The sequence below is a fragment of the Sphingobium sp. BYY-5 genome (genome assembly GCF_022758885.1).
In the GTDB taxonomy this organism is placed as follows: domain Bacteria; phylum Pseudomonadota; class Alphaproteobacteria; order Sphingomonadales; family Sphingomonadaceae; genus Sphingobium.
Map to the genome: position 1 here is coordinate 2557503 of NZ_JALEBH010000001.1, position 54314 is coordinate 2611816.

A 54314-nucleotide genomic window follows, 5' to 3' on the forward strand; every position below is an offset into this window, starting at 1 on the left:
CTGCGACACCGGCGCCATGGTGCGCTGCGCCGGCGCAGGCTTGGGTGCCTGGATGGTGATGGGCGGCTTCGGTTCGTTCGACACCTGCTTGCGCGGGGTGATGACCCGCTCGCCAGGTTCGTCATCCTCGCCATCTTCATCCGCCGCGGCCCCGCTGCCAAAGGGCAGGCTGGGGATCGGCAGGCTGAATTTCGGCAATGTCGGGCGGCGCAGCGCGATGATCGGCTTTTCCAAAGCCAGGCTGCGATAACAGGTGAAGAGACCGGCGATCATCGCGATGCCGATCAGCACGCCCTTGATCCATGGCGAGGCGACAGGCGCCTGCGCGGTCAGGCTCGCAATGCCCTTGGCCGTGACCAGGCCGATCACCCCGCCCCAACCGGCGGGCAGGCCGACCAGCGGATCGCTCTGGAACAGGGCCAGCGCGATGCCGATCAGGATGATACCGAACAGACATTTACCGAATTGCGCCTTCCACCCCGCCATGTCCTGATCGCCCCAGAGACGACGTGCAGTGATGGCCATCAGCGGCAGGATCAGTGCAACGGGCACGCCCAGCAGCCAGAGCAGGAAGTCGGCGGTCCAGGCGCCAGGCGCCTGCATGATATTGGCGACATGATCGCCCGCCACCGTGTTCATCGACGGATCGCTGGGGGCATAGCTCAGCAGCGCCAGCGCCAGGAACAGCGTCAGAAGCAAAAGCGCGATCGCGCCGATCAGCGCACCACTGCGGATCAGGCTGCGCTTCAGCATTTCGCGCCATTCCGGCGATCGTTTCACGGTGCGGCCGACGGCCATATAACTTGTTGTCCCCCAAATGTTCCAGATCGGCACAATGCCTCCGGCGGTGACTCCCCGTCAAGCCTGCCGCCCTTCGGCTCGTCCCGAAGGATCAGGAGGCGGCCAGCGCCGCCAGGGCATCACCATCCACCCGCTGCACCGTCCATTCGTCCATCGGCCGTGCGCCAAGCGTATGATAAAAGGCAATGGAAGGCGCGTTCCAGTCGAGCACCGACCATTCGAGCCGGGCGCAATCACGTTCGACCGCCAGTTGCGCGAGACGCGCGAGCAGCGCCTTGCCCGCGCCCAGTCCCCGCGTCTGCGGCAGGACGAACAGATCTTCGAGATAGATGCCGGGTCGCCCTTCGAAGGTCGAGAAATTGTGGAAGAACAGCGCGAAACCGATCGCCGCACCGTCATGTTCCGCGATCAGCACCTCCGCCATCGGGCGCGGGCCAAACAGATAATGGGCCAGCCTTTCGCGGTCCGCCTTCACTGCATGGGCCAGTCGCTCATAGTCGGCCAGCGCGACGATGAAGTCATGAATGACGCCGATATCCCCGGCTACCGCTTCCCGAACGATGATCCCGCTCATGCCGTTCCCGGTTCCACATGGGTTCCCTTATAATCGGCGCTCTCCGCCCGCTTTGAGCGCGCTGCGATAAGGCAACCCGTAACGATCAGCAATGCGCCCGCGACCGTCGTCACTGTCAACGTCTCGCCAAACACCAGCCAGCCGATGATCGCTGCCCAGACGAAGGCGCTATATTCAACCGGGATCAGCCGCTGCGCTTCTGTCCGGGCATAGGCCCAGGCCAGCGCCGCGAGCGAAGTGAAGGCCAGCGTTGCGGCCAGCAGAATGAGCGGGACGGCTTTGACCGGAGGAAGGATCGCCAGCATCGGCGCGCCCAGTGCGAAAACGCCCAACATGATGAGATGCTGGAAGAAAGCGACCTCGATCGGGGAAGCGACCTGCGCCTGCTGCCGCTGGATGATGAGGTTCCAGGCGAAGAGCATGGCCGACGCCAGCACCGCCAGAGCGCCCAGCAGCGCATTCCCGTCATAATCGCCGCGCACCCGTCCGGAGAGGATCACGGCAACGCCCACCAGTCCCAACAGCGACGCGCCGATCGCCTGCCGCCCGACCTTTTCCTTGAGCAGCAGCGCGGCGAGGTAGAGGGCGATGAGCGGTGCGATAAAGGACAGCGCGATGGCTTCGGCCAGCGGCAGCCGCATGAGCGCCCAGAAGAAGAGCGCCGCCATCACCGCCACCACCACCCCGCGCAGCAGATGGATGCGCAGCACCGCCCGCGTCGGCCAGCGCTGGCGGGTCAGCAGCATCAATAGGAAGCCCAGCACACTGCCCGTCACCGCGCGCCAGAACAAGGCGTTGTAAAGGCCCACGGAAAGGCTCAGCCCCTTCATCGCCGCATCCATCACGGAAAACAGCGCGACGCCCAGGCAGCAAATAGCAAAGGGAATTGCAATAGCGCGAGCAGGCGCGTTCATGGCCCGGCCGTCCCGTCTATTCCGCCGCCTCGACCTTGCCCGCGTCCGTCGTTTCGGCCTCAAGATTGGCGGCCTCGATCTCTGCGGCCTTCGCCTCGACCAGCTTCACGATATGGTCGACCATATCGGCGTCCTGGATCGTGTGGTCGGTGACACCCGACAGATAGACCATATGCTTGCCATTGCCACCGCCGGTCAGGCCGATGTCGGTTTCGCGCGCCTCACCCGGACCATTGACGACGCAGCCCAGCACCGAAAGTGACAAGGGCGTGTTGATGTGCTGGAGCCGTTCCTCCAGCGCCTGGACGGTACGGATCACATTGAATCCCTGGCGCGCGCAGGACGGGCAGGAAATGATCTTGACCCCGCGCGTACGGATGCCGAGCGACTTCAATATCTCGTAACCGACCCGCACTTCCTCTTCGGGTTCGGCCGAAAGGGAGACGCGGATGGTGTCGCCGATACCGGCCCAGAGCAGGTTGCCGATGCCGATCGCGCTCTTCACCGTGCCGCCGATCAGCCCGCCCGCCTCGGTGATGCCCAAGTGCAGCGGGCAGTCCACCGCGTCGGCAAGCTGCATATAGGCAGCGACTGCAAGGAAGACGTCGCTGGCCTTCACCGCGACCTTATATTCGTGGAAATCCTGGTCCTGCAGCAGCTTGATATGGTCGAGCGCGCTTTCGACCAGCGCCTCCGGGCAAGGCTCGCCATATTTTTCCAGCAGGTCCTTTTCCAGGCTCCCGGCGTTGACGCCGATGCGGATCGAACAGCCATTGGCCTTGGCCGCGTCGACCACTTCCTTCACCCGCGCTTCGCTGCCGATATTGCCCGGATTGATCCGCAGACAGGCGGCGCCCGCATCGGCGGCTTCCAGCGCGCGCTTATAGTGGAAATGGATGTCCGCGACGATCGGCACGCGCACGGCGCGGACGATCTGCTTCAGCGCAACGGTCGATTCTTCATCGGGGCAGGAGACGCGGATGATGTCGACACCCGCCTCCTCGCAGCGGCGGATCTGGTCGATCGTCGCCTTGACGTCATGGGTCAGCGTGTTGGTCATGGTCTGGACCGTGACCGGGGCGCCGCCACCGACGGGGACGTTGCCGACCATGATCTGCCGCGACTGCCGCCGCGCGATGTCGCGCCAGGGGCGCAGGCCGGGATTATGATCGGACATGAAAAAGGGGCTCCGTAAGCTACGAAGCCCCTATAGGGATTTTTGGCTTCGGTTAGAAGCGTCCCGGTTAGAAACGAAGAGTCATCGATGCGGCGACCTGGTCGGCATTACCGCTGGTCTGCGCCAAGGTCGTCGCGGTGACGGTCGCGGGCGAGGGATAATAGCTGTCCGGACGGATGATGTTCGCCTTCTCGACGAAGGTGTGGGCGTAGCTGACATTGAGCGCCATGGAATCCGACATGTTCCAGGTTGCGCCGCCGGTCAGCCACACACGGTCGCCATCCGGCACGCGGGTCGTCAGATGCTGCGGGTTGGTGGGCGTGCGGTCGAACATGGTGCCGGCGCGAAGGGTCAGCGCGGGGCTGACATCATATTCGCCGCCCAGGCTGACCGAATAGCTGTCCTTATAATCCAGTTCCTTGGTGGTGGTGCCGGTGGCGGAGGTAACGGCGATCCCCTTGAACTTCGACCAGTTATACCATTTGCCGGTAATCATCGCGCGCAGATTGGGCGTCAGCTTGTGCATCATGCTGACGGTGACGATATCGGGCAGGTCCAGCGGCGCGGTCGCCGCGAAATCCCCGTTGGCGGCGGCGAGCGGGCCAAGCAGGCCGGAGATGCTCTGGGTGCCGGCCAGTTTATGGCTGATGCCGGAGCGGTAATGGACGCCGAAATTGGTGTCGCCCGTGGTATAGAAAAGCCCCGCGTTCCAGCCGACCGACCAGTCGTCGCCCTTCAGGCTGGTGAACCCGTCGGCGAGCAGCGGCGAAAGCTGCGGCAACGCATTGGTCAGCGTCACCTTCACATATTGTACATCCACACCGCCGCCGATCGACAGATTGTCGGTCAGCTTATAGGCGGCCGAAGGCTGGATATTATAGGTTTTGAGGTTGGTGTAGAGCGAGTCATACCGACCGAAGAAATCATCGTCATAATCGAGCTTGAGGCCGAAGGGCGCATTGACGCCCAGTCCAAGCCACAGCCGATCCGTGACCTGCGCACTGGCATAGAAGCTCGGCACCGGAATGACGCTTTCAAACGGATTGCCGCCATCACCGCCATTTACCGGCGCCCGCACGGGACTGCCCGGAATGGTGCGGCTCGATCCGCGATTGGTCTGGTGCGCGAAGGGCATCAACGCCGACGCGCCGATCGAGGTCTGGATACCCGATAGCTGCGTCATCGCGGCCGGATTGAAATAGATGGTCGACGGGTCGTCACCCGCCGCTGCGCCACCGGACAGGGCGCGGCCGGTTTCGATCGGCGATTGTTCCTGCAGGTAGAAGCCACCGGCAAAGGCAGGGATCGGCGCGGCCAACGCCCCGGTGACAAGGAAAAAACGGCTAAGGCGGCGGCTAAGGAACATGGCAAATCCTCTGCTAATAGCGACTCTTCTCATGCCGGATGGCGCTGCTCCAACGCGCCAACCCGGTTTAGGAGCCATGCGACTTATCAAAGATGCCGCTAATTTCCAGTGTCACACCGGGGAAATTGGCCGCTTTTACCGGGCGATTCGACGATCGGCATCGGGCGGACGCTACGGCGTCGAGCAAAAATTCATTTACAAAAAAGCAAAAAAAAGCCGCCCTGAAGGCGGCTAAAGTTTTTAGGAGAGGATGCCTGAAAGGCCCATTCTTTTTGCAGTGCAGCGCCGATTGTCGCAAATGCGAAACAGGAAACCATGATTGCGTTTCCTGCAATCGTTCGCAAAAGCCCTGCTTTCCCTAGAGGAAAAGTTGCATCCAGAAACGATAGCGATACCAGAAATTTCTGTTTTCAAGGCATGACCAGCCTTATCAGGCCCGAATCAGCAAGCTGCGAATCAATCTGGGCCAATAGTCGGGCCAAGGCCGCCTGATCGGCCGCCTCGGCTCGCGCAACCAGGGCCGCCTGGGTATTCGATGCGCGGAGCAGCCACCAGCCGTCCGCCGTCTGCACACGCGCCCCGTCAATATCACACAGATCCGCTCCGGCCGCGCGCAACCGGGCGAGCACTTCCTCCACCACCGCGAACTTGCGCGGCTCAGGCACCGGAAAACGCAGTTCGGGCGTGATGACGCTGACCGGCAAGGCGTCACAGAGCGCGGTGACGCTTTGCCCTAGCGCCGACACGAGGCGGATCAAGCGAATGGCGGCATAGAGACCATCGTCATAGCCGGGATAATCGTCGGCGAAGAAGAGATGGCCGGTGGTCTCCCCACCCAGGGGACTGCCAATCTGCTTCATTCTGGATTTGATATGGCTGTGGCCGGTCTTCCACATATCCGGTCTGCCACCCAATGCGGCGATGCGATCGAACAGCGTCTGGCTGGCCTTCACATCCGCGACAATCGGCGCGCCGGGGCGTTTTTTGAGCACATCCTGCGCGAATAGTCCGAGCAGTTGATCGCCGGCGATCGTCCGCCCCTTCCCGTCCACCACGCCGATCCGGTCGCCGTCGCCGTCGAAAGCCACACCGAAATCGAGTTGCTTCTCAAGGACAAGCCTATGCAGGTCGGCCAGATTTCGTTCCTCGGAAGGATCGGGATGATGATTGGGGAAATGACCGTCTACTTGGGTGAAGAGCAGATGATGCTCACCGGGCAGGCGTTGCGTCAGTTTCTCCACCACCGGGCCGGCGGCGCCATTGCCCGCGTCCCAGCCGATGCGGCAGGCCGGACCATCAAATCCCTGCATCAGCCGCGCGGCATAGGCCTCCATGACCTCGACCGTCTCGACCCGACCCGCACCCGCTTCCCAATCGCCGGCCGCCGCCATGACGCCCAGGCGCTGGATGTCCGCGCCGAAAAAGGGTGCATGGCCCTGCACCAGCTTGAAGCCGTTCTGATCGCCGGGATTATGGCTGCCGGTTATCTGAATGGCGCCCTGCACGTCGCCGGTCGCTTCGGCATGATATAGCATAGGCGTCGGGCCAAGGCCGATCCGGCGCACATCGATGCCGCTCCGGGTCAGCCCCTCGACCAGCGCATCCTCCAGCATCGGCGAACTCAGCCGGCCGTCATAGCCCACCGCGACGCGCTTTCCCCCGGCGCGCGCGATCACCGTGCCAAAACTGCGGCCAAGCGCCCAGGCATCGGCGGCATGAAGCGTTTCGCCCACCGTGCCGCGCAGATCATAGTCGCGCAGCAGCGTCGGGTCGAAGCGATGGGTCATCGCTGTTTCTGGTCTGCGAGCAACAGGTCGCGCGCCGCATTGATCTGCGCGGCCAATGCCTCGGTCCCGCCCTTGTCGGGGTGGACCGACGCGATCAGGCGGCGATGCGCGGCGCGGATCGCCTTGGCGTCGGCATCGGGCGCAACGCCCAGCAACGCCCGCGCCCTGGCCACCTCATCCGCGCGCGGCGGCACAGCCGGGCGTTTGCCCGGCCTGCTTTTGGCATTCCCCTGTTTGACGAAAAAAAACGCTGCGCCGATCAGCAGGGGCGCGCCGATCACCGGCTTGCCCTTGGCCGCCAGTACCGCGCCCACCAACGCCGCGCCCAACGCCATGCCATCCTTGGCCGTCATGCGTTGCAGCCTTCCCGTCCAGATCAGCCAGATCGCAAGTCCGGCCAGCAGCAGCGCGAGCGCGCCCATCAGGCAGCGCCGAGCAGGTCCATCGAGGCCACGCCCTCGCGGGTCGGCAGGGCCAAGCCCGCCACCATCTCGCGCAGTTCCTGCCGCGCGGCGATATGGCTGACGCCCAGTTCGCCCAGATGCCCCTTGTCGAGCAGAGTCAGTCCCGACGGGAAAAGCTCACGGAAGATAACCCGTTCCGACAGGCCGGGAATCACGCGGAATCCAACGCGGCGGGACAATTCCATCAGCGCGTCACCCACGCGCTTCTTGTTGCGCGCATCATGATGCTGGACGCGGTTGCGCAGCACCACCCAGTCGATCGACACGCCATCGGCCTTGGCGCGGGTCTTGCGCGCTTCGAAGATCAATTCGGAATAGAAGGACAGGCGGCGGACCTTGAAGGTTTCAGCGTCCACCTGGCCGATCAGGTCGAAATCGACAAAGCTGTCGTTCATCGGCGTCACCAACGTATTGGCGCGCGCGGCCATGTGGCGCGCCATGGCATCGTCACGGCCGGGCGTGTCGACGATCAGGAAGTCCTTGCCCGCCGACACCATTGCCGCTTCTTCCTCCAGCGCGTCGATACTGTCCCCCTTGAGCACCGCAAAAGCGGGCGCGGACAGATCGATGCTGCGACGGCGCGCGGTTTCGGCGCGATTTTCCATATAGCGGGTGACGGTGCGCTGGCGCGGGTCAAGGTCGATCATGCCGACCTCATGGCCCAGCGCCGTCAGGGCAATGGCAGTGTGAACCGCCGTCGTCGACTTGCCCGTGCCGCCCTTTTCATTGGCGAAGACGATGAGATGCGGCTGCGGATTCGCCATCGGACCTTGATAACCCCGTTGTTTGTCGCAATGTTTGTTGACGGTCGCGCCGACACAAGCCTAGCAGGACGCCCCATATTTCCCTGCCCTTATCGGAGCCATTCCTCCCGTGCAAACGCTGCGTGACCTGCCCGCCCTTCGCGCCGCCGTCCAATTGCTGAAAAGCGATGGAAAACCAGTGGTTCTGGTGCCCACCATGGGCGCGCTGCATGACGGACATATGGCATTGGTGGAGGAAGCGCGGCGACACGGGCGGCATGTCGTCGTGTCGATCTTCGTCAACCCCCGGCAGTTCGGCGCCCATGAGGACCTGGACGCCTATCCGCGGCGCGAAGCCAAGGATGCACAGATGCTCCAGGCGGCCGGCGTCGACATTCTCTGGGCGCCGACGGTCGATGTCATGTACCCGGCCGGATTCGCCACCAACATCGGCGTATCGGGGGTGAGCGAAGGACTGGACGGGGCGGCGCGACCGGGTCATTTCGACGGGGTGGCAACCGTCGTCACCAAGCTGTTCAACCAGGTGCGGCCCGACGTCGCCATCTTCGGCGAGAAGGATTATCAGCAGCTCGTGGTGATCCGACGCATGGTTGCGGACCTCGACCTGCCGATCGAGATTGTCGGACTGCCGACGCAGCGGGCCGAGGATGGCCTCGCCCTCTCCTCCCGCAACGCCTATCTGAGCGAAGAGGAACGCAAGGCCGCGCTGGCCCTGCCCCGCGCGCTGGGCGAAGCGAAACGGCAGATCGAGAAGGGCGAACCGGTCGAGGCGGCGCTGGCGGAAGCGGTCGCTTCCTTGTCGGCGCAGGGCTTTGGCCCGATCGACTATGTGACCTTGTGCGACGCAGCGACGCTGGAGCCGATCTCCATCCTCGACCGCCCCGCACGGCTGCTGGGTGCGGCGAAGCTGGGACGGACGCGGTTAATCGACAATATCGCGGTCGATCCGGCCTGAATCAAGCCAGCCGCGTCAGAAAGATGCCGGCCGCCACGACCAGACCGATTACCGCCCATCCTTCCCAGGTGCGCGGACCATAGCCCCAGCCGATGCGCTTGGGACCGAACCAGAGACGGGGATCATGCATCGACGTTTCTCCGCTCGCTTTGCCTTAACTTCGCACATTTCCCGTAGATATTGATATAAAATTGCGCGGTTTTGATCCTATCGCACATTTGCGGGGCAGGGTTTCTCCATAGCATGAAGACCGCCCGTAGGACAGTGATGCGGTCGCCCCGCCCCTTAAAAGGGCTTCACGATCACCGCGATCACGATCACCGCAGCCGCGATGCCGGGAATCTCGTTCAACATCCGCAACTGCCTGTCGCCAAGGGGACGTTCCCCTTTGGCGAGCTTCTTCGCATAGCCGGTAATCCAGCCATGATAGCCCGACAGACCGAGCACGAAGAGCAGTTTCAGATGGAACCAGCCGAAATGCCAGGCGCCGATCTCCACCATCAGCATCAGACCGAAGACCCAGACAAGAGCCAGCGACGGATTGAGGATGATCTTTATCAGCCGCGTCTCACGCTCGATCCACCTTTTATCCTCTGGTGAACCCGGCACGGTTTCCTGATGATAGACGAAGAAACGCGGCATCATGAACAGCCCCGCCATCAGGAAGATGACGAAGATCACATGGGCGGCCTTCACCCAGAGATAGGCGGCGCCAAGATAGGCCATGGGTCAGGACTCCTTATTGCCGCACATAGCTAATCAGTGCTTCGACATGCGCAATGGGCGTATCAGGCAAAATGCCATGGCCCAGATTGAAGATATGCGGGCGGTCGGCAAAGGCGGCGCGGATGGAGTCGACCGCTTCCTCGACCGCGCAGCCCCCGGCGATCAGCGCCAGCGGATCGAGATTCCCCTGCACCGGCATTCCCTGTGGCAGCGCCCGGTTCGCCCAATGCGGATCGACCGTCTCATCGACGCCCACCGCATCTACGCCAGTGCGCGCGGCATAGTCCGCCAGCTTGGCGCCAGCCCCCTTGGGGAAACCGATGATGGGAATGTCCGGGTGAAGCGCCTTCAATCGCTCCACGATCCGCTTGTTGGGATCTATCACCCAGCGGTCGAACTGGAGCGGGGCGAGGCTGCCGGCCCAACTGTCGAACAGTTGCACCGCCTCCACACCGGCCTGAATCTGGCCTGACAGATAGATGACGGTCGCATCGATGATGGCATCGATCAACGCGGTGAAGCTGTCCGGTTTGTTGTACGCCATGCGACGGGCGGCGCCATGATCCTTGCTGCCCTGCCCGGCCACCATATAGGTCGCAACGGTCCAGGGGCTGCCTGCAAAGCCCAGGAAGGTGACGCTGGGGTCCAGGGCGGCCTTCACCTGCCGCACCGTCTCATAGACGGCCTCGTAGCGGCTGAAATCGGGCGTGAGCGCCGACAGGTCGGTATCGGCGAGGATGGGCGCCAGACGCGGGCCTTCCCCAGTCTCGAACCAGAGATTCTGCCCCATGGCATAGGGCACGATCAATATGTCGGAAAACAGGATGGCGCCGTCGAAGCCGAAGCGACGGAGCGGCTGGAGTGTGACTTCGGCGGCGGCTTCGCTGTCATAGACGAGTTCGAGGAATCCGCCTTTCTGCGCCCGCAATGCGCGATATTCGGGCAGATAGCGACCAGCCTGGCGCATCAGCCACATCGGCGGGATGGCGGGACGCTCTCCCTTGAGGACGCCCAGCAGGGGCTTTTCGGCGAGGCTCACCGGAGCGTCGAAGCGCATCAGACTCTCTCTTTAAGTATGATTCAAAAGGTTGATGGAGATGATAGTGTCGTTGGCAGCGGGGTTTATGCGCTGTGCCCGCTTTTGCCAACAACTTGACTCGCAAGAGTCACGGAAGACCGTGCGAGTCAGTATCGCTATCCCCGTTATCCACAGCTTGTGGATGAAAATCCGGGCATGTTGAGCGACTGTGGATAAGAATCCGGGCAGCGGGGATGGAAGGAAGGTCGCATATTATCCACAGATTCATCCCTTGCTTTATCCACATGCCTTCAACAGAGATGTGCCCATGGCGCGTATCCATCTGCATCTCCTGTCAGACTCCACCGGCGAGACGCTGGAGAATATCGCCAAGGCGGCGATCGGCCTGTTCGAAAATGTCGATGCGATCCGCCATTTCTGGCCGATGGTGCGATCGGATGTCCATCTCGACCGGATCATGGAGGAAATCGCCGCCAATCCGGGTCTGGTGCTCTTCACCCTGACCAACCACATGCTGCGCCGGCGACTGGAAACCCGCTGCCGCGCGCTGGGTCTGCCCCATGTTGCCGCGCTCGACAGCGTGGCCGACGCCCTGTCCAACATATTGGGGCAGGAAACGCGCACCCGCCCCGGACGCAAGCATATATTGGACGAAGCCTATTTCGCCCGGATCGAGGCGATCCAGTTCACCATCGCCCATGACGATGGTGTCGGGCACGAAAATTGGGAAGAGGCGGACATCCTCCTGGCGGGGGTGTCGCGCGCGTCGAAGACGCCGACCTCCATCTACCTCGCCAATCGCGGGTATAAGACCGCCAATATCCCGCTGGTGCCGGAATCGCCGCCCCCACGCAGCCTGTTCGACCTTCGGCATCCCATGGTGGTGGGCCTGACCGTCAGCCCCGAACGGCTGGTGCAGATCCGCCGCAATCGCTTGTTGTCGCTCAACCAGGCACCCGAAACCAGCTATGTCGATCTGGAGAAGGTGCAGGATGAACTCGCCTTTGCCCGTCGCCTGTTCGCCGACAATGGCTGGCCGGTGATCGACATGACGCGCCGGTCTATCGAGGAAGCCGCCGCGGCGATCATCAACCTGTTCAACGACCGGGAACTGGCCGAAGGAGTCGAGGCATGATCGTGCTGGCGTCGCAGAGTGCAAGCCGCAGGGCGTTGCTCGCCGCCGCCCAGGTGCCGTTCGAGGCGCTGTCTCCTCAAGTGGATGAGGACGCCGTCAAGGAGGCGTTGCGCGCCGATGGACTGGATGCGCGCGGGCTGGCGGACGCGCTGGCGGAACTGAAGGCGCTGCGTGTGTCGCGGCGAGTGCCGGGGGGGCTGGTGCTGGGCTGCGACCAGACGCTGAGCCTCGACGATGGGAACATGATCGACAAGGCAGTCGACCGGGTGGATGCGGAGCGCATCCTGCGCCTGCTGTCGGGCCGGGTGCATCATCTCCACAGCGCGGCGGTGATCGCGCTGAATGGCGAGCCGATCTGGCGCCATGTCGAGCGGGTGCGGATGACGGTTCGGCCCTTGTCCGACGCCTTCATCCAATCCTATCTCGACGCGGATTGGGATGAATTGCGCTGGTGCGTGGGCTGTTACCGGATCGAGGGGCCGGGGGTGCAGATTTTCAGCAAGGTGGAAGGCAGCCAGTTCGCGATTCAGGGCCTGCCCTTGCTGCCTCTGCTTGACTTTCTGCGCGTGCGCGGCGTTTTGGCGGCATGACCGACAGCCTCCCCTATGCTGAAGTGATCGGCGATCCGATCGCACATAGCAAATCGCCGCTAATCCATAATTTCTGGCTCAACGCGCTGGATATCGAGGCGGAATATCGCAAGACCCATGTGACGCCCGACGGACTGGCGGCCTATTTTCTCGCACGCCGGGCCGATCCCGACTGGCTGGGTTGCAACGTGACCCTGCCTCACAAGATCGCGGTGATGGATTATACCGATGATCCGGGCGGCGTGCGTGAACGCATCGGGGCGATGAACACCATCGCCAGCGAGACGGGCGGGCCGCTGATCGGCACCAATACCGATGCGGGCGGATTCCTGCAGCCGCTGCTGCGCGACAAGTGGAAGGGGCGGCGCGCGGTGCTGATCGGCACGGGCGGCGCGGCGCGGGCGATCCTGTTCGCGCTCGCCAGCCTGGATGTGCCCGACATCACGATCATGGCGCGCGATCAGTCCAAGGGACAGGCGCTGCTCGACCATGGCGGGATCAAGGGCCGGGTGATCGGCATGGGCGATGCGCTGCCCGCCGCCGACCTGCTGGTCAATTCGACATCGCTTGGCATGGCTGGCCAGCCGCCGCTGGAACTGGATCTTGCCCCCCTGCCCGATGGCGCAACCGTCTATGATATCGTCTATGCGCCGCTGGAGACCGCCTTGCTCGGCGCGGCGCGGGCGCGGGGCCTCAAGACGCTCGATGGCCTGGAAATGCTGATCGGGCAGGCGGCGCTCGCCTTCGACATCTTCTTCGATGCGCAGGCGCCGCGCGAACTGGACGAGGAACTGCGCGCGCTGCTGCTCGCGGCCGACTGATGAAGATCTACGGCCTCACCGGCTCGATCGGCATGGGCAAGTCGGCGGTCGCGGCCATGTTTCGTCGTGAGGGCGTGCCTGTGTTCGACGCGGACGCGCAGGTGCATCGGTTGCAGGGGCCGGCGGGTAAGCTGCTCCCGGCGATCGAGGCACGCTTTCCCGGCACGACCGGGCCGGAAGGCGTCGACCGGGCGAAGCTGGGCGCGGCGGTGTTCGGCCAGCCGCAGGCGCGCAAGGCGCTGGAGGCGATCGTTCATCCCGCCGTGCGGGAGGAACGCCGCGCCTTCCTGCGCCGACACCGATCGCGCGATTTCGTGATCCTCGACATTCCGCTGTTGTTCGAGACGGGCGGGCAGAAGAGGCTGGCGGGCGTGATCGTCGTTACGGCCCCGGCCTGGAAGCAGCGCAAGCGCGTTCTGGCGCGGCCGGGTATGACGGCGACAAAATTCCGCCAAATCGTCAATCTGCAAACGCCGGATGCTGAAAAGCGTCGTCGGGCGGACTATATCATCCATACGGGTACGACATTTGCCGCAACCCGCGCACAGGTCAGGCGTCTGGTCGCTTGCCTTGGCGCGAAGACAGGCAGATAAGAGTTGGCCCACAGAGTCGAATGAAGAGGGCGATGCGCGAGGTCATTTTCGATACCGAAACGACGGGCTTCGATCCCGCATCCGGCGACCGCCTGGTCGAAATCGGTTGTATCGAACTCATCAACCGCGTGCCGAGCGGCCGCACATTCCACGCTTATTACAATCCCGAACGCGACATGCCGGCTGCTGCCTTTGCAGTGCATGGGCTGTCGAGCGATTTCCTGCGTGACAAGCCGCTCTTTTCGAGCGGCGCGTTGGAACTGCTCGCCTTTATCGAGGACAGCCCGCTGGTGGCGCATAATGCGCGTTTCGACTTCGGATTCCTGAATCATGAACTGAAGCGGTGCGGCCAGCCCGAAGTGGGGATGGACCGGATGATCGACACCGTCGCCATTGCCCGCCAGCTCCATCCCGGCGCGAAGCATAGTCTGGATGCGCTCTGCACCCGTTACGGCATCGATCGCAGCCATCGCGTCAAGCATGGCGCGCTGCTCGACGCCGAACTGCTGGCGCAGCTCTATATCGAACTGACCGGCGGCCGTCAGATCGGCCTTGGTCTTGCACAGGAGGAAGCGAAAGCGATTGCCAGGGCGGAACGGACGGAAACCGTCATGGTTCGCCCTGTTCGTCCCGCGCGCGTCTTTACCGCGAGCGCGGAGGAGCTGGAACGGCATGCAGCGTTTGTCGCGACGCTGGACAAGCCGCTCTGGCTGGAGGAGGCATAGGTCGACGGGTGCATTGCCCGCCTCATGCCTCCAACCTAACCGGGCCGTCGTTCCGATGACCCGGCAAGAATAAGGAGAAGGCATATGGATATTCGTGTTTCCGGGCATCAGGTCGAGACGGGTGACGCGCTCAAGCAGCATGTCATCGACCGGTTGGAAGCGATGGCCGAGAAATATTTCTCCCGCACGATTTCCGCCCAGGTGACTTTTCGCAAAGCGCCGCATGGAGCCTTTCACTGCGACATTGTCAGCCATGTCATGACTGGCCTGATCCTCAAGGGTGCGGGTGAGGCACAGGAAGCCCATCCCGCCTTCGACCAGGCCGCCGAACGTATCGAAAAGCAACTCAGACGGTATCTGCGACGTCTGAAAGATCGCAGCAGCCAGGCCGCCGCGGCGGAGGCGCAGAGGGCCAATGGCTATAGCGTCGATCAGATCGACGGCGCCGGCTACACCATCTTCGCAGCCCTTGATGAGGAGGAGGAAGCCGCCGACGCACCGCTCATCGTTGCGGAGACCAAGGTCGACATCCCCCAGGCCAGCGTGTCCGACGCGGTAATGATGCTGGACCTGCGCAACACCAATGCGCTGCTGTTCGTCAATGCCGGAACATCGGCCTATAACATGGTCTATCGCCGTCATGATGGCACGATCGGTTGGGTGGAACCAAATGCCTGACGGCATGGATGGCTGCCGGGTCGAACCGGCCTGTACTGGCCGGTTTGTCCGCATTTCCTCAGCCGCCGGGTAGCCCGCCCGGCCTGGAGATGCTCCGGGTGCCCGGCCCCGTCGCCTTGACCTCAGGGTGCAGGCGGCTTATGGGGCCGGGCTTTCATTGTCCGAGCACAAGCGCAAAGAGACGGACAGCGCGGCTCGGCCGTTTCGGATTGATCATGGTTAACTTCAACGACATCGTTTCGCCCGAAGCGCTCGCGACGGGGCTGGCAGCGAACGGCAAAAAGGCGCTGTTCCAGAAGATCGCCGCGTTGGCCGCCTGCGCCTATGATCTGGACGCCGACGAAGCGGGTGATGCGCTGTTCGAACGTGAGCGGCTGGGGTCGACCGGTTTCGGCGGCGGCGTCGCCATTCCCCATGCGAAGATCCCCGGCCTCGACAAAATGTGCGGCGTGGTCGTGCTGCTGGATCCGGCGGTGTCGTTCGACGCCGTGGATGAGGCGCCGGTCGATATCGTCTTTGCCCTGCTGTCACCGGTTGATAGCGGCGCGGAGCATCTCAAGACCCTGGCGCGCGTGTCGCGCTATCTGCGCGACGAAAATAATGTCGCACGACTGCGCGGCGCCAAATCGACCGAGGCGCTGCACGCGCTGCTGGCGGGCGGCGGGGCGCGTGACGCTGCCTGAAGCGCCGAGCGGCGAAGCGGCGCATTTTCGCGCTTTGGAGCAGCTTTACGGTTCCGCGCCGATCAACCGGCTGTTCCGGTCGGAACTGACCATCCCCGAAGCCGGCCGGTCGGTCATCGATTTCGATGTCGACGAAAGCCAGTTCCATGCTGCCGGCGCGGTCCATGGCACCGTCTATTTCAAGATGCTAGACGATGCGGCCTTCTACGCCGCCAATAGCCTGGTCAGCGACCGTTTCCTGCTGACCACCGCCTTTAACCTGCTCTTCACCCGGCCGATCGGGCCAGGGCGGATTCGCGCCGAGGGACGCTGGATCAGCGGCAAGCGCCGCGTCTATGTGGCCGAAGCGAGCCTGATCGATTCGAGCGGCGAGGAAGTGGGTCGGGGCACCGGCACCTTCATGCGGTCGCAATTCCCGCTATCATCGCTGCCGGGATATGGTGGCTGAAGGGCCGGACGCCCGCCTGACCAGCGCCATGTTGATCGGCGCGCTGCGACGCCGTGTCGCGGCGGCGGGCGGCTTTGCCACGGTGCTGGCCAAGGGCGATGAGATCAGCGGTGTCATCCTGGTACAAACACTTGAAAAAGGTCAGGAAACGGGCCTGTTTGAACGTGTGCCGAACCTTGCGGGCGGCTATGCGTTGATGCGTTGCGGCCCCTCCCCCGCAGAGGGAGCGGAGGCGTTTGCGCAATATATGGTACGCCGGCGCAGGGCGGACCCCGATCTGTGGTTGATCGAACTTGATGTCCCGGAAGCGGAACGCTTCGCCGCTGAAACAATCTGCTGATCGTTGACACATCGTCATGAGCCGTGCAGAGGCGCGCGACGCCAACGCGCAGGTTGCCGAATTCGCCCATTGGGGGGCGGGCGCGGTAAACACGCAGACGGGGGGCGGCCGGTCGTCGCGAAGAATATGCGTTAAATGACGACGCCCAGGCCAAGAACCGCATGTTTTTGAGCTAAGATGAGTTTTCGTTTGAAAGCTGCGATCCTCGCAGCCTTTGTTTTGTCCACCGCCGCTGCGGTGACTGCTTCCGATATGTCGATCGCCGGTGAATCCATCACCTCGATTGCTTCCCTGCCCCAGACGGCCCAGGTCGGCGCACAGCCCGCCGTCGTCTTTGCCGCGCCGCGCGAAGTCGCGCAGCCGCTGGCTTCGGCTCCGAAGGCCGATAACAGCTTTTCCACCGATTCCGATTATCAGGCGAACAGCCTCGCTGCTCTGGTCGACGCCCAAGGCGAACCCGAAAAGCTGGATGGCGACATGAAGTGCCTGGCCGGAGCGGTCTATTTCGAATCCAAGGGCGAAAGCCTGGAAGGCCAGTTGGCCGTCGCGCGTGTCGTCATCAACCGCGTCAAGTCGGGCCGCTTCGCCAACAGCCTGTGCGGCGTCGTCTACCAGCCGAGCCAGTTCAGTTTCGTGCGCCGCCATTCGATGCCGCCGATCCCTGAGAACAGCGATAGCTGGCGGGAGGCGGTCGCTATCGCCCAGATCGCCATGGACGATAGCTGGGACAGCCGGGCCGAAGGCGCGCTCTTCTTCCACGCCCGTCGCGTGTCGCCGGCCTGGGGCAAGACCAAGTTAGCGTCGATCGACAATCATATCTTCTATCGCTGAGATAGAAGCCGCGCCGAAACGGCGTGGGAACGAAAAATATGGGGCCGGTTCGGAAATCCGAATCGGCCTTTTCATTTGTTCCTATAATGTTCTAGGATCACGGGCATGAGTACCGCCCCCGACGACGTCTGTTCCCCCCTGACTGATGGCACCGCGCTCGCGGTGGCGCGGGGAACGCTGCGCCTCTTTTTCCGCCATGACATGAGCGGCATGTTGGAAGTGCCGCTGCCCAATGGCCGGCGCGCCGATATCATGGCGATCGACAGTGCCGGACGGCTTACCATCGTCGAGATCAAGTGTAGCCGCGCGGATTTGTTGGGCGACATGAAATGGCCCGACTATTTCGACTATTGCGACCGCTTCTTCTGGGCGGTGCCGTCGGGGTTCGATCTCAGCCCGTTCGAGAGCGAGGCATTGTGGCCGACGCGCACGGGGTTGATCGTTGCCGACCAATATGACGCCGAACTGGTCCGCCCCGCGCCGGTCGAGCCGCTGGCGGCCGCACGTCGCAAGGCGGAGACGCTGCGCTTTGCCCGCCGCGCCGCCCGGCGGCTGACCGCGCTGGCGGACCCAGATCATGCGGCGGAATTGGGGTGGTAGGAACGAAGCCTGTGCGGATCGATCCTGTCACATGGCCCAAAGCCTGTTTCTTCAGGAACGAAACAGTGCGACAATGGAGAGCGGCAGTCGACGGGTAGGGGGAACGGCGATGGATTTCATGCAAATGCGGACGGATTTCATCGTGCGCCGCAAGGGATCTCTGGCCCTGCCGATGACGGGCATCATCGTCTATTCGATCGCCGCGCTGCTCAGCCTGGTCATTCCCCGCGAAGGCCATAACCTCACATTGGCACTGTGTTTCTGGGCGATCTTGCCAGTTGGCCTTGCGATCGGTCGGATAAGGGGGGAGGAGATGGGGTCCCCGCCGGAAAACCCGCTTTTCAAGCTATCGGCCATGGCAAGGATCATGGCGCTGTCGACCTGGGCTATTCACATCCCCGTGTGGATCTATGCACCTGCGCTGTTTCCGATCAGCGTCGGCATCGGATTTGCCCTGCACTGGGTCATCTTTTCCTGGACGTTGGGCCATCCCGTTGGCCTGATCCATTTGGCCATGCGGATTATATTCGTGCTTGGGGCCTGGCATATTTTCGCCAACAAGATGGGCGGAGTCAGCGCCGGAATCGCCCTGGCCTATGGCATTTCGCTCGTGCAACTCTATTGTATCGATTGGCGTAGCCGACTGGGTCTGGAGGTCGACCCGCGTCAGCGGTAATATTCGAAAGCCTAGAACACCGGTCCCTGTACCGGCCCTGCCGGCTTGGCCGCGGTCTTGGCGGCATCCAGCGCTTCGGTGAGGCCGGGCGTGCGGTTGTCACGTTGCGCATAGTCGCGCGCGGACATGCCGGCGATGGTGTCGCGCTTGTCGGGATTGGCGCCCTGCGCCACGAGCAGGCGGACGATGCTGACATCTCGCAACTGCACCGCGCGGATCAACGGGGTTTCGCCGCTGCCATTGGCCTTGTCGACCTGGGCATTATAGCTGAGCAGGCTGCGCACCCCTTCCTCGAACCGGCCCTGCACCGCATCCATCAACGGCGTGTTGCCGTCATTGTCGGCGAGGTTGGGATTGGCACCCTTGGCGAGCAGGAAGGTGAGCCAGGTCGCGTCGCGCCGGGCGACGATGATGTGCAGCGCATTTTCGCCGGTGGAGACATCACGGCTGTTGACGACCGTTGAGCCGGGCTTCTGGAGAAGGTCGGTGACTTTCTCCCCGTCCTTGTCCTTCACCGCTTTCAGAAAGTTGTAATTGTCCGAAAATTGCGCCTGGGCCGGTCCGGGAACCAGCAGCGCCAGCGCCATCGAACCCAGGAAAGCGGAAAGGAACTTGGTCTTCATCTTGGCGCCCCGTTGGATTTGCAAAACGTTTCCTAGCAGGGCATGGCTGGCGATGCCATGAACAAAGCCGTTTCCACCTTCGCCCTACCCGTGCTCGCTCTGCTTGCTGCCTGCAATATGGGTGCTGGCGGCAATGCATCAAGCGGGGAAAGCGAACAGGGCGAACTGGCCGGCGCACGGATCGGCGCGCCCTTCACCCTGACCAACCAGGATGGCAAGCCGACGCATTGGGACGATTTCAGGGGGCAGTATCGCCTCGTCTATTTCGGCTACACCTATTGCCCCGACGTTTGCCCGGTCGACCTGCAACGGATCATGCAGGCCTTTGCCCGTTTCGAGAAGGAAAAGCCCGCTTTGGCCGCCAAGGTGCAGCCGATGCTCATCAGCGTCGATCCCGAGCGCGACACGCCGGCGGTGCTTAAAAATTATGTTGCAGCCTTCCACCCGCGGCTCATCGGCCTGACCGGCACGAAGGAGCAGATCGCCAGGGTCGCCAAGGATTTCGTGGTGATCTACAATCCGGAAAAAGGGCCGGAAAAGACTGGTGGCGCGAGCGACTATCTGGTCAGCCACAGCCGCACGCCCTATCTATTCGATCCGGACGGCAAGCCGATGGCGCTGGTGCCGGTGGACGATCCGGGTACGCCGGATGTGGACGAAGGCGCGCCCGACAAGGTGCTCGCCTTCCTTGAAAAATGGATCCAGTGACGAACTTCTGGGAAAAGCCCCTCGACAAGCTCGACCGCGCCGAATGGGAAGCGCTGTGCGACGGCTGCGGCAAATGCTGCCTGCACAAGGCCGAGGATGAGGATACGGGGCGCATCTATCCGACCAATGTCGCTTGCCGCCTGCTCGACCGGCAGAGTGGGCAATGCAGCAACTATAAGGATCGGCGCAGGTTCGTGCCCGATTGCGTGCGTCTGACCCCGACCAAGGTGAAGCAGATAAGCTGGCTGCCCCGCACCTGCGCCTATCGCCTGCGGGGCGAAGGGCTGCCGCTGCCGCAATGGCATTATCTGGTCTGCGGCGACCGGGAAGCGGTGCATCGCGCCGGGGAGTCGGTGCGCGGCTGGACGGTGGCGGAGGCGGACGCCGGCGACTGGGAGAATCATCTTGTCGACCGAGAACTCTGACGCCGCGATCCTGATAGACGGCGTGGCGATGCCGGTCCGGGTGCGTCGTTCGGCGCGGGCGCGGGCCTATCGGCTGACGATCGACAGCGCGCGGGGGGAACTGCGGCTATCGCTGCCGGCGCGGGCGAACCTCAAAAAGGCGCTCGGCTGGGCGCAGGATCATGAGGGGTGGGTCCGCACGCAGATGGCGAAGCAGCCCGGTCTTACCCGGCTGGAGCATGGCGCAGTCTTTCCACTGGAAGGGCGCGAGGTCGAAATCCACTGGATGGAGGGCGCGACCCGCACCATCCGGCTCGACGGCGACCGGCTGCTGCTGGGCGGTGCTGCGGAATCGATAGGCGCACGGGTGCAGCGCTGGCTCATTGCCCGCGCCAGGGCGGTGCTGGAAACCGAAAGCCAGGAACTGGCGCGCGACCATGGGCTGATCGTTGCCTCGGTCGGCGTGGGTGATCCGCGCAGCCGTTGGGGTAGTTGCGCTTCATCGGGCGCGATCCGTTATAGCTGGCGGCTGATCCTCTGCCCGCCCGAAGTGCGCCGCGCGACCGTGGCGCATGAACTGGCGCATCTGCTGCATATGGACCATAGCCCGGCCTTTCATGCCGCCCATGCGCGGATTTACGGCGCCGATCCCCGGCCGGCGCGGGCGTGGCTGCGCGCGCATGGAGCAGGGCTGCATCGCTTCACGAGTTAGGACGCATGGCCCGCAAGAAGCGCTATCTGACGGCCACCATGGCGGATGGCTATGTCAAGACGATCGGGCCGACGGCGGACCCTTTCACCCATTATTGGCGGATTGTCGCCGAACTGGATAATGGCAGGACAGAGGTCTTCTGGGGACATACGCGCTCGCTCGTCGAAGCGAAGAAGTTACGCGGTGCTGCGGAAGACGGCGCGCGGATGCGTGGCTGGAAAAGCTATGCGTTCGAGATCGCGGAACTGGTCGAGACGCCTGTCTAGTTTCGGTGCGGCCAGGCGCCCGACGCATCGCCCGGACAATCATGATCCGCACTGCCGGGGTGCGGCAGGCCGCAGGCGCGGCACGTGATGTAGTCGCCGGGCTTGAGGCCATGGCCCACCGTCACCCGTTCGTCGAAGACATAGCAATCACCCTGCCAGCGGCTGTCCGCTTCCGGCATTTCCTCCAGATAGCGCAGGATGCCGCCCTTGAGGTGATAGACTTCGTCAAAGCCGCGCGTCTTCACCAGCGCGGTCGATTTTTCGCAGCGTATGCCGCCGGTGCAGAACATGGCGATCTTGGGCGAACGGCCCTGGTTGCGCAGCCCCTGGGCGAAATCGTCGAACCAGGCGGGAAATTCGCGGAAGGAGCGGGTCGCTGGATCAATCGCGCCTTCGAAGGTGCCGCAGGCGACTTCATAGGCATTGCGCGTGTCGATCAGGATCGTGTCGGGATCGGCGATCAGCGCGTTCCATTCGGCCGGGTCGAGATGCGTCCCCGCCTGGTTCGCGGGATCGAGGTCACCCGCGCCCAGCGTGACGATCTCCGTCTTCACCTTGACCTTCATCCGGGCGAAGGGCGCCTCATCCGCTTCCGAATATTTGACGTCGAGATCGGCGCAGCCCGGCAGGGCGCGGATATGCGCGACCAGCGTGGCGATGGCGTCGGCCATTCCGGCGACGGTGCCGTTGATCCCCTCGCCCGCCAGGATGAGCGTGCCGTGCGTGCCCAGTTCCGCGCAGAGCGTGCGCAGCGGTTCGGCAAGCGCGGCGGGATCGGCAAAGCGGGTGAAGCGATAGAGGGCGGCGACGATATGCGACATGCGCGTCCTATAGGCGCTTGGGCTTTTTCTTGAAAGCCGGGCCGGACAGGCGCATAGGCTGGGGCATGGTTCCCCTTTCGTTCGCTGGTCATAAGTTTCTGGCGCTGCCCGAAGCGGCGCTCTTCTGGCCGGATCAGGGCGTCTTGCTGGTGGCCGATCTGCATTTCGAGAAGGCGAGCTGGTATGCCCGCTTCGGTCAGTTTCTGCCCCCCCATGACAGTCAGGCCACGCTGGACATGGTCGAGGCATTGGTTGAACGCACCGGTGCGCGGGCGGTCTGGTCGCTGGGCGACAGCTTCCATGACAGCGACGGTGCTGCCCGGCTCGATTCCCGTGCGCATGATCGGCTAATTTCCCTTACGGAAAGGCTGGACTGGATCTGGATTACAGGCAATCATGACGGTGGTGTCACGACCATGCCGGGGGGACGGCGCGCGGCGGAGATGGAGGTCGAGGGGATATGGTTGCGGCATGAGGCGGACCCTGACGATCCCCGGCCCGAAATTTCCGGCCATTTCCACCCGAAGCTGCGCCTGTCCTTGCGCGGATGGCATGTGTCGCGACGCTGCTTCGTGGGATCGGCGACCAAGCTGATTCTGCCTGCGCTGGGTGCGCTGACGGGGGGACTGGATGCGGGTCATGGGGAAATTCTTCGCGCGGTGGGGCCGGATGCCGCCGCTCTGGTGCCAATCGCGGATCGGCTGCTGCGCTTTCCCTTATCGTAAAGCGACGCTACGGAAATCAGACGTTAATGCGTTGCCGATAGGCAACACCGCATGATTTTATGGTTGCTCTATGTTGCTAAATGCACGGAAAAGCTGGGGACTCTTGCCTTGCCCCCGCTGTGGCATCATAATCATTCTAATCCCGACGCGGCGAAAAGCCGGGCGGGCCAGGAGAGGATCGACATCATGACAGACAAGAGTCTCTGGCTGACCACAACCGGTGCGTTGGCCCTGTGCATATTCGCCCCTGCCGCCCTGGCGCAGGACGAGCCTGCTCCCCAGGCGGCGGCCGACCAGAATAATGCCGAAATCATCGTCACGGCCACCCGCCGCGCCAGCCCCTTGTCCGACGTGCCGATCGCGGTGTCGGCGGTGAGTTCGCAAGCGATGCAGAATAGCGGCGCCAGCGACATTCGGACCCTGAACCAGTTGGCGCCCTCGCTGCTGGTCTCGTCGACCGGCTCGGAAGCAAACGCCTCGGCGCGTATCCGTGGCATCGGCACGGTAGGCGACAATCCGGGACTGGAAAGCTCTGTCGCCGTGTTCATCGACGGCGTCTATCGTTCGCGCACCGGCGCGGGCCTCAACGAATTGGGCGAGATCGAACGAGTCGAGGTGCTGCGGGGGCCGCAGGGCACGCTGTTCGGCCGCAACGCATCGGCCGGCCTCATCAACATCATCAGTAAGGCGCCGGAAAATACCTTCCACGCCAAGGGTGAGATCACCTACGGCAATTATGATTATTGGCGGCTGTCGGGCCGTGTGACCGGGCCGATCGCGGATGGCATCGCGCTCAGCCTGGACGGCGTCTGGTCGAAGCGCGACGGCTTCTACAAGCTGGTCGACGGCACTGGCGCCAAGGTGGGCGACACCAATGACCGCAACCGCTATTTCCTGCGCGGCCAGGCGTTGATCGAGCCGAATGACGCCCTGTCCATCCGGCTGATCGGCGATTACACCAACCGCGACGAAAGCTGCTGCGGCGCCACCTATATCGAGGCGCGCGAGCGGCGTCCGGTGCCGGGCGGCGGCTATAGCACTGCGCCGTTCAACCGCATCGCGGCGATCCTGGCGGGCCAGGGCAGCGTCATCCCCGCCGATCCCTATGATCGCGAAATTGCCATCACGCCGGGCCGCGACTATGTCAGCAAGCTCAGGGACTGGGGCCTGTCGGGCGAGGTCAATTATGACTTCGGTGGCGCGAAGCTGACCAGCATCACCGCCTATCGCGACTATAAATCCCGCGACTATGGCGATTATGACTATAATCGCGCCGACCTGCTCTACCGCGATCCCAACACCTATCGCCAGTTCAAGACCTTCACCCAGGAATTGCGGCTGCAGGGATCGGCCTTTGCGGACAAGCTCGACTGGCTGGTCGGCGGCTATTACGCCAATGAAAAGCTGACCTTGCAGGATAATATCCGCTTCGGTGCCGATTATGGCCGTTTCGCCGCCTGCCGCCTGATGGCGGGGGCCAGCGTGAACAGCAATCTCACCGCACCGCAACTGGCGGCCTGCGGCAGTGGTGCCGCCACATCGGCGCTGATTACCGGCACGCAGGCGCAACTCAACGCCGGCCTCGCGCCCGCCATCCGCGCCAGCTTGATCGCGCAGGGTGTCCCGGCGGCGCAGGCGACGGCCATCGCCAATGGTCAGGCCTCCGCCATCTCGACGGGCCTTGGCAACGGGCTGCGCGCTTTGTCGGCGATCCCCTCCGGCGCCGGCGACGTCGCCTCGCTTTATCGGCAAAAGAGTGAGAATTGGGCGCTTTTCACCCATAATATCATCCACATTACCAAGCGGCTCGATCTGACGCTGGGCCTGCGCTACACCCATGAGCGCAAGCGCTTCTCGGCCGATTTCGACAATAACAACGCGACCTGCGCGGCGCTCCAGTCATCAGCGCTGCCCTCGATCGCGACCAATGCGGCGCTGGGCAATGCGGCGACGCTGGCCGGCGGCATTCTGTCGCTGGGTTGCCTGGGCAATGGATCGACCAGCCTCAATGCGCTGGACCTCAATGACAGCATCAGCGACGGCGAATTTTCCGGTACGGCAGTGATGTCGTGGAAGCCGATCGACGAACTGCTGCTCTATGGCAGCTATTCCAAAGGGTATAAGGCGGGCGGCTATAATCTCGACCGGTTCCAGTTGGGGTCGACGGGCGTCAACCTCATTCCCGCCGTGTTCGCGCCGCGCACCAATGCCGATGTCACCAGCCTGCGCTTCGCGGCGGAGAAGGTTGATTCGTTCGAAGTGGGCCTCAAATACAGCCAGCCCAAATGGAGCGCGAACATCGCCGCCTTCCGGCAGGAGTTCAAGAATTTCCAGCTCAACACCTTCAATGGCACCAGCTTTGTCGTGCAGAATATCAATGGCTGCGACAGCGCGTTGAGCGCGGCGCGGACCTGCGATAGCGGCGATGTCGGGCCGGGCCTTATCAGCCAGGGCGTGGAACTGGAACTGTCGGCGACGCCGGCGCGCAATGTCCGCGTGTCGGGCGGCTTTACCTGGGCGCGGGCGAAATTCGCCAACCGGCTGGTCGGCAGCAGCGACGGCAGCGTGCCGCTCGACCCGGCGCTGTTCCTGCTTCCCGGATCGATCAACAGCAACGCGCCGCAATCGGTTACGACGGGCAGTATCGCCTGGACGCCGGACATCGGCTCCAGTGGCCTGTCGGCGCTCTTCTATGTCGATGGCCGACTGACCAGCGACTTCAATACCGGGTCTGACCTGTTCCCGGAGAAAAATCAGGATGGCTTTGCCGTCGTGAACGCCCGTGTCGGCATCCGCGGACCCAATCAGCGCTGGGCGGTGGAATTCTGGGGCCAGAATATCTTCAACCAGAATTACAGCCAGGTCGCCTTCTCCAGCCCGCTTCAGTCAAGCAGCCCGGCGACGTCGACCACCGGCCAGTTCGCGCTGGGCGCGCCGATGGCCAACCAGCTCATCTCGGCCTATCTGGCCGAACCGCGCACCTACGGCATTACTTTGCGCGGGAGTTTCTGAGCATCCCTCTCCCGCTCGCCGGCACAGGACGGGCGGGAGAGGGCCTTTCGCCGAAGAGGGCCGTACCGACGCGGATGTCGGTTGCGCCCAGCATGATCGCCGTTTCATAATCGCCCGACATGCCCATGGAGAGGCGGGCAAGGCCCTCTTCCCGCGCTATCTTCGCCAGCAGGGCGAAGAAGGGCGCCGGCTCGATGTCGGCGGGCGGCACGCACATCAGGCCCAACAAGGGGATGTCCGCATCGCGCGCTGCGGCGATCAGCGTCGGCACATCGGCGATAGGGCAGCCGCCCTTCTGCGGCTCGGCGCCAATATTGACCTGGAGGAAACAGGGAATGCGCTTGCCCGCCGCGTCCATCGCCCTGGCGAGCGCGGTCAGCAGCGACGGGCGGTCCAGGCCATGGATCATATCGAACAGAGCGACCGCCTCGGCCGCCTTGTTGGACTGAAGCTGGCCGACCAGATGCAGCGCGAGGTCAGGAAATTCCTCGCGCAGCGCGGGCCATTTTTCCTGACTTTCCTGCACGCGATTTTCACCGAAGATGCGCTGTCCGGCCTGGATCAGCGGCCGGATGGCATCGGCATCATGCGTCTTGGATATGGCGATCAGGCGGATATCCTCGGCCGTGCGATCGGTCAGGCGTGCGGCGCGATCCATGGTGTCGCGCACGGCGGCCAGGCGCTGGGCGGCTTCGATGCGGTCAAGATCATCGGCGGTGAAACTGGCGGTCGTCATGCGCGCTGCTATAGGGATGGCCATGCATCGCCGCCACCGCAAAAAGCTGCCCGGCCTCTGGCTCATCACCGATGAGCGGGTGGCTGATGATGCCTTGCTGGCGGCGGCCGCGCGGCTGCCCAAGGGGAGGGCGGGCATCCTCTTCCGCCACTATCGCACTGATGCCGTCGCGCGACGGAGATTGTTCGAGGCGTTGGGGGGCATCGCTCGGCGGCGGCGGCTGGTGCTGATCCTGGCGGGGGACATGCGGGACGCGCTGGCATGGAAGGCCGACGGCTGGCACGGGCGCGAGGTTAAGCGCTTGCGGCGCGGCATGATCCGCAGCGCACCGGCGCATGACGTGCGGGAGGTGATGGCATCACGATGCGCAGGAGTAGACATGGTGCTGCTGTCACCGCTCTTTCCCACCCGGTCGCATCCCGGCGCGCCAGCGCTGGGGAGAGTGCGTTTTGCGGGGCTGGCGCGGCGGGTGGATGGAGCCGTCATGGCGCTGGGCGGTGTGAAGGCGGAGCACAGGTGGATGCTGCGCGGCATCGGTGCGGATGGCTGGGCGGCAATCGACGGCTTGGTATGAAGCGTAGCATGATGGCGGATGTGGATGGGAGAGAAGATATCCCCCTCCCGCCTACGGGAGGGGGAATATGGTCCGCCAATCGACCGATTCCTTACCTTACCCCTTGTACAGCGCGTCCAGCCGGTCCGCATAGCGCTTGCGGATGACATGGCGGCGGATCTTCATTGAGGGGGTCATTTCCTCATTCTCGATCGTGAACGGCTCGTCGGCCAGGATGAAGCGGCGGATCCGTTCGATCACCGACAGGTCGTCATTCACTCGGTCGACCGCCGCCCGCAGCGCTGCCTGATAGGCCGGGTTGGACGCGGCGACTTCCACCGCGACGCCCTGTTCCGCGGCCCATTCGCGGGTCCATTCCGCGTCGGGCACGATCAAGCCGACCAGATAGGGTCGCCGGTCGCCATGGACCATGGCCTGGCCGATTTCCGGCTGGAGCGTCAATATGCCCTCGACCTTCTGCGGCGAGACATTGTCGCCCTTGTCGTTGACGATCAGATCCTTCTTGCGATCGGTGATGCGGATGCGGCCCTTGCTATCGATCTCGCCAATGTCGCCGGTGTGAAGCCAGCCGTCTTTCAGCGCCTTTTCGGTTTCGGCGGGGTTGCGCCAATAGCCGTGCATGACCAGTTCGCCGCGCACCAGGATTTCGCCATCCTCGGCAATCTTCACCTCGACGCCGTCGAGCGGCGGGCCGACCGTGTCCATGGCGATGCCGGCAGAGGGGCGGTTGCAGCTCACCACCGGTCCGGCCTCGGTCTGGCCATAGCCCTGCAACAGGGTGAGGCCCATCGCGTCGAAGAAGAGGCCGACATCGGGATTGAGCGGCGCGCCGCCCGACACCAGCGCCTTCAACCGGCCGCCGAAACGGGCGCGAATCTTGGGGATGAGGGTGCGGGACAGGAGCAGCTTGATCGGGCGGTCGAAGACGGAGCCTTTCCCCGCCTGCTCCTTCGCCGCGATGCGCAGCGCCTGGCTCAGCAGATAGGCGGGGAATTTCCCCTGTTTCTCGATCGACTTGATGATGCGCGCGCGCAGCACCTCGAACAGGCGGGGTACGACGACCATGATGGTCGGACGTGCTTCCTCGATATTGCTGGCGAGCTTTTCCAGCCCTTCCGCATAATAGATCTGCCCGCCCAGCAGCATCGGCAGGAACTGGCCGCCACTATGTTCATAGGCGTGGGAGAGCGGCAGGAAGGAGAGGAACACCTCGTCACCCCAGCCGAAATCCTCCACCACGATCTTCCCCGCGCCCTCCACATTGGCGAGGATCGCGCCATGATGCTGCATCACCCCGCGCGGCGCGCCGCCGGTGCCGCTGGTGTAGATGATGCAGGCCTGGTCGCTGCGGGTCGCGGTCTGGCTGGCGGAGATGGCGTCGACATCGGCCGGATGGGCGGCGATCAGGTCGCTCCAGAGATGGCAGGTGGAGGTGCCCTGCGCACCGCGCAGCGGCTCCATGCCGATGACGAAGCTGGCCTGGGACCGGATGACGGCGGGCATCAACACCTGCGCCAGCTTGGCGGTCGAAACGATGACGGCGCGGGCGCCGCTGTCGGTCAATATATGCTGGTGATCGCGGGTGGTGTTGGTGGTGTAGGTGGGGACGGTGATGCAGCCCGCCGCCATAATGGCAAGGTCGGCGATGCAGAATTCAGGACGATTCTCGCTCACCAGCATGACCGGCTCGCCCGGCTTCAGGCCCAACGCCTTGAGCGCGGTGGCGAGCGCGGCGACCTGGCGCGCGACCTCCGTCCAGCTCAGCGCGTGCCATTGCCCATCGCTCTTGCGCCAGAGGAAAGGGGTATCGCCCTTTTCCTCTGCGCGGGTGAAAAACATGGTGACGAGGTTGGGAAATGTCTCGATGGCCCTCAAGGCTCGACTCCTGCGGTTTCCGGCGCATCTGGCGCGCGCCTGCTCTCTGGCGAAGCTATAGCCTCGCCTTGCCGTAACGGCCATGCTTTTCCGATGCGGTCCTCAGTCGAAAAGTCCGTCCTGATTTCCCGCCGGTGGATTGAGGCCCAGATGCTTCCAGCCCGGACCGTTGAGGCATCGCCCGCGCGCGGTGCGGGCGATCAGGCCGAGCTGGATCAGATAGGGTTCGATCACTTCCTCGATCGTGTCGCGCGCTTCGGACAGGCCTGCCGCCAGCGTTTCGACACCAACCGGGCCGCCGCGATAAATGTCGGCGATCATCATCAGATAGCGCCGGTCCATCAGGTCGAGGCCAAGCTGGTCGACCTCCAGCCGCAGGAGCGCCGCATCCGCGACCTTCCGATCGACCGAAGGCGCTCCGGCGACATCGGCGAAGTCGCGCACCCGGCGCAGCAGTCGCCCGGCGATGCGCGGAGTGCCGCGCGAACGGCGTGCGATCTCGACCGCGCCGTCGGAAGTGATGGCAAGGTCGAGCAGCCGCGCGGCGCGACGGACGACCAGTTCCAGTTCCTCGACCGTGTAGAATTGCAGCCGCACCGGAATGCCGAAACGATCGCGCAGCGGCGTGGTGAGCAGCCCCTGGCGGGTGGTCGCGCCGACCAGAGTGAAGCGCGGCAGGTCGATGCGCACGGAGCGGGCGGACGGCCCCTCCCCGATCATCAGGTCGAGCGCGCGGTCCTCCATCGCGGGGTAGAGCACTTCCTCGACCGCCGGGTTGAGGCGATGGATCTCGTCCACGAACAGGACGTCGCCCTCATCCAGATTGGTGAGCAGGGCGGCAAGATCGCCCGATTTGGCGATGACAGGGCCGGACGTGGCCCGGAAGCCCACGCCCATTTCCTTGGCGACGATCTGCGCCAGCGTCGTCTTGCCCAGTCCCGGCGGGCCAAAGAAGAGTACATGGTCGAGCGCATCGCCCCGCGACCTCGCCGCCTGGATGAAGATACGCAGATTCTCGCGTGCGGCCTGTTGTCCGATAAACTCGTCCAGCGACTTGGGGCGCAACGCTGCATCGACATCCTCGGGCCGACGGCTGGGGGTGAGGAGGCGGTCGTCGTCAGTCATGGGCGGCTCGCATGTCACCATCGTCATGCTGAACTTGTTTCAGCATCCATCGGGCGGCTGGTTCGGTGCAAGCGGTGGTAAGCCAAGATTGACGGCCAGATTGATCCAGCGCGGATTGTCCGTTTCGATGAGATTGATCTTCCATATGACTGGTGGGTAACTGCATCACTTCGCCGCCTTCCGCAGCGCCAGGCGCACCAGGGCATCGAGGCTGGCGTCCTCACCCAGTTCCTCTTCGGCGGCGGCGACTGCGATGCTGGCTTCGGCGGGTTTGAAGCCCAGATTTTGGAGCGCGGAAAGCGCATCGGCGCTGTGGCCGCCGCTGGGCAGCAGGACCGCGCCCGGCGTCAGCGGGCTGCCGGTGGGGGCGGCGCCGATCTTGTCCTTCAGTTCGTTGACGATGCGCTGGGCGAGCTTGGGGCCGACGCCGTTGGCGCGGGCGACCATCGCCTTGTCGCCCATCGCGATGGCGCGGTGCAGGTCCTGCGGTTCGAGTGCGGAGAGGATGGCGAGCGCCACGCGCGAACCGACGCCCTGGACATGGGTGAGCAGGCGATACCAGTCGCGTTCCTCGGCGCGGGCGAAGCCGACGAGGCGGATCGAGTCCGCCGCCACCAGCATTTCGGTGTGGATCGTCACCGCTTCCCCCACCGGTCCCAGCGCGGCCAGCGTGCGGGAGGAGGCGCCGACCAGATAGCCGACTCCGGCCACGTCGATGATGGCATGGTCGATGCCGGTGCTGTCCAGCCGCCCTTTCAGTTTCGCGATCATCCGTCCTGCCCTTTGGCGCCCTGCCCTTTGGTCATGATCTGTTCTTTACAGCCTGTAGCGCTGCGCGCCAGTCAAAAGCGCGGTGCCTTTCGCTGCGATGCTGACCGGCCTGCGCGGAAACGAACGGAGTTTGGCGATAGGAACAGCATGAAAGAATCACCGGGCGCTTGCCAACCGGGGGCTTTGGGCTTTTGATGCGAACCATGCGTTCTTCGTCCCTCTTCCCCTGGCGCTACGGCATGTTTCTGCTGCTGCTGGCGATCGTTGTACCGCTGGCGTTGGTGTTGCCATGGCATCAGGCGGTGATGGCGGGGTTCGATCTGGCCGCGCTGGCGTTCATGGCGTCGGTCGTGCCGCTGATCGACGCGGCGCCCGCCACGATGCGGCGCAATGCGCAGGCCAACGACGCCAATCGCGAACTGATGCTGTTGCTGACCGGGGTCGTCAGCCTGGTGATCCTGATTGCGGTGGGGGTGGCGATCGGCCAGCATGGCGGGCCGAATGGCGTGATGATCGCGCTGCTGCTGGCGACGCTGCTGATCGCCTGGCTCTTTTCCAACCTCGTCTATGCGATGCATTATGCCCATATCTTCTACCTGCCCGACGCGGTGGGGAAGGATCAGGGCGGGCTGGATTTTCCGGCGGAGGAGGAGCCGGGCTATTGGGATTTCCTCTATTTCGCCTTCACCCTGGGCATGACCTTCCAGACGTCCGATGTGTCGGTGACGGCGACGGCCATGCGCAGGACGGTGTTGTTCCAATGCCTGGCGGCCTTCCTCTTCAATCTCGGTATTCTGGCCTTCACCATCAACGTGTTGGGTGGAACAGGCGGCTGATCCCAACCTGATATTCCGTGCCGCTTCCGCTTTTTTGCCTTCATCGCTTGCTTACCATTTTCCGTTAGAGGCTGGCGGTCATGAGCAAGGCTGATCCCTGTCCCCCCTCCGCCGTCAGCCACGGGGTCGGTGTTGCCGGCCTGGTCGGGCTTATGCTCTGGACGCTGGTGGCGCGCCATTATGGCATGAATGGGCCGAATGCGGGGCTGGCGGCCGTGGTCGCCTGCGGACTGCCGATGGTGCTCTGGTCGCTGATCGTCGACAAGGTGCATCGCAACGCATCGACCGGGATCGACTGGCAGGCAAAGCCGCGCCCGGTGTGGGATGTGCTGGATATCAGCATCGTCAAGATCGCCGGGCTGTGGGCGACCTGGCTCGCCATCGCCATCTTCTATTGCATCGCGCGCTGGTACTGGAGCGGCAATTACCGTTTTTCGATGGACCTGTTCATGAGCGCCGCGCCCTGGCTGCTGGGTGCGTCCATTCCCTATATCGTCTGGATCGACCGGCGGCTGGTGGACCCAAAGGACGCTTCCTACAGCTTTGGCCAATGGGTGATCGGCGGCGCTGCGGGTGCGCCTGACCGGCAACAGGTGGCGCATCACGCGCGTGCCTGGGCGGTGAAGGGCTTTTTCCTCGCCTTCATGGTGTCGATCGTGCCGGGCAATTTCGCCAGCGTGGTGGAATGGCGGATCGCCGATATTGTCGCCAATCCCGTGGCGTTGGCCGGTTTTCTGATCGCGGTCATGTTCATGATCGATGTCTGCATGGCGACGGTCGGCTATGTCCTGACCTTCAAGCCGCTGGACTCGCATATCCGCACTGCCAATCCCCTCCTGAGCGGCTGGCTGGCGGCGTTGATCTGCTATCCGCCCTTCGTGCTGATGGCCGGCGGCGGGCCGCTCGACTACCATGCCGGCGGCGCGGAGTGGGATGTGTGGACGCAGGGGATGAGCGCGCTGCAATGGATATTGGGCGGCTGGCTGGTGCTGCTGACCGCTATCTATGCCTGGGCGACGGTGGCGTTCGGTATTCGCTTTTCCAACCTGACCCATCGCGGCATCCTGACCCACGGTCCCTATCGCTGGACGCGGCATCCGGCCTACCTCTCCAAAAACCTCTTCTGGTGGTTTTCGGCGCTGCCTTTCCTGACGGTCAGCGGCTCCTTGACCGACATGGTGCGCAACTGCGCGATGCTGGCGCTGACCAACGCGGTCTATTATTGGCGCGCGAAGACCGAGGAGCAGCATTTGTCGGCTGATCCGGACTATCGCGCCTATAGTGAATGGATGGAACGCAATGCGCCTGTCCCGCGCCTCTTCGCCTGGATGACGGGGAGGAAGCGCGAGACGGCGGCAATAGCGCAACCGGCGGAATGACGCTCCGTTAGAAGCTCTCTTCGGCGTAGATGCGGCTGAGGTCGCCCTGCCATTCGCCATGATAGCGGTCCAGCAGCCGTTCGGCATGGGTCTTGCCGGACGCGATCACCTCATCAAGGGCGGAGAGATAGCCGGTTTCATTGTCCCCCGCGCTGTTGAGACGGGCGCGGGCAGTCAGGCCCGAACGAGCGATGTTCACCACTTCCCCGGCAATGTCGCGCAATGTGCGGCCGCCGCCGATCGGTGCGTCAAGGCCCAGCTTCGGCACGGAATCGCGCAGGATCTGCCGTTCCTCCATGCTCCAGTCCTTGACCACGTCCCAGGCCGCGTCGAGCGCGCCTTGATCGTAGAGCAGGCCGACCCACAAGGCGGGCAGCGCGCAGATGCGGTTCCACGGGCCGCCATCGGCACCGCGCATTTCGAGGAAGCTCTTCATCCGCACTTCGGGGAAGGCGGTGGAGAGATGATCCTCCCAATCCTTCTCGGTCGGCTTCTCACCGGGCAGGACGGAGAGTTTCCCGGCAAGGAAGTCGCGGAAGCTCAGGCCCGCCGCGTCGATATATCCGCCGTCGCGGTAGACGAAATACATCGGCACATCGAGCGCATAGTCGGCATAGCGCTCGTAACCGAAGCCATCCTCGAACACGAAGGGCAGCATCCCGGTACGGTGCGGATCGGTGTCCGACCAGATATGGCTGCGGTAGGACAGGAACCCGTTGGGCTTCCCATCGGTGAAGGGCGAGTTGGCGAACAATGCGGTGGCGAGCGGCTGGAGGGCCAGCGACACCCGGAACTTCTGCGCCATGTCGGCTTCGCTGCCATAGTCCAGATTGGTCTGGATCGTGCAGGTGCGCAGCATCATGTCGAGACCCATCGACCCCACGCGCGGCATGTGCCGCAGCATGATGTCGTAGCGCCCCTTGGGCATGATCGGCAGCGCTTCGCGGCTCTTGTCCGGCCACATGCCCAGGCCCAGAAAGCCCAGGCCCAGCATGTCGCCGACATATTTCACCTGCTCCAGATGCCGCCCGGTTTCGGCGCAGGTCTGGTGCAGATTGTCGAGCGGCGCGCCGCTGAGTTCAAGCTGGCCTGCCGGCTCCAGGCTGATCGTGCCGTCGCTGCCGGACAGGGCGATGATATTCTCACCCTCGAACACCGGGCTCCAGCCATAGCGGGTCAGGCCGATCAGCAGCGTGTGGATGCCGCCCATCTCCTCATAGGAAGGGGCGTGATGATCCTTGCGGCTATAGACGAATTTCTCATGCTCGGTGCCGATCCGCCAGCGTTCCTTGGGCTTTTCGCCCTTGGAAAAGGCCGCGATCAACTGGTCGCGGCTTTCGATGACGGGATCATGGTCCCCGGAGTCTGTTCTGGTGCTCATGCCCCGCCCTTAGTGCTTCCCCCATGCGCGTCAAACAAGAGCGCGCTGCCGACAGATAAGTTGCGCCTATGGTCTGCGCAATAACATAGCGAAATGAAACTAGACCCAATCGCCGTTGATCGTCATCCAGGCGGTCGTGGCGGCGATGGCGGCGGTCTCCGCGCGCAGGATTCGGGGGCCGAGCGATACCGGCACGGCGCCCGGTGTGGCGCGGATCGCGTCACGCTCCGCCGGGTCGAATCCGCCCTCCGGGCCGACCAGGAAGGCGGCCGGGCCGACATGGGCGCGCAGGCTTTCGGCCAGCGGCGCGCCGCCGGTTTCGTCGGCGAAGAAGAGGTGGCGGTCGACGGGCCAGTCCCTGAGCAGAGCGTCCAGCTTCACCATTTCGGGCAGGTCGGGCAGTGCGGTGCGGCCACATTGTTCTGCCGCCTCGACCAGATGGGCGCGCAGCCGGTCGAGGTTGAGCTTGTCCACCACCGCGCGCCGGGTGAGCACCGGCTGAAGCCGGGCCACGCCCAGTTCGCACGCCTTTTCCGCGATCAGGTCGATCCGCCCCTTCTTGATGGGGGCGCAGCAGAGCCAGAAGTCGGGCACGGTTTCGGGCGGCTTGGTCTGCTGGACGCACTCCAGCACCAGATCCCGTTTGCGAATGTCGCGCGCGCGCGCCGCCCATTCGCCCGACCGGCCGTCGAACAGCAGGACGATATCGTCCGGCTTCACCCGCATGACGCTGATGAGATAATGGGCCGGATTGCCGTCGACCGGCACGGCGACCCCCTCACCCAACGGGGTTTCGACATGAAGGCGCGGAGCGCTTTGCGGCGGCCAGGCGGGGGTTGCGGTCATATGCCTCGTGACTTGTCGGATGTGTCTTCTTCCTTAAAGAGAAGCATGGTCCTTCGACAAGCGCGAGGGTGAACGGAGTCGCAGTGAATCAGACGATCGTCCCTGACAGCGAAGCGCGCACATTGCTGTCGCGGTTGCCGAACACGCCGCGTGCATTGGCGCAGTTGGCGCGGTTCGATCGACCGATCGGCTGGTGGCTGCTCTTCTGGCCCGGCGCCTGGGCCGTAGCGCTGGCCGGGGGCGGATTCGCCCGCTGGCCGCTGATCGCCTGGTTGCTGCTGGGCAGCATTGCGATGCGCGGCGCGGGATGCGTGTTCAACGACATCGTCGATCGTGACCTTGACCGGAAGGTGGCGCGCACCGCTGCCCGGCCGCTGGCGAGCGGCGCGGTATCGGTGAAGGCCGCCTGGGCCTGGCTGATCGCCTTGTGCCTGGTGGGCCTGGTCGTGCTGCTGCAGCTTCATCTTTATGCGCAGGTCGTGGCGCTGGGCAGTCTCGCTCTGGTCGCGGCCTATCCCTTCATGAAGCGGATCACCGGATGGCCGCAGCTTTGGCTGGGCCTCGTCTTTTCCTGGGCAGCGCTGGTGGGATGGAGCGAGGTCGTCGGCGCGCTCACCCTGCCCGGACTGCTGCTCTATGCCGGAAGTATCTTCTGGGTGGTGGGCTATGACACCATCTATGCGATGCAGGACCGGGAGGACGATGCGCTGATCGGGATCGGGTCCAGCGCGCTGTCTATGGGGCGGCATGTGCGGCCGGGCGTGACGCTCTGCTATGCGCTGGCGCTGGCGCTGTGGGCAGGCGCGATCTGGCAGCTCAGGCCGCAGGTTCTGGCGCTTGCGGCGTTGCTGCCGATGGCGGCGCATCTGTTGTGGCAGGTGGGGACGCTGAAGGAAGACGGCGTCGACCCACTTACCAAGTTCCGCTCCAATCGCTTTGCTGGCCTATTGATGTTTCTGGCCTGCCTGGTGGTGGGCAGCGCCACCGCATGATGGCGCTGCCACGGAAAGGCGAGCGCCCCGCTATATTGCCGTAAGAGCGGCGGCGATCCGGCCCACTGCTGTCGCAAGCCCTTCTTCCTGCTGCGTAAAGCCCAGCCGCATATGGGCCGGATGGCCGAAACAGTCGCCGGGCGCGAGCAATACGCCCTGCGCGGCCAGGGTCTGGCAGAAGGAACGGCTGTCGCGGCCGTCGGTGAACCAGGGGAAAGCCGTCGTTCCGCCGTCCGGCCGCACCCAGGCAAGGCGGCCGCCCGATCCGGCAATGAGCGCGTCGAGCTGCGCGATATTGGCCTGCGCAACCGAACGCAATCGGGCGAGAATGGCGTCGCTCTGTTGTAACGCATGGGTGGCGAGCCGTTCGAGCAGCGGCGAACCGCTGATCGTGAAATAGCTGCGGGCGTCGATGATGCGCGCGCGCCGGTCGGCGTCCGCATCGATCAGCCAGCCCGTCCGCAGGCCCGGCAGCGACAGCGCCTTTGACAGGTCGCTGGTGACGATGACGTTGGGAATGCCGGCGGCCGAGGGCTGGGGTGCGGTGAAATAGAGCGGGTGATAGACTTCATCCACCAGCAGCGGCACGCCCCGTTCGGCCAGAGCTGCGGCCAGCGCTTCGATCTCGATGCGTGGCATGACGGTTCCGGTGGGATTGTGGGGCGTGTTGAGGATCACCAATGCGGTGTCGGCATCGACCTGCGCCAGGATCGCGTCGGCGCGCTGGATGAACCGGTCTTCCCGCCGCAGATGATAGGAACGGGTCGCAAGGCCCCAGGCCTGCGCCACCGCCTCATAGGCGGGATAGCCGGGATCGGGCAGGACGATGTTCGCGCCCGGTTGCGCGCCGAGGCAGAAGAGGATGGACAGCGCCTCCGATGCGCCGGTGGTAACGATGATGCTGTCCGGGTCGGTGTCATGGAAAGCGGCGATCGCCTCGCGCAACGCCCGACTGCCTTCGGGCGGGGCATAGCTCAGGATCGTGTCGTCGATCGCCAGCGGCGCGTCGCCCAGCGCGCAGATGTCGGCGACGCTCCAGCGCGGGCCGGTGCTGGACGCCAGATTATAGGCGATGGGCGGGGTCGCGAAATCATAGGTCGACAGCCAGTGATCGAGCGCGAAGGGAGGCAGGTGCACCATGGTCATTCCTTATCGTTGGCGCGTGACGCTGCGGTTCCAGCGGAAGGAGAACAAGGACCAGCCGGGGCGAACTGGCCCTATTCGGCCGCCAACAGCGCCTCGGCGCCATGGAGGTTGACCGAAACGAGGCGGCTGACGCCGCGTTCGACCATGGTGACGCCGAACAGCCGGTGCATTCGCGCCATGCTGACCGCATTATGGGTGACGATCAGGTAGCGGGTGTTGGTCTGCGCCACCATGGCGTCGAGCAGGTCGCAGAAACGCTCGACATTGGCGTCGTCGAGCGGCGCATCGACTTCGTCCAGCACGCAGATCGGCGCGGGGTTGGTGAGGAACAGGCCGAAGATCAGCGCTACGGCCGTCAGTGCCTGCTCGCCACCCGACAACAGGGTGAGCGCGGCGAGCTTCTTGCCCGGCGGCTGGGCCATGATCTCCAGCCCCGCCTCCAGCGGATCGTCGCTGTCGATCAGCTCCAGATGCGCCTGGCCGCCGTTGAACAGGGTGGTGAAGAGGCGGCGGAAATGGCCATCCACCGCCTCGAACGCGGCGAGCAGGCGCTGGCGCCCCTCGCGGTTCAAGCTGCCGATCGAGCCGCGCAGGCGGTGAATGGCCTGGGTGAGTTCGTCGCTTTCGGCGCGGCTGGTCGCCTGGGTGGTTTCCAGCTCCTCCAGTTCGCGCGCGGCGACGAGGTTGACCGGGCCGATCCGCTCGCGATCGGCGACGAAACGATCATGTTCGGCCTGCTCGGTCTGGGCGATGCGGATGTCGGCGCTGGAGAAGCCCAGCTTTTCCGGCAGCACCGGGGGCGGACATTCGAAACGTTCACCCGACAGGCGGTTGGTTTCGATCCGGCGTTCGTCGGCGGCTTCGGCGCGGGCGACGGCGGTGGCGCGGGATTCGCGTGCGGTGGCGAGCGCTTCGCTGGCCTGCGCGGCACGTGATTCGGCGGTGCGTAGTGCTGCTTCCGCCTCCTGCTCGGCACGGCGGGCCTGATCGGCGGTGTCGGTCAGGGCCGAACCCTGATCGCTGAGGTCGGCGATGGCCTGCGCCAGCATATCGGGCTGGGCTTCGATCGCGCTGCGTTCGGCCGTGATCTCCTCGGCGCGTGCGACCATGGCGCCGATGCGCTTGGCGGCTTCCCCGGCGCGGGCGCGCCAGCCCTTGATCTCGGCATCGGCCGCCGCTTGCCGCTCGCGGTCGCTGGACAGGGCGCGGTCCGCCAGCGCCTGATCGGCCTGAAGCTGGCTGACGACAGCACGGGCCTTCTCGCTCGCCTGAACCAGGGTCGCGACCAAAGCACGGGTTTCCGCACCATCGGGCACGGCGGCGCGCACGGTTTCCGCCTTTTCATGGTCGGTCTGCGCGCCGTCGTGATCGCGGCGTGCTTCGGTGAGGCGTTCCTCTATCGCTTCGCGGCGGCCCGCCAGCCGTTCAAGTGCGGTGGTCGCCTCATCAGCGGCGCGCAGGGCGACGCGCAGGCTCTGGTCGGCCTGCGACAGGGCGGTGCGGCCCTGGTCCAGTGATTGACCCGCCGCCTGCTCACGTGTCTTGGCATTTTCTTGCGCGGCACCCGCGCGTTCGACTTCGGCCTGTGCGGCGGGACGGGCGGCGGCGATCGCCTCCAGCCGGTTGAGCCGGATCAGCCGTTCGGCTGCCGCTGCACCGCCTTCGGTCGCGATATAGCCGTCCCAACGGCGCAACCGGCCGTCGAGGGTGACGAGGCGCTGGCCCACGGCGAGGGGCTGGCCCTCGTCGCGATCCGCCACAGCCACTTGCGCCAGGCGACGGGCCAGTTCGGGCGGGGCGGTGACATGGGTAGCGAGCGCGGTCGTGCCCGTGGGCAGGGGCGGGTCGCCGGGGAGCGGATCGGCGCCGGCCCAGCGACGCTTGCCCTCCGCGCCGACCGGCGCCTCCAGATCGTCGCCAAGAGCAGCGGCAAGCGCGCGTTCATAGCCGGGCGCGGCCTTCAGCCTGTCCAGCGCCCGCGCCCTGTTGCCGGTATCGCTGTCGATGGCGCGTGTGAGCGCCGCCGCCTCGCTGTCGAGCGCGGCGAGGGCGGCGCGCATGGAGGCAAGCGCGGCTTCCGCGGAGGCGCGCGCCTCTGCTGCGGCTTGGCGGTCGGCATCGGCAGCCTGGATTGCGGCTTCGGCTGCATCGCGATCGGCTTTGGCTTGCGTCTGATCGGCCAGGGCCGCTTCGCGCTGCGCCTCCAGAGGTGCGGCGTCGGGTAAGGCTGTAGCTTCGGCCGCGAGTCGCGTTACTTCGCGTTCGGCGCGGTCCAGGCGGCTGCGTGCGGCGGCGAGCGCCGCTTCGGCGACGCGCAGTTCGGCCTGTTCGGCGGCCTGCTTCGCCATGGCCTTGGCCAGGTCCAGTTCGGCGACGCGCGCGCCATCCTCTGCGGTGGCGATGCGCGCGGCGAAATTGGGACGCAGCTTCTCCGTCTCGGTGATTCGCGCCTTGAGCGTGCCGGTCTCGGCGGTCAGGCGGGCGATGGCGTCGGCCGCGTCATTGGCGAGCGTGCCTTCGCGCGCGCGGTCTTCCTCCAGTCGCCCCGCCTGCTGGGCAAGGTCGGCGAGGCGGCGGACGACCGACTCCCGTTCGGTGCGCAGGGCGGTGAGGCGATGGCCCGCCTCATTGGCGGCGTCGCGGGCCTGTTGGGCGGCGGTGCGCCGGTCGGCCAGCGTGGCGATGGCAGCCTGGCCATGGGCGGCGGCGGCGATCTGTCCTTCCTGCGCGGCAGCGACAGCGGCTTCGGCCTGTTTCGCTTCGGCGCGCGCTGCCTCTGCGCTGGCGTTGGCCTCGCGCCAGCGGGCGAAAAGGGTGCGGCCCTCGGCGACGCGAATCTGTTCGGACAGGCGGATATAGCGTTCCGCCGCCTTGGCCTGACGGCGCAGATTGTTGGCGCGCATGTCCATGTCGGCCAATATTTCGTCCAACCGGGCGAGATTGGCCTCGGCCGCGCGCAATTTCTGTTCCGCATCCTTGCGGCGGACATGGAGGCCGGCGATGCCCGCTGCCTCCTCCAACATGGCACGGCGTTCCTGCGGGCGGGCGGCGATGACGGCGGCGATGCGGCCCTGGCTGACCAGCGCCGGGCTGTGCGGGCCGGTGGCGGCGTCGGCGAAGATCAGCGCGACATCCTTGGCGCGGACATCCTTGCCATTGGCGCGATAGGCGCTGCCCGCGCCCCGTTCGATGCGGCGGGTGACTTCCAGTTCGCTGTCGGCGCTCACCTCGACAGCGGCGAACAACTCGCCCTGTTCCTGCACCGTGAGCAGCGACACTTCGGCGAAGTCGCGCTGCGGGCGCGTGGTGGTGCCGGCGAAGATGACATCCTCCATGCCGCCGCCGCGCATGGATTTGGCGCTGGATTCGCCCATCACCCAGCGAATGGCTTCCAGCAGGTTGGATTTGCCGCAGCCATTGGGACCGACGATACCGGTCAGGCCCGGTTCGATCCGCAACTCCGTCGCATCGACGAAGCTTTTGAATCCGGAGAGCTTGAGGCGTTTTATCTGCATGGGGCTTCACCGGAACGGCACAACGCCGCCCCGGCCTTCCTATGCGCAAACGCCTCTATCGCTCCCCCCCGCGTCAATCAGAGGCCCGCTTGTTTGAGCTTGGGCTGGAGCAAGGCCCAGTTGGCGACATTGTCGACCAGCACGCCGTTGATAAGGAAGCTGGGCGTACCCTGAATCTGATATTGGCTGTTGGCGGCTTCGACGCCCTTGGCGAGCTTTTCGGCGGCTGCGGTGTCGGTCAGGCATTGTTTGGCCTGATCGGCGGAAATGCCGCGCTGCTGTGCATATTCGACCAGGCCGGCAATCTGCGCGATGGCGCCGAAGCGCTGGGCGGGCGGGAGCTGTTCCACATTTTTAAATGCAGCCTCCTGACCCTGTACCTTCTCGAACATCGCTGCCTGATTGGCGAAAAATTGTTCCGAAAGCGGGTAATAAATATCCTTGCCGCCGCAGCGCGCGAGCAGGGCGGTGGTGAGGTCGATGGGGTCACGCACATAGGTGCGGAATTCGAAGCTCATCTTGCCGGTGTCGACGATCTTCTTGATCTCTTCCGAGGCTTCGGCAGCGAAATCGCGGCAATGGCTGCAGGTGTAGGAGCCATATTCGACCAGTTTCAGCTTCGCGTTGGGATTGCCCATCAGATAATAGCCTTCGGGCGTCTCGGCGATGGTTTCCGACCAGCTTGTGCCGGCGGGCGCGGCAACGGCGGCGATCGGCTCGCCGCTGGGCTTGGCGCCTTCCTCGCTTTTGCTACATGCGGCGAGGGTCAGGCTGAGGGCGATGAGGGCAATGCCGGCCAAGGCTGGACGAGGATATGCTTTCACGACGGGCTAGGCTCCGATGATTGGCGTATGGGATTGGGTGTAGATCAGCGCGCGGCGGGGGGCAATGCAGCCTGAAGGATCGCCCAGGTCGAACCCTGGACCAGCGTGCCGTTGACGGTGAAGCTGGGCGTGCCCGTAATCTTTATCTTGTTCCACGCCTCGTCGGTCATGGCCAGCACCTGCTTCATCGATTGCGGGTTGGCGATGCAGGCGTCGAGCTGGGCATTGGAAAAACCACGCTTGTTCATCAGCGCATAAAGGCCGGTCTTCTGACCGATATCCTTGAGCGCGGGAATCTGCTCGGTCGGCTTGGTGGCGTCGCGGTCGTAGGTTTCAAGCTGCTCCATCCAGGCAGTCTGGTTGGCGAACAGCGCCTCATGATTGCCCATGAAGCGAGCCGGGCCGCCGCAGCGGGCGAGCAGCGCGGCGGTCAGGTCATATTTGTCGCGCACGGCGTTGCGCACCTCGACGCTGAGCTTGCCGTCCTTCACATATTGGGTCTTGAGCGGCGCGCTGGCCTCGCCGACGAAATGGGCGCAGTGCGAACAGGTATAGCTGACATATTCGATCAGCTTGGTCGGCGCGGCCGGGTTGCCCATGAAGTGACCGCCGATCGGGGAAATCACGACGCGGTTCACCCAGTTGGCGGCGGGCGCCGCTACCAGGGCTGCGGGAACGGCGAGCAGGGCGAGCGGCAGGAGCAGTTTCTTCATGAGGCGTGTCCGTAGATATATGCGGATGAACCGGAGCCGAATATTTCTTAGTTTTCCGCGATTTCCAAGTCGTCAGATGTCCCATCTGACTTGAAATCGCTCTAGTTAATTTTGGGCAAGCCGCTGCTGTTGGCAAGCCCCTGCGCCAGCGATTCGAGCACGGCGCGCAGTTCCGGGTCGCCAATGTCGCGCAGCGAATCACCCAGCTCGACCGGAATGGGCTTGAGGTTGCGCGGCGGTGGGCGGCGCTCGGCGGTCGCGGGCAATATGTCGCCCTGCCGCATGGCGACCTTGGCCACGGCGGCATAGCCGAAGAAGCGGTTCACCCGTTCGATGATATCGGGCAGCACATGCTGGACCATCGGCGCATGGCCGCTCATCACCGTCAATTGTAGCGTGCCGCCGGCCTTCTGCCCGACCGGAAAACGGATCGATTCGGGCGCGCTGATGCCCGCATAATGGGCCCCGACGATCTCCGCCCAGCGCGTCACGATGCTCGACTGGACGAAACCGAACTTGCGGAAGGCGGCGCGGCCGATGTCCGGCATCAGGTCGGCGATCCGGCGCGGTGCGCCCACACGTGGCCGTTCTTCGGCGGGCGTCTTGCGACTCTTGTATTTCGGTGGGGCCGGGCGTTCCGTCATGGCGTACTTAATGGCATAGGGCCGCCATGCGCGTCGAGGGTAGAGACATAAAAATCGCGAGCGACCTGCTGGCCCATTATGACGTCCACGCGCGTCGCCTGCCGTGGCGTGCGCCGCCGGGCGCCAACGCCGCCGATCCCTATCGGGTGTGGCTGTCGGAAGTGATGCTGCAACAGACCACGGTGGCGGCGGTCGGCCCTTACTTCGCGAAGTTCACGCAACGCTGGCCAACGGTTGCGGATCTGGCGGCGACGCCGGATGCCGACCTGATGGCCGCATGGGCAGGGCTGGGCTATTATGCCAGGGCGCGCAACCTGCTGGCTTGCGCACGGGCAGTGGTGCGCGACCATGAGGGCTGCTTTCCCGACACGGAGGAGGGGCTGCGCGCGCTGCCGGGCGTGGGCGCCTATACCGCCGCCGCCGTGGCCGCCATCGCCTTTGGACGGCGGGCGGTAGTGGTCGACGCCAATGTCGAACGGGTGGTGGCGCGGCTCTTCGCGATCGATACGCCGCTGCCCGCCGCCCGGCCGGAGATTCGCGATGCGGCCGACCATATCACGCCCGATGCGCGCGCCGGGGACTTCGCCCAGGCGATGATGGATCTGGGCGCGACCATCTGCACGTCGCGCAATCCGGCCTGTGGCATCTGTCCGCTGCGGGAGGATTGCGCCGCTGTCCTGACCGCCGATCCCGCCGCTTTCCCGGTCAAGGCGGCGAAGAAAGCCAAGCCGCATCGCACCGGCCATGGCTGGTGGATCGAGCGTGACAGCCATGTCTGGCTGGTCCGCCGCCCGGACAAGGGCCTGCTGGGCGGGATGCGCGCGCTGCCCAGTTCGGACTGGAGCGCATCGCCCGACGCCACGCCGCCGATCGCCGCGCGCTGGGCGACGATCGGGCAGCCGATAGCGCATGTCTTCACCCATTTCTCTCTGGCGTTGACGGTCCATCATGCCCATCTGGGGGAGAAGATGACGCCGGCGGGCGAAGGCGAGTGGTGGCCAGTCGAACGGATTGGCGAAGCGGGGCTGCCGACCCTGTTCGCCCGCGCGGCCGAGGCGGTGAGGAAGGAAAGAGATGCACGGGACTGACATGCACAAGGGCGCAGCGCCAGGCTTTGTCGGCGGTACGCTCGACCGGGTCGACCATATCCGCACCAATCCCGCGATGCTGGCGGAGGCCTTTGCCAATCCCGCTGCCCGGCTGCTGATGCTGGACGGTCTGGAACCGGTCGAAGCGGACGGGCATCTGGTGCTGGAACCGCTGGCGGCGGAGGCGCTGGTCGAGGATCATGTGCTGCTCGGCATCGATATGCAGGAGCGGCCGATCTTTGCCCGGCTGGTTGCTGGCCTTGGCCCCAATCTGGTGCCGACGCCACGCAGTCGCGCCATCGCGGACCTTGTTTCGGCCGAGGAGGTCGCGCTCTACGGCACCGCGCGCAGCCTGGTCCATTGGCACGCCCGGCATCGCTTCTGTTCGGTTTGCGGCGCGGAGACGGAGCCGGCCAAGGCGGGCTGGGCGCGCAAATGCAGTGATTGTGCTGCCGAACATTTTCCGCGCACCGATCCGGTCGCGATCATGCTGGCGGAGCATCGGGGGCGGGTGCTGCTGGGCCGCCAGCATAGCTGGCCGCCCGGCCGTTATTCGGCGCTCGCCGGCTTCATCGAGCCGGGCGAGACGATCGAGGAGGCAGTGGCGCGCGAGCTTTATGAGGAAGCCGGCGTGCGTGTTCATGACGTGCGCTATGTGATGAGCCAGCCCTGGCCCTTCCCCTCCTCCCTGATGATCGCCTGCATCTGCGCGGCAGAGGATGATGCGCTGACGCTTGATCCGACCGAGATAGAGGATGCCTTCTGGTGCGATGCCGAAGGGGTCCGTGCGGCGCTGGCCGGGGAGCCGGATGCGCCCTTCCTTGCCCCGCCGCCCATGGCCGTCGCCTGGCACCTGCTCGACCGCTGGCTCGCGGCGGTTGTTCCCGCGCTTGTTCCGTCTGGGGCAAGCGCGTAAGGCCAACCCCCTTCCTTTCTTCCATTCAAGGACTATCTCCCCTCCATGCTCAGCCTAGAAGAAGCCCAGTCGCGCGCGCAGGATCTGGTGAGCGCGGCGCGCCAGGCGGGTGCGGACGCGGCCGACGCCATCTATGCCTGCAATGCGTCGACCAATGTGTCGGTACGCCTCGGCGCGCTGGAGGATGTCGAGCGGTCAGAGGGCGAGGAGATTGGCCTGCGCGTCTTCATCGGTCAGCGTTCCGCCAGCATCTCCGCGTCGGACATGAATCCCGCGACGCTCGGAACGCTGGTGGACCGCTGCATCGCCATGGCGCGCGAGGCGCCCGAAGATCCCTATGCCGGCCTCGCGCCGGAGGATCGGCTGCTCAAGAAGCGCCCGCCTTCGCTCGATCTGACTGACGCGGAAGAACCGGAACCGGCAGCCTTGCGCGAACGCGCGCTGATCGCCGAGGAAGCCGCGCGCAGCGTGCCGGGCATCACCAACAGCGAGGGAGGCGGCGCGGCGAGCGGCCGCAGCCAGGTCGCGCTGGCGACCAGCCATGGCTTTGCCGGCGCCTATGCGGGCACCAGCCATTCGACCTGGGCCAGCGTATTGGCGGGCGCAGGCGCAGACATGCAGCGCGACCATGCCAGCCATAGCGTACGGCATCTGGAGGACCTGGACGATGCCGAAGCGATCGGGATTCGTGCCGGTCAGCGCGCGGTGGCGCGGCTCAATCCGGTGAAGGTCGAAAGCGGCGTCATGCCGGTGATCTTCGACCCGCGTATCGGTTCCAGCATGATAGGCCATCTGATCGGCGGCATGGTCGGCCCGGCGATTGCGCGCCGATCCAGCTTCCTGCTCGACATGCTGGGCGAGGCGATCTTCGACGCGGGCGTCACCATCATCGACGATCCGTTGCGCGTCCGCGGCCTGCGCTCGCGTCCCTTCGATGGAGAGGGGCTACCGGTCGAGCGGCGCGCGTTGATAGACAAGGGCGTGCTGACCGGCTGGCTGATGGACAGCGCTTCGGCGCGGCAGCTCGGCCTGGAACCCACCGGCCATGCCAGTCGTGGGGGCAGCGGCGCGCCCGGCGCCAGCGTCACCAATGTCCATATGGCGGCGGGCAGCGTGTCGCCCGGTGACTTGATGGCGGACGTCAAGCGCGGCCTCTATGTCACCGAACTGAGCGGCATGGGCGTCAATGGCGTCACCGGCGACTATAGCCGTGGCGCGGCGGGCTTTCTGATCGAAAATGGCGCGGTGGCTCATGCGGTGTCGGAAATCACCATCGCCGGCAACCTCAAGGACATGTTCCAGGCGCTGGTGCCGGCCAATGACCTGCAGTTCCGCTACGCCATGAACGTGCCGACCCTGCGTATCGACGGGATGACCGTTGCCGGAGGCTGATCCCCTGTTAGGCAAGGTCGTATCCGTCGTGACGGATGCGGCGGACCATGCGCTGAAGCTCTGGGCCAACGGGGAAACCCGCGTGCGCCAGTGGGAGAAGGTGCCGGGTCATCCGGTGTGCGAGGCCGACCTGGCGGTCGACATATTGCTGCGCCAGCGGCTGGCGGAGATAGATCAGCAGGCAGGCTGGCTGTCGGAGGAGACGGCGGACACCGTGCATCGCCTGGGTGTGTCGCGCGTCTGGGTGGTGGACCCGATCGACGGCACGCGCGATTATCTGCGCGGGCGGCCCGGCTGGTCGGTGTCCGTGGCGCTGATCGAGGATGGCGCCGTCAGGCTGGGCATCCTCGCTGCGCCGGCGCGCAACGAATTGTGGATCGCGCAAGTGGGGCAGGGCGCGACCCGCAACGGGGTGACGTTGCGGGCCGGATCGCGCATCGACCTGCCCGGTGCGCGGGTGCCGGCCGATCAGTTGCCGCGCGCCGACCGTGATCTGGTGGCGGTGGACAAGCCCAACAGCATCGCGCTGCGCATGGCGATGGTCGCCGCCGACGAAGCGGACCTGGTCGCCACGGTGCGCTGGGGCAATGAATGGGATGTTGCGGCGGCCGCGCTGATCTGTGCGGAAGCAGGGGCGACCGTCACCGATGCGCTGGGCGACCCGCTGCGCTTCAACCGACCGCAGCCGATCGCTTTTGGACTTCTCTGTTCCGCACCGGGCATCCATGCCGCTGCCCTTGAGCGACTGACGCCGCGCGCGCAGGAGATTTTGGGGCGGGCCTGATCTTGCGCTTGCGGATCGGTTTTCATGGGCGGAGCCGGTATCGCTACCGGCCAGCGCCTGACCCGTCAGAGCTTGCCATATTTGGCTTCGAAACCGGCCGTGTCGCCGGCGGCCAGATATTTGGCCTGGTCGATCCACTGGTCGCGGACCGGGCGGCCTTTGAAGTTGCCGAGCTTGGCATCGATCGCGGCGATATCGGCGTCGGACCAGCTTGCGATCTGGGCATAGCGGGTAACGCCCAGTTCGATCAGCAGCGTGTTGAGCTTGGGGCCGACGCCCTTGAGCTTGAGCAGGTCGTCTATCTCTGCAGCGGGGGGTGTGATCGTCGGGGAAACCGGAGCGGATGCGGGCGCCGGTGCGGCAACGGGTTCCGGTTCAATTTTCGCAACGGCGGGTGCGGGTGGCGGTACTATCGGATCGGGGATTATCGGCGTCGGAGCAGCGGGCGTTTCCGGTGCGCTATCGACTAGCGGTTGCGGCGCGATTGGTTCCACCGGCGTGTCGATGGACGGCTTGCGCTTGCCTGATAGCAGGAACACCAGGCCGATGATGACCAGCAGCCCGATCAGCAGCCACAGGCCATAGTCCATGAAGAATTCCTGCATCGTGCATCTCCTCCCTCTTCGCGTATCTGATCCTATTTAAGGATGGTTGCGCGTGCGGGGCAAGGGTCTCACGCCTTTTCGCGCGCAACTTCCCGCCAACCAATATCCCGACGGCAGAATCCGGATGGGAAATCGATCGCGTCGACCGCGGCATAAGCCGCTGTCTGCGCCGCGCCCACCGTGTCGCCGGTGGCCGTGACGTTGAGCACGCGCCCGCCATTGGCGACCAGTGCGCCGTCCTTGTCCGCAGTGCCGGCATGGAAGACCTTGGCGCCATCCTTTTCGGCCGCGTCGATCCCATTGATCGCGCCGCCCTTTTCCGGCGTGCCGGGATAGCCGTTGGCCGCCATGACGATCGTCAGCGCCGTGCGGTCCGCCAGTTGTACGGGTCCCTGTTCGGCCAGCCTGCCTTGCGCCACGGCAAGCAGCAGCTCGACCAGATCGCCGTCGAAGCGGGTCATCAGCACCTGGCATTCAGGATCGCCGAAGCGGGCATTATATTCGATCAGCTTCGGCCCTTCGGCGGTCAGCATCAGTCCGGCATAAAGCACGCCGGAATAGGGAATGCCCTCCGCCGCCAGCGTGTCGACCGTTGGCTTGATGATCGTTTCGATCACCTGCGCTTCCAGTTCGGGCGTCAGCACGCGCGCCGGGCTGTAGGCGCCCATGCCGCCGGTATTGGGGCCGGTGTCGCCGTCGCCGACGCGCTTGTGATCCTGGGCCGAACCGAAGGGCAGGATCGCGCTGCCGTCGGTGAGCGCGAAGAAGCTCGCTTCCTCGCCGGTCATATATTCTTCGAGCACCACTTCCTCGCCCGCCGCGCCGAACGCGCCGGAGAACATGGTGTCGAGCGCTTCCAATGCCTCCTCGCGAGTTTCGGCGATGATGACACCCTTGCCCGCGGCGAGGCCATCGGCCTTGATGACGACCGGCAGCGTGAAATCGTCCAGTGCGGCGATGGCGCCGTCCTTGCTGGTGACACGGCAGTAGGCGGCAGTAGGGATGCCCGCGCGCTGGCACAGATCCTTGGTGAAGCCTTTCGACCCTTCAAGCTGCGCCGGCTTCTTGTTAGGACCAAATACGGCGACGCCCATGGTGCGAAGATTGTCGGCAAGACCGTCGACGAGTGGCGCTTCCGGCCCGATCACCACCAGGCCGATCGAACGACGGATGCAGAAATCCAGCACCGCGCGATGATCGACCATGTCAAGGTCGACCAGGGTGGCGTGCTGCGCTATGCCGGGGTTGCCAGGCGCCGCGTAAAGCGTTTTGAGGGCCGGCGATTGCGCCAGCTTCCACGCCAGCGCATGTTCGCGGCCGCCGCCGCCAAGCAGAAGGATGTTCATTTCGCCCATGGTCCCGGATTATGATGCCAATGACAGTTCGGGCCGCCTGTTAGCGGAGGAGAAGGCCGGGGACAACGCGCCGCCGCTGTCGGTCAGCGAATTGTCGGGATTGCTCAAGCGCACGGTAGAGGATCGTTTCGGCCATGTCCGCCTGCGCGGCGAGATTTCCGGTTTCAAGCGCGCGGCGTCGGGCCATCTCTATCTGGCGCTCAAGGACGACAATGCCGTCATCGACGGCGTGATGTGGAAGGGCGGGGCGCAGCGGCTGGCCTTCGCACCGCAGGACGGCGTCGAGGTGATCGTCACCGGCAAGCTCACCACCTATCCCGGCCGGTCCAAATATCAGATCGTGATCGACCGGATGGAGCTGGCTGGCGAAGGCGCGCTGATGGCGTTGCTGGAGAAGCTCAAGGCCAAGCTGGCGGACGAGGGGCTGTTCGCGCCCGAGCGCAAGAAGGCGCTGCCCTTCCTGCCACGCACCATTGGCGTCGTGACGTCGCCGACCGGCGCGGTGATCCGCGATATCCTTCATCGCCTGGAGGATCGTTGCCCGACCCAGGTATTGCTCTGGCCGGTGCTGGTGCAGGGACAGGGTGCGGCCGAACAGGTGGCGCGCGCGGTGCGCGGCTTTTCGGCGATGGACGGCAACGGGCCGCTGCCCCGGCCCGACCTGGTGATCGTTGCGCGCGGCGGCGGGTCGATCGAGGATCTGTGGAGCTTCAACGAGGAAATCGTCGTGCGCGCGGTCGCCGACTGCACCATCCCGATCATCTCGGCCGTGGGGCATGAGACCGACACTACCCTGTGCGACTATGCTGCCGACCGTCGCGCACCGACGCCGACCGCTGCCGCCGAAATGGCGGTGCCGGTGCGGGCGGAGTTGCTGGCCGGCCTCTCCGAAATGGGCTTGCGAGCTGGGCGTGCGGCGCGGCGCGGCATAGCCCAGGCCAGAGAACGACTGGAGATGCAGGCGCGGTTGATGCCGACGCCCGATACGCTGCTTGCGCCGCAAAGGCAGCGGCTCGACCAACTATCCGACGGGTTGGCCAGCGGTCTGCGCCATCGTCTTGCCGATGCGCGCGCGCATCTGGCGCAGGCGGCCGGCGCGCTCCGGCCGGCGCTGTTGACGCAGCAGTTCCAGCGCGGGCGTGAACGGCTGGACCGGTTGCGGTTGCGGCCTGACTATCTGGCGCGCGTCCTGTCCGATCGCACCACCGCCTTCGACCGGGTTTCGCGTCATTTCGCTTCGCTCAATCCCGACCTGCCGCTGCAGCGCGGCTATGCGCGGGTGATGGCGGCGGGACAATTGGTGCAGTCCGTGGCGGCGGCACAAGCGGCGGGCCAGGTGACGCTGCACTTCAAGGACGGAACGGTCGATGCTGTGGTTGGAGATGCCGCGCCGCCGCTTGAGAAGCCGGGCCCGACCGCTATATCTTCACCATCCCGCCCCGCCCGCAAGCCGCGTGGGGCGGAGGAGGGACAGCAGCAGGATCTTTTCTCCTGACGCTGCCGTAGCAAAGGCCGATTGACCCATGTTGATGTCCAACCGCGAACGTGTCGCCCGTCTCCACTACATGCCCTACAGCTTTCGCGTATTGCAGGCTGGGGATCATGTCGTATGCGCGGTGAGCGGGGCAAGGATCCCGCTTGAGGAGCTGCGCTACTGGAGCATTGCGCGGCAGGAACCCTATGCCAGCGCCCAGGCCTCGGCACAGGCGGAATTGAAGGCCGGCCGCGTCGGATGAAGGCGCTGGCCGGTGCGATGCTGCTTGCGGGACTCGTTATTTCGCCGGCAGTCGGCACAGCGGCGCCTGCCCCCGATTTACGGCTGACTGGTCCCTTGATGCAGGGCGGTGTCGTCATAGGGAATGCGCCCGCAGGAATTGTCGCCCTGAATCTGGATCAGCAGTTGGTGCCGGTCGATGCCGACGGCCGTTTCCTGATCGCCTTCGATCGGGACGCGCCACCTGTGGCGCGTCTGTCCGCGCGTTTCGCCGATGGCCGCACGATCGACCGTCAACTGACCGTTGCGCCGCGTGACTGGCGGATCGAGCGCGTGAACGTGCCGCTCCGTTCGACCAAGAGCAGCGAAGCCTTTCTGGCGTTGCGCAAGCCCGAACTGGAGGCGATCGACGTTGCCCGCAAGACGATGACCAATGCCCAGGGGTGGCGACAACGCTTCATCTGGCCGCGCATCGGCAGCATCTCCGGCCTGTTTGGGTCGCAGCGCATCTATCAGGGGCAGCCGGGCGCCTATCATGGCGGCGTGGATATTGCGGGCGCGACCGGCGAACCGGTGGTGGCGCCGGCCGACGGCGTCGTCATCCTGGCGGCGGGCGACAAGCCCTTTACGCTGGAGGGGCATCTGCTGATGATTGACCATGGTCATGGCCTCAACAGCGCCTTCCTGCATCTGTCGCGGATCGACGTGAAGGTCGGCGATCATGTGACCCAAGGGCAGCGGATCGGCGCCATCGGGGCGACCGGCCGGGCGACCGGCCCGCATCTTCATTGGGGCATGAAGTGGAACACCGCGCGGATCGATCCGCTGCTGCTTGCTGGACCGATGCCGAGCGGCCGATAGGACGGATCAGCCGACCCGCTTCATCCGCACGGCGCGGCCGCCCTCTACCTTGCCCATGAAGCTGCCCATGGTGGCGCGGCGAATCTCGATGGCCTGGCCGACCTTGGGATCGCGGCCGGTGGTGGCCTCGGTCGTCATCCAGGTCGCGCCGTCTTCCAGGACGATCTGCCACTTGCCATAGCCCAGACTGCGCAGTGACGCGATCCTGGCCTCGATATGGCTGAAACCTTCCTCTTCCTTTGTTGCCTCCCTGTCGTCGCCATCCCCCAGGAAGGGCAGTTTGGGGAAGGCGAATCCGAACAGCGTCTTGCGCGTCTTGTTGAGTTCGCTCTTGTCCAGCACGACCACTTCGTCGCGTTGAGATGCGACCTCCATCGCGCCGACCTGTTGATCGAAGCAGGCAAGGCGCTGCGCATCATTGGCGATGGCGCGGCACTGGAGCAGGTTGGTAAAGATTTCAGCCCTGGGCTGCTCCCTGGGGGCCGCTGCGGCTTGTCCCGCCAGAAGGCAGAGGGGAACCGTCAGAAGCCAACCATGCTTGCCGTTCATGTCCGCATTCTCCTTCGCCCAAGCCTCTATCGGCGGTAACATGCATTCGCCGGAAGCCAGGTCAATATGATCGTGGCCAACATGTGTCTCCTTGGCGGAGGCACATTTGATCTCTCTCCGCAGCGATGTTTGCATTAATGCTACAGTGCTTTGGAATTTCGTGAAATAATCTTGCAACACGATCGTAAAACAGCCGTCTCCGACCCTTGTTGTATTTATGATACAGCATCTTCCAAAAGCGGCCTTTGTGCTTTTCCCCCGCTTTACAGCGCCCTGAACCCCGCGCAGTTTCCGGCAATCCATATGGGGGGGATCGCTGTCGGGCACCATTCCCTTCATAGGTGACAAGTTAGTGGCAGATCATCTGCCAAACTCCAGAGCAAGGGACTGGACTGTGAAAACATTTTCGAAAAGGGCACTTCTGCGTGCCAGCGCCGCTCCGGCGATCCTGAGCGCGTCGCTGATCGCGACGGCTGCGTTCGCGCAAGAGCCGCAGGCGGCGAACGCTCCTGCTGAAGGCGATACCATCATCGTCACGGGTTCGCTGATCCGCAACCCGAACCTTGAGCGTTCGACCCCGGTTACTGCGACCACATCCGACCAGATTCAGTTGAAGCAGAACAACACCGCCGAAGACATTCTGCGTGAAATCCCAGGCGTTGTCCCCAGCATCGGTTCTGCCGTTAACAACGGCAATGGCGGCTTTTCGTTGACGGACCTTCGTGGTTTGGGTTCGTTTCGCAACATTGTGCTTGTCGATGGTTCGCGTCTTGCTCCTTCAACCCTTCGTGGTGAGTTCGACCTCAATAACATCCCGTTGGCGTTGATCGAACGTGTCGACGTGCTGACCGGTGGCGCTTCCACCACCTATGGTGCTGACGCGATCGCGGGCGTAGTGAACTTTATCACCAAATCGGATTTTGCTGGCCTGGAAGGGAACATTTCCAACCAGTTGACCGAACAGGGCGACGGCAATTATTTCCGTGCTGACCTGACCTTGGGTGCGAATTTCGACGATGGCCGCGGCAATGTGGTCTTCTCGGTCGGTTATCAGCAATCTGATCCAGTCTATCAGGGCGATCGTTCCTTTTCGAGTGCCTCGATTGACTCCTTCACCGGTGCCAGCGGTGGTTCGGGCACCTCGACGCCGTCTCGTTTCACCAATGTGAACGTGACTGGCGCTGACTCGATCACCACCGGTTGCGGCGCGACGGGACAGGTGGCTTGTAACGCAGTCCAGGGCAACCGCCAGGTGACTGCCGCAGGAGGAGCTTTCCGTCCGACGTCCGCGTTCGATGCATATAATTTCAACCCTTACAACATCTTCCAGACGCCGTTTGAGCGCTTCAACATGTATGGCGCGGGCCGTTACGAAGTTAGTGACGCAGTGGAAGTCTACACCCGGGGCGTGTTCTCGAAGAACACCGTCAGCACCATCATCGCACCGTCGGGCGTGTTTGGCATTTCGGTCAATGTTCCGTTGAGTAATCCCTATCTGTCGGCGGCGCAGCGTAACGCTTTCTGCGCCTTCGACACGAATCCCGGTGCGGGCTACACAGCTCGCTTTAGCCAGGCGGAATGCGACGCGGCCGCGCTTGCAACCAATCCTAATGACCCCAACTATAAGACCGTCTCCACGACGGTGAGCCGTCGTGCCACGGAACTTGGTCCACGTATCTCGGACTTCACCACCACCTTCTTCGATTACAGGATCGGTGCGCGCGGCGGTATCACT

Annotated in this window: 59 protein-coding genes and 1 pseudogene (2 of these 60 cut by a window edge); 32 read left to right on the forward strand and 28 right to left on the reverse strand. The window is 64.5% G+C overall.

Features of this window, described 5'->3' with window-relative positions; genetic code table 11:
* The 5 genes from MOK15_RS12275 to MOK15_RS12295 form a co-directional block, all read right to left on the reverse strand.
* On the reverse strand, positions 1-798 hold the 5' end (the start) of the coding sequence (locus tag MOK15_RS12275) for a DNA translocase FtsK 4TM domain-containing protein (RefSeq protein WP_242931868.1). The gene continues 1524 nt to the left of window position 1, outside the view; the window shows 798 of its 2322 coding nt (coding positions 1-798); its start codon is at positions 796-798; the stop codon falls past the left edge of the window.
* A gap of 94 nt (positions 799-892) precedes the next feature.
* Positions 893-1375 carry a GNAT family N-acetyltransferase gene (locus MOK15_RS12280; protein WP_242931869.1) on the reverse strand — a complete coding sequence of 161 codons (483 nt, stop codon included), beginning with the start codon at positions 1373-1375 and terminating at the stop codon, positions 893-895.
* Positions 1372-2289: a DMT family transporter gene (locus MOK15_RS12285; protein WP_242931870.1), complete on the reverse strand. Its 918-nt coding sequence runs from the start codon at positions 2287-2289 to the stop codon at positions 1372-1374. The genes MOK15_RS12280 and MOK15_RS12285 overlap by 4 nt, the downstream gene beginning before the upstream one ends.
* A gap of 16 nt (positions 2290-2305) precedes the next feature.
* Complete coding sequence (gene ispG / locus MOK15_RS12290; RefSeq protein ID WP_242931871.1) at positions 2306-3466, reverse strand: flavodoxin-dependent (E)-4-hydroxy-3-methylbut-2-enyl-diphosphate synthase; 1161 nt, start codon at positions 3464-3466, stop codon at positions 2306-2308.
* 67 nt (positions 3467-3533) lie between these two features.
* Complete coding sequence (locus MOK15_RS12295) at positions 3534-4832, reverse strand: outer membrane protein transport protein (RefSeq protein WP_242931872.1); 1299 nt, start codon at positions 4830-4832, stop codon at positions 3534-3536.
* Here MOK15_RS12295 and MOK15_RS12300 point away from each other — a divergent pair.
* Positions 4831-5067 (forward strand): hypothetical protein, encoded by a 237-nt coding sequence (locus MOK15_RS12300; RefSeq protein WP_242931873.1) that lies wholly within the window; start codon positions 4831-4833, stop codon positions 5065-5067. The two genes, MOK15_RS12295 and MOK15_RS12300, sit on opposite strands and share 2 nt — an antisense overlap.
* Before the next feature lie 175 nt (positions 5068-5242).
* Here MOK15_RS12300 and MOK15_RS12305 read toward each other — a convergent pair whose 3' ends face one another.
* Genes MOK15_RS12305 through MOK15_RS12315 form a run of 3 tightly spaced genes read right to left on the reverse strand, consistent with a single transcriptional unit; the run spans position 5243 to position 7847 of the window.
* Positions 5243-6619 (reverse strand): phosphomannomutase/phosphoglucomutase, encoded by a 1377-nt coding sequence (locus tag MOK15_RS12305; RefSeq protein WP_242931874.1) that lies wholly within the window; start codon positions 6617-6619, stop codon positions 5243-5245.
* Positions 6616-7041: a J domain-containing protein gene (locus MOK15_RS12310; RefSeq protein ID WP_242931875.1), complete on the reverse strand. Its 426-nt coding sequence runs from the start codon at positions 7039-7041 to the stop codon at positions 6616-6618. The genes MOK15_RS12305 and MOK15_RS12310 overlap by 4 nt, the downstream gene beginning before the upstream one ends.
* Positions 7041-7847 carry a division plane positioning ATPase MipZ gene (locus MOK15_RS12315; RefSeq protein WP_242931876.1) on the reverse strand — a complete coding sequence of 269 codons (807 nt, stop codon included), beginning with the start codon at positions 7845-7847 and terminating at the stop codon, positions 7041-7043. The genes MOK15_RS12310 and MOK15_RS12315 overlap by 1 nt, the downstream gene beginning before the upstream one ends.
* Positions 7848-7956: 109 nt before the next feature.
* On the opposite strand from MOK15_RS12315, the gene panC reads away from it, so the two are divergent.
* Complete coding sequence (panC, locus tag MOK15_RS12320) at positions 7957-8802, forward strand: pantoate--beta-alanine ligase (protein ID WP_242931877.1); 846 nt, start codon at positions 7957-7959, stop codon at positions 8800-8802.
* A gap of 1 nt (position 8803) precedes the next feature.
* Here panC and MOK15_RS21895 read toward each other — a convergent pair whose 3' ends face one another.
* The 3 genes from MOK15_RS21895 to hemE form a co-directional block, all read right to left on the reverse strand.
* The gene (locus MOK15_RS21895) at positions 8804-8932 is read right to left on the reverse strand and encodes a hypothetical protein (RefSeq protein ID WP_278254148.1); all 129 of its coding nucleotides are present in this window, start codon (positions 8930-8932) and stop codon (positions 8804-8806) included.
* 155 nt (positions 8933-9087) lie between these two features.
* Positions 9088-9528 carry a CopD family protein gene (locus MOK15_RS12325; RefSeq protein WP_242931878.1) on the reverse strand — a complete coding sequence of 147 codons (441 nt, stop codon included), beginning with the start codon at positions 9526-9528 and terminating at the stop codon, positions 9088-9090.
* 13 nt (positions 9529-9541) lie between these two features.
* Entirely contained in the window at positions 9542-10585 is a 1044-nt protein-coding gene (hemE, locus tag MOK15_RS12330; RefSeq protein ID WP_242931879.1) for a uroporphyrinogen decarboxylase, read from the reverse strand.
* Between the two features lie 289 nt (positions 10586-10874).
* Here hemE and MOK15_RS12335 point away from each other — a divergent pair, with 289 nt between their 5' ends.
* The 12 genes from MOK15_RS12335 to MOK15_RS12390 all read left to right on the forward strand — a co-directional run bounded on the left by MOK15_RS12335 (position 10875) and on the right by MOK15_RS12390 (position 18687).
* Positions 10875-11702, forward strand: coding sequence for a pyruvate, water dikinase regulatory protein (locus MOK15_RS12335; protein ID WP_242931880.1), 828 nt, complete (start codon positions 10875-10877; stop codon positions 11700-11702).
* Positions 11699-12292, forward strand: coding sequence for a Maf family protein (locus MOK15_RS12340; protein ID WP_242931881.1), 594 nt, complete (start codon positions 11699-11701; stop codon positions 12290-12292). The genes MOK15_RS12335 and MOK15_RS12340 overlap by 4 nt, the downstream gene beginning before the upstream one ends.
* Complete coding sequence (aroE, locus tag MOK15_RS12345; protein ID WP_242931882.1) at positions 12289-13113, forward strand: shikimate dehydrogenase; 825 nt, start codon at positions 12289-12291, stop codon at positions 13111-13113. Before MOK15_RS12340 ends, aroE begins: the two co-directional genes overlap by 4 nt.
* A complete protein-coding gene (gene coaE / locus MOK15_RS12350) occupies positions 13113-13706 on the forward strand; it encodes a dephospho-CoA kinase (RefSeq protein WP_242931883.1) in 594 nt (197 codons plus the stop codon). Before aroE ends, coaE begins: the two co-directional genes overlap by 1 nt.
* Before the next feature lie 32 nt (positions 13707-13738).
* Entirely contained in the window at positions 13739-14431 is a 693-nt protein-coding gene (gene dnaQ, locus MOK15_RS12355) for a DNA polymerase III subunit epsilon (RefSeq protein ID WP_242931884.1), read from the forward strand.
* A gap of 84 nt (positions 14432-14515) precedes the next feature.
* Positions 14516-15109, forward strand: a complete 594-nt coding sequence (raiA, locus tag MOK15_RS12360; RefSeq protein WP_242931885.1) for a ribosome-associated translation inhibitor RaiA — start codon at positions 14516-14518, stop codon at positions 15107-15109.
* A 215-nt stretch (positions 15110-15324) separates the two neighbouring features.
* On the forward strand, positions 15325-15792 hold the full coding sequence (locus tag MOK15_RS12365; RefSeq protein WP_242931886.1) for a PTS sugar transporter subunit IIA: 468 nt from the start codon (positions 15325-15327) through the stop codon (positions 15790-15792).
* Positions 15779-16240 carry a PaaI family thioesterase gene (locus tag MOK15_RS12370; RefSeq protein ID WP_242931887.1) on the forward strand — a complete coding sequence of 154 codons (462 nt, stop codon included), beginning with the start codon at positions 15779-15781 and terminating at the stop codon, positions 16238-16240. The genes MOK15_RS12365 and MOK15_RS12370 overlap by 14 nt, the downstream gene beginning before the upstream one ends.
* Positions 16230-16580 (forward strand): DUF1491 family protein, encoded by a 351-nt coding sequence (locus tag MOK15_RS12375; protein ID WP_242931888.1) that lies wholly within the window; start codon positions 16230-16232, stop codon positions 16578-16580. The genes MOK15_RS12370 and MOK15_RS12375 overlap by 11 nt, the downstream gene beginning before the upstream one ends.
* A gap of 177 nt (positions 16581-16757) precedes the next feature.
* The gene (locus MOK15_RS12380; protein WP_242931889.1) at positions 16758-17411 is read left to right on the forward strand and encodes a cell wall hydrolase; all 654 of its coding nucleotides are present in this window, start codon (positions 16758-16760) and stop codon (positions 17409-17411) included.
* Between the two features lie 105 nt (positions 17412-17516).
* Positions 17517-18011 carry an MmcB family DNA repair protein gene (locus MOK15_RS12385; protein ID WP_242931890.1) on the forward strand — a complete coding sequence of 165 codons (495 nt, stop codon included), beginning with the start codon at positions 17517-17519 and terminating at the stop codon, positions 18009-18011.
* Between the two features lie 109 nt (positions 18012-18120).
* Complete coding sequence (locus MOK15_RS12390; RefSeq protein WP_242931891.1) at positions 18121-18687, forward strand: hypothetical protein; 567 nt, start codon at positions 18121-18123, stop codon at positions 18685-18687.
* Positions 18688-18698: 11 nt separating this feature from the next.
* On the opposite strand, the gene MOK15_RS12395 is transcribed toward MOK15_RS12390, so the two are convergent.
* Positions 18699-19310, reverse strand: a complete 612-nt coding sequence (locus MOK15_RS12395; RefSeq protein WP_242931892.1) for an ankyrin repeat domain-containing protein — start codon at positions 19308-19310, stop codon at positions 18699-18701.
* A 42-nt stretch (positions 19311-19352) separates the two neighbouring features.
* Here MOK15_RS12395 and MOK15_RS12400 point away from each other — a divergent pair, with 42 nt between their 5' ends.
* Genes MOK15_RS12400 through MOK15_RS12415 form a run of 4 tightly spaced genes read left to right on the forward strand, consistent with a single transcriptional unit; the run spans position 19353 to position 21400 of the window.
* A complete protein-coding gene (locus MOK15_RS12400) occupies positions 19353-20018 on the forward strand; it encodes an SCO family protein (protein WP_242931893.1) in 666 nt (221 codons plus the stop codon).
* Positions 20006-20443 (forward strand): YcgN family cysteine cluster protein, encoded by a 438-nt coding sequence (locus MOK15_RS12405; RefSeq protein ID WP_242931894.1) that lies wholly within the window; start codon positions 20006-20008, stop codon positions 20441-20443. Before MOK15_RS12400 ends, MOK15_RS12405 begins: the two co-directional genes overlap by 13 nt.
* On the forward strand, positions 20424-21134 hold the full coding sequence (locus MOK15_RS12410) for a SprT family zinc-dependent metalloprotease (RefSeq protein ID WP_242931895.1): 711 nt from the start codon (positions 20424-20426) through the stop codon (positions 21132-21134). Before MOK15_RS12405 ends, MOK15_RS12410 begins: the two co-directional genes overlap by 20 nt.
* A gap of 5 nt (positions 21135-21139) precedes the next feature.
* On the forward strand, positions 21140-21400 hold the full coding sequence (locus MOK15_RS12415) for a hypothetical protein (RefSeq protein WP_242931896.1): 261 nt from the start codon (positions 21140-21142) through the stop codon (positions 21398-21400).
* Here MOK15_RS12415 and MOK15_RS12420 read toward each other — a convergent pair.
* Positions 21397-22221: a rhodanese-related sulfurtransferase gene (locus MOK15_RS12420; protein WP_242931897.1), complete on the reverse strand. Its 825-nt coding sequence runs from the start codon at positions 22219-22221 to the stop codon at positions 21397-21399. The two genes, MOK15_RS12415 and MOK15_RS12420, sit on opposite strands and share 4 nt — an antisense overlap.
* 65 nt (positions 22222-22286) lie before the next feature.
* On the opposite strand from MOK15_RS12420, the gene pdeM reads away from it, so the two are divergent.
* Complete coding sequence (gene pdeM, locus MOK15_RS12425; RefSeq protein ID WP_242931898.1) at positions 22287-22946, forward strand: ligase-associated DNA damage response endonuclease PdeM; 660 nt, start codon at positions 22287-22289, stop codon at positions 22944-22946.
* A 186-nt stretch (positions 22947-23132) separates the two neighbouring features.
* A complete protein-coding gene (locus tag MOK15_RS12430) occupies positions 23133-25958 on the forward strand; it encodes a TonB-dependent receptor (protein ID WP_242931899.1) in 2826 nt (941 codons plus the stop codon).
* On the opposite strand, the gene MOK15_RS12435 is transcribed toward MOK15_RS12430, so the two are convergent.
* Positions 25936-26694 carry a YggS family pyridoxal phosphate-dependent enzyme gene (locus tag MOK15_RS12435; protein ID WP_242931900.1) on the reverse strand — a complete coding sequence of 253 codons (759 nt, stop codon included), beginning with the start codon at positions 26692-26694 and terminating at the stop codon, positions 25936-25938. The genes MOK15_RS12430 and MOK15_RS12435 overlap by 23 nt on opposite strands.
* 22 nt (positions 26695-26716) lie before the next feature.
* Between MOK15_RS12435 and MOK15_RS12440 the strand changes: the two genes are divergently transcribed.
* Positions 26717-27268 (forward strand): thiamine phosphate synthase, encoded by a 552-nt coding sequence (locus MOK15_RS12440; protein WP_242931901.1) that lies wholly within the window; start codon positions 26717-26719, stop codon positions 27266-27268.
* 96 nt (positions 27269-27364) lie between these two features.
* Here the strand turns inward: MOK15_RS12440 and MOK15_RS12445 are convergent, their stop codons facing one another.
* The 4 genes and pseudogenes from MOK15_RS12445 to ruvA form a co-directional block, all read right to left on the reverse strand.
* Positions 27365-29107 carry an AMP-dependent synthetase/ligase gene (locus MOK15_RS12445; protein ID WP_242932738.1) on the reverse strand — a complete coding sequence of 581 codons (1743 nt, stop codon included), beginning with the start codon at positions 29105-29107 and terminating at the stop codon, positions 27365-27367.
* Between the two features lie 138 nt (positions 29108-29245).
* Positions 29246-30268, reverse strand: a complete 1023-nt coding sequence (ruvB, locus tag MOK15_RS12450) for a Holliday junction branch migration DNA helicase RuvB (RefSeq protein WP_242931902.1) — start codon at positions 30266-30268, stop codon at positions 29246-29248.
* Between the two features lie 39 nt (positions 30269-30307).
* Positions 30308-30412 (reverse strand): annotated as a pseudogene (locus tag MOK15_RS12455) (GIY-YIG nuclease family protein); the annotation flags it as partial.
* A 21-nt stretch (positions 30413-30433) separates the two neighbouring features.
* Positions 30434-31039: a Holliday junction branch migration protein RuvA gene (gene ruvA, locus MOK15_RS12460; protein ID WP_242931903.1), complete on the reverse strand. Its 606-nt coding sequence runs from the start codon at positions 31037-31039 to the stop codon at positions 30434-30436.
* A gap of 203 nt (positions 31040-31242) precedes the next feature.
* Between ruvA and MOK15_RS12465 the strand changes: the two genes are divergently transcribed.
* Together MOK15_RS12465 and MOK15_RS12470 are read left to right on the forward strand one after the other, a co-directional pair.
* Positions 31243-31875, forward strand: coding sequence for a DUF1345 domain-containing protein (locus MOK15_RS12465; protein WP_242931904.1), 633 nt, complete (start codon positions 31243-31245; stop codon positions 31873-31875).
* 80 nt (positions 31876-31955) lie between these two features.
* Positions 31956-33254, forward strand: a complete 1299-nt coding sequence (locus MOK15_RS12470; RefSeq protein WP_242931905.1) for an isoprenylcysteine carboxylmethyltransferase family protein — start codon at positions 31956-31958, stop codon at positions 33252-33254.
* 7 nt (positions 33255-33261) lie between these two features.
* Here the strand turns inward: MOK15_RS12470 and MOK15_RS12475 are convergent, their stop codons facing one another.
* A complete protein-coding gene (locus tag MOK15_RS12475; RefSeq protein ID WP_242931906.1) occupies positions 33262-34635 on the reverse strand; it encodes a glutamate--cysteine ligase in 1374 nt (457 codons plus the stop codon).
* Between the two features lie 99 nt (positions 34636-34734).
* Positions 34735-35481: a 16S rRNA (uracil(1498)-N(3))-methyltransferase gene (locus MOK15_RS12480; RefSeq protein ID WP_242931907.1), complete on the reverse strand. Its 747-nt coding sequence runs from the start codon at positions 35479-35481 to the stop codon at positions 34735-34737.
* Positions 35482-35564: 83 nt separating this feature from the next.
* Between MOK15_RS12480 and ubiA the strand changes: the two genes are divergently transcribed.
* A complete protein-coding gene (gene ubiA, locus MOK15_RS12485) occupies positions 35565-36473 on the forward strand; it encodes a 4-hydroxybenzoate octaprenyltransferase (protein WP_242931908.1) in 909 nt (302 codons plus the stop codon).
* Positions 36474-36503: 30 nt separating this feature from the next.
* Here the strand turns inward: ubiA and MOK15_RS12490 are convergent, their stop codons facing one another.
* From MOK15_RS12490 to MOK15_RS12510, 5 genes are all read right to left on the reverse strand, one after another.
* Entirely contained in the window at positions 36504-37613 is a 1110-nt protein-coding gene (locus MOK15_RS12490) for a pyridoxal phosphate-dependent aminotransferase (protein WP_242931909.1), read from the reverse strand.
* 77 nt (positions 37614-37690) lie between these two features.
* Complete coding sequence (locus MOK15_RS12495) at positions 37691-41134, reverse strand: AAA family ATPase (protein ID WP_242931910.1); 3444 nt, start codon at positions 41132-41134, stop codon at positions 37691-37693.
* 77 nt (positions 41135-41211) lie between these two features.
* Entirely contained in the window at positions 41212-41958 is a 747-nt protein-coding gene (locus MOK15_RS12500) for a thioredoxin domain-containing protein (RefSeq protein ID WP_242931911.1), read from the reverse strand.
* Positions 41959-42002: 44 nt separating this feature from the next.
* Positions 42003-42671: a thioredoxin domain-containing protein gene (locus MOK15_RS12505; RefSeq protein WP_242931912.1), complete on the reverse strand. Its 669-nt coding sequence runs from the start codon at positions 42669-42671 to the stop codon at positions 42003-42005.
* Positions 42672-42772: 101 nt separating this feature from the next.
* On the reverse strand, positions 42773-43315 hold the full coding sequence (locus tag MOK15_RS12510) for a DUF721 domain-containing protein (RefSeq protein WP_242931913.1): 543 nt from the start codon (positions 43313-43315) through the stop codon (positions 42773-42775).
* Between the two features lie 26 nt (positions 43316-43341).
* Here MOK15_RS12510 and MOK15_RS12515 point away from each other — a divergent pair, with 26 nt between their 5' ends.
* Genes MOK15_RS12515 through MOK15_RS12530 form a run of 4 tightly spaced genes read left to right on the forward strand, consistent with a single transcriptional unit; the run spans position 43342 to position 47495 of the window.
* A complete protein-coding gene (locus MOK15_RS12515) occupies positions 43342-44403 on the forward strand; it encodes an A/G-specific adenine glycosylase (protein WP_242931914.1) in 1062 nt (353 codons plus the stop codon).
* Positions 44390-45319: an NAD(+) diphosphatase gene (nudC, locus tag MOK15_RS12520; protein ID WP_242931915.1), complete on the forward strand. Its 930-nt coding sequence runs from the start codon at positions 44390-44392 to the stop codon at positions 45317-45319. The genes MOK15_RS12515 and nudC overlap by 14 nt, the downstream gene beginning before the upstream one ends.
* Before the next feature lie 45 nt (positions 45320-45364).
* Complete coding sequence (locus MOK15_RS12525) at positions 45365-46711, forward strand: TldD/PmbA family protein (protein ID WP_242931916.1); 1347 nt, start codon at positions 45365-45367, stop codon at positions 46709-46711.
* On the forward strand, positions 46698-47495 hold the full coding sequence (locus MOK15_RS12530) for an inositol monophosphatase family protein (protein ID WP_242931917.1): 798 nt from the start codon (positions 46698-46700) through the stop codon (positions 47493-47495). Before MOK15_RS12525 ends, MOK15_RS12530 begins: the two co-directional genes overlap by 14 nt.
* Positions 47496-47560: 65 nt before the next feature.
* Here MOK15_RS12530 and MOK15_RS12535 read toward each other — a convergent pair whose 3' ends face one another.
* Positions 47561-48100, reverse strand: coding sequence for a hypothetical protein (locus MOK15_RS12535; RefSeq protein ID WP_242931918.1), 540 nt, complete (start codon positions 48098-48100; stop codon positions 47561-47563).
* Between the two features lie 68 nt (positions 48101-48168).
* Positions 48169-49446 (reverse strand): phosphoribosylamine--glycine ligase, encoded by a 1278-nt coding sequence (gene purD / locus MOK15_RS12540; RefSeq protein WP_242932739.1) that lies wholly within the window; start codon positions 49444-49446, stop codon positions 48169-48171.
* Positions 49447-49453: 7 nt separating this feature from the next.
* On the opposite strand from purD, the gene xseA reads away from it, so the two are divergent.
* From xseA to MOK15_RS12555, 3 genes are read left to right on the forward strand one after another with little or no spacing between them, the layout of a single operon-like run.
* On the forward strand, positions 49454-50950 hold the full coding sequence (xseA, locus tag MOK15_RS12545; protein ID WP_242931919.1) for an exodeoxyribonuclease VII large subunit: 1497 nt from the start codon (positions 49454-49456) through the stop codon (positions 50948-50950).
* A gap of 28 nt (positions 50951-50978) precedes the next feature.
* Positions 50979-51191, forward strand: a complete 213-nt coding sequence (locus MOK15_RS12550) for a DUF2093 domain-containing protein (RefSeq protein WP_242931920.1) — start codon at positions 50979-50981, stop codon at positions 51189-51191.
* Entirely contained in the window at positions 51188-52030 is an 843-nt protein-coding gene (locus tag MOK15_RS12555; protein ID WP_242931921.1) for a M23 family metallopeptidase, read from the forward strand. Before MOK15_RS12550 ends, MOK15_RS12555 begins: the two co-directional genes overlap by 4 nt.
* A gap of 6 nt (positions 52031-52036) precedes the next feature.
* Here MOK15_RS12555 and MOK15_RS12560 read toward each other — a convergent pair whose 3' ends face one another.
* Entirely contained in the window at positions 52037-52579 is a 543-nt protein-coding gene (locus tag MOK15_RS12560; protein WP_242931922.1) for a hypothetical protein, read from the reverse strand.
* A 394-nt stretch (positions 52580-52973) separates the two neighbouring features.
* Here MOK15_RS12560 and MOK15_RS12565 point away from each other — a divergent pair, with 394 nt between their 5' ends.
* Positions 52974-54314 carry the beginning of a TonB-dependent receptor gene (locus MOK15_RS12565; protein WP_242931923.1) on the forward strand. The gene runs 1668 nt beyond the window's last position, so the window shows 1341 of its 3009 coding nt (coding positions 1-1341); its start codon is at positions 52974-52976; the stop codon falls past the right edge of the window.

What these genes read in the sequence shown, in the direction of transcription:
- MOK15_RS12510 (WP_242931913.1), bottom strand. Translation starts at nt 43,315, where the DNA reads ATGACGGAACGCCCGGCCCCACCGAAATACAAGAGTCGCAAGACGCCC.
- coaE (WP_242931883.1), top strand. Translation starts at nt 13,113, where the DNA reads ATGAAGATCTACGGCCTCACCGGCTCGATCGGCATGGGCAAGTCGGCG.
- MOK15_RS12535 (WP_242931918.1), bottom strand. Translation starts at nt 48,100, where the DNA reads ATGCAGGAATTCTTCATGGACTATGGCCTGTGGCTGCTGATCGGGCTG.
- MOK15_RS12325 (WP_242931878.1), bottom strand. Translation starts at nt 9,528, where the DNA reads ATGGCCTATCTTGGCGCCGCCTATCTCTGGGTGAAGGCCGCCCATGTG.
- MOK15_RS12280 (WP_242931869.1), bottom strand. Translation starts at nt 1,375, where the DNA reads ATGAGCGGGATCATCGTTCGGGAAGCGGTAGCCGGGGATATCGGCGTC.
- ruvB (WP_242931902.1), bottom strand. Translation starts at nt 30,268, where the DNA reads ATGACTGACGACGACCGCCTCCTCACCCCCAGCCGTCGGCCCGAGGAT.
- MOK15_RS12335 (WP_242931880.1), top strand. Translation starts at nt 10,875, where the DNA reads ATGGCGCGTATCCATCTGCATCTCCTGTCAGACTCCACCGGCGAGACG.
- MOK15_RS12395 (WP_242931892.1), bottom strand. Translation starts at nt 19,310, where the DNA reads ATGAAGACCAAGTTCCTTTCCGCTTTCCTGGGTTCGATGGCGCTGGCG.
- pdeM (WP_242931898.1), top strand. Translation starts at nt 22,287, where the DNA reads ATGGTTCCCCTTTCGTTCGCTGGTCATAAGTTTCTGGCGCTGCCCGAA.
- MOK15_RS12405 (WP_242931894.1), top strand. Translation starts at nt 20,006, where the DNA reads ATGGATCCAGTGACGAACTTCTGGGAAAAGCCCCTCGACAAGCTCGAC.
- MOK15_RS12380 (WP_242931889.1), top strand. Translation starts at nt 16,758, where the DNA reads ATGAGTTTTCGTTTGAAAGCTGCGATCCTCGCAGCCTTTGTTTTGTCC.
- MOK15_RS21895 (WP_278254148.1), bottom strand. Translation starts at nt 8,932, where the DNA reads ATGCATGATCCCCGTCTCTGGTTCGGTCCCAAGCGCATCGGCTGGGGC.
- MOK15_RS12525 (WP_242931916.1), top strand. Translation starts at nt 45,365, where the DNA reads ATGCTCAGCCTAGAAGAAGCCCAGTCGCGCGCGCAGGATCTGGTGAGC.
- MOK15_RS12505 (WP_242931912.1), bottom strand. Translation starts at nt 42,671, where the DNA reads ATGAAGAAACTGCTCCTGCCGCTCGCCCTGCTCGCCGTTCCCGCAGCC.
- MOK15_RS12480 (WP_242931907.1), bottom strand. Translation starts at nt 35,481, where the DNA reads ATGACCGCAACCCCCGCCTGGCCGCCGCAAAGCGCTCCGCGCCTTCAT.
- MOK15_RS12310 (WP_242931875.1), bottom strand. Translation starts at nt 7,041, where the DNA reads ATGGGCGCGCTCGCGCTGCTGCTGGCCGGACTTGCGATCTGGCTGATC.
- raiA (WP_242931885.1), top strand. Translation starts at nt 14,516, where the DNA reads ATGGATATTCGTGTTTCCGGGCATCAGGTCGAGACGGGTGACGCGCTC.
- hemE (WP_242931879.1), bottom strand. Translation starts at nt 10,585, where the DNA reads ATGCGCTTCGACGCTCCGGTGAGCCTCGCCGAAAAGCCCCTGCTGGGC.
- MOK15_RS12495 (WP_242931910.1), bottom strand. Translation starts at nt 41,134, where the DNA reads ATGCAGATAAAACGCCTCAAGCTCTCCGGATTCAAAAGCTTCGTCGAT.
- MOK15_RS12560 (WP_242931922.1), bottom strand. Translation starts at nt 52,579, where the DNA reads ATGAACGGCAAGCATGGTTGGCTTCTGACGGTTCCCCTCTGCCTTCTG.
- MOK15_RS12385 (WP_242931890.1), top strand. Translation starts at nt 17,517, where the DNA reads ATGAGTACCGCCCCCGACGACGTCTGTTCCCCCCTGACTGATGGCACC.
- MOK15_RS12430 (WP_242931899.1), top strand. Translation starts at nt 23,133, where the DNA reads ATGACAGACAAGAGTCTCTGGCTGACCACAACCGGTGCGTTGGCCCTG.
- MOK15_RS12365 (WP_242931886.1), top strand. Translation starts at nt 15,325, where the DNA reads ATGGTTAACTTCAACGACATCGTTTCGCCCGAAGCGCTCGCGACGGGG.
- ispG (WP_242931871.1), bottom strand. Translation starts at nt 3,466, where the DNA reads ATGTCCGATCATAATCCCGGCCTGCGCCCCTGGCGCGACATCGCGCGG.
- MOK15_RS12445 (WP_242932738.1), bottom strand. Translation starts at nt 29,107, where the DNA reads ATGTTTTTCACCCGCGCAGAGGAAAAGGGCGATACCCCTTTCCTCTGG.
- dnaQ (WP_242931884.1), top strand. Translation starts at nt 13,739, where the DNA reads ATGCGCGAGGTCATTTTCGATACCGAAACGACGGGCTTCGATCCCGCA.
- MOK15_RS12435 (WP_242931900.1), bottom strand. Translation starts at nt 26,694, where the DNA reads ATGACGACCGCCAGTTTCACCGCCGATGATCTTGACCGCATCGAAGCC.
- MOK15_RS12415 (WP_242931896.1), top strand. Translation starts at nt 21,140, where the DNA reads ATGGCCCGCAAGAAGCGCTATCTGACGGCCACCATGGCGGATGGCTAT.
- MOK15_RS12470 (WP_242931905.1), top strand. Translation starts at nt 31,956, where the DNA reads ATGAGCAAGGCTGATCCCTGTCCCCCCTCCGCCGTCAGCCACGGGGTC.
- MOK15_RS12300 (WP_242931873.1), top strand. Translation starts at nt 4,831, where the DNA reads ATGGCAAATCCTCTGCTAATAGCGACTCTTCTCATGCCGGATGGCGCT.
- MOK15_RS12550 (WP_242931920.1), top strand. Translation starts at nt 50,979, where the DNA reads ATGTTGATGTCCAACCGCGAACGTGTCGCCCGTCTCCACTACATGCCC.
- MOK15_RS12515 (WP_242931914.1), top strand. Translation starts at nt 43,342, where the DNA reads ATGCGCGTCGAGGGTAGAGACATAAAAATCGCGAGCGACCTGCTGGCC.
- MOK15_RS12475 (WP_242931906.1), bottom strand. Translation starts at nt 34,635, where the DNA reads ATGAGCACCAGAACAGACTCCGGGGACCATGATCCCGTCATCGAAAGC.
- MOK15_RS12465 (WP_242931904.1), top strand. Translation starts at nt 31,243, where the DNA reads ATGCGTTCTTCGTCCCTCTTCCCCTGGCGCTACGGCATGTTTCTGCTG.
- MOK15_RS12420 (WP_242931897.1), bottom strand. Translation starts at nt 22,221, where the DNA reads ATGTCGCATATCGTCGCCGCCCTCTATCGCTTCACCCGCTTTGCCGAT.
- purD (WP_242932739.1), bottom strand. Translation starts at nt 49,446, where the DNA reads ATGAACATCCTTCTGCTTGGCGGCGGCGGCCGCGAACATGCGCTGGCG.
- MOK15_RS12285 (WP_242931870.1), bottom strand. Translation starts at nt 2,289, where the DNA reads ATGAACGCGCCTGCTCGCGCTATTGCAATTCCCTTTGCTATTTGCTGC.
- ruvA (WP_242931903.1), bottom strand. Translation starts at nt 31,039, where the DNA reads ATGATCGCGAAACTGAAAGGGCGGCTGGACAGCACCGGCATCGACCAT.
- MOK15_RS12305 (WP_242931874.1), bottom strand. Translation starts at nt 6,619, where the DNA reads ATGACCCATCGCTTCGACCCGACGCTGCTGCGCGACTATGATCTGCGC.
- MOK15_RS12340 (WP_242931881.1), top strand. Translation starts at nt 11,699, where the DNA reads ATGATCGTGCTGGCGTCGCAGAGTGCAAGCCGCAGGGCGTTGCTCGCC.
- MOK15_RS12375 (WP_242931888.1), top strand. Translation starts at nt 16,230, where the DNA reads ATGGTGGCTGAAGGGCCGGACGCCCGCCTGACCAGCGCCATGTTGATC.
- MOK15_RS12315 (WP_242931876.1), bottom strand. Translation starts at nt 7,847, where the DNA reads ATGGCGAATCCGCAGCCGCATCTCATCGTCTTCGCCAATGAAAAGGGC.
- MOK15_RS12440 (WP_242931901.1), top strand. Translation starts at nt 26,717, where the DNA reads ATGCATCGCCGCCACCGCAAAAAGCTGCCCGGCCTCTGGCTCATCACC.
- aroE (WP_242931882.1), top strand. Translation starts at nt 12,289, where the DNA reads ATGACCGACAGCCTCCCCTATGCTGAAGTGATCGGCGATCCGATCGCA.
- MOK15_RS12400 (WP_242931893.1), top strand. Translation starts at nt 19,353, where the DNA reads ATGGCTGGCGATGCCATGAACAAAGCCGTTTCCACCTTCGCCCTACCC.
- MOK15_RS12555 (WP_242931921.1), top strand. Translation starts at nt 51,188, where the DNA reads ATGAAGGCGCTGGCCGGTGCGATGCTGCTTGCGGGACTCGTTATTTCG.
- nudC (WP_242931915.1), top strand. Translation starts at nt 44,390, where the DNA reads ATGCACGGGACTGACATGCACAAGGGCGCAGCGCCAGGCTTTGTCGGC.
- MOK15_RS12295 (WP_242931872.1), bottom strand. Translation starts at nt 4,832, where the DNA reads ATGTTCCTTAGCCGCCGCCTTAGCCGTTTTTTCCTTGTCACCGGGGCG.
- MOK15_RS12390 (WP_242931891.1), top strand. Translation starts at nt 18,121, where the DNA reads ATGGATTTCATGCAAATGCGGACGGATTTCATCGTGCGCCGCAAGGGA.
- xseA (WP_242931919.1), top strand. Translation starts at nt 49,454, where the DNA reads ATGGTCCCGGATTATGATGCCAATGACAGTTCGGGCCGCCTGTTAGCG.
- MOK15_RS12490 (WP_242931909.1), bottom strand. Translation starts at nt 37,613, where the DNA reads ATGGTGCACCTGCCTCCCTTCGCGCTCGATCACTGGCTGTCGACCTAT.